The organism is Atopobium deltae (assembly GCF_001552785.1).
Classification (GTDB): Bacteria; Actinomycetota; Coriobacteriia; order Coriobacteriales; family Atopobiaceae; genus Atopobium; species Atopobium deltae.
This window is the reverse complement of sequence record NZ_KQ959489.1, coordinates 1-40634: the sequence shown is the minus strand read 5'-3', so window position 1 is coordinate 40634 and position 40634 is coordinate 1. Positions and strand designations below refer to the sequence as shown.

Here is a 40634-nt window from a genome sequence, read left to right as displayed (position 1 = left end):
AAGCAACTGCGACACTCAAACCCCTTCCTCACATATAAACGTAGTCGACTCCGTTGTTGTCCTGCTTCGGCAGATCTTTAATGGTGAGTTCTGCCTGGTTAGAGGGCATATACTGATAGCCGATGAGCGTTTTTTGATCGGGCGTGGTCGCAAGTGCTCTATACACATCAAGGGTGATAAACTCGGGGCGCTTTGTGGCGTTTTTGTCTCGCCACAGCTTCTTGACCTTGAGCTCAACCACGTTCTTTATGCCGAAGTTAACCGTTCCGTTGGAACCAATGCCGCCTCCACGCTTCGCCGAACTATTGTGGGCGATGGTCACTTTCGCGAGTTTCTCGGCATTGGCGTCTGCTTTAACGGGCGTGTTGAACTCCAGGTACTTATTGGAGTAGCACTCGGCCAGATGCGTGCCGTTATCCTCGACTGTTCCCGTGAAATCGCTTAACCAATACTGGCTCGTTCCGTTGTAGTTTTCCTACATATAGGGAGTGCCGCCAAGCATGATGGGACATTTGCGTTAGGTTTTGTATTCACGCTGGCCCTCCCTTGTTTTAGCGGCGTTAAAGTGGAAGAGCGCTCTTGTATACGCTTTGTTACGCATGATGCGCTTTACTATGCATACCTTATGCATATATATTAAAATTTATATTAAATTCTCAGAAAAAGTCCAGTTTTTGCCACAGTTTTCGTGGAACGGCAACAAAAATCATGTATATGTACACAAGCTGTAAAGATAGCAAAATTCGCTGAAGCCTCTCGGCGATGCTTGATCGAGTTGAAGTGTTGGAAATATTGAAGTGTTGGAAATATTGGAGTGCTGGAGCGGGCAACGGGATTCGAACCCGCGCATGACGGCTTGGGAAGCCGTTGCCTTACCACTTGGCTATACCCGCTTTACACGTATGACTTTTTAACTATAGCAAAGTGGTTATTTATAGCAAACAAAACGGCGCAAGCTTTCACAAAAAGTGCTGGATGCGAATGGTGGCGTGTTCCGCGGCGAGCAGGTGTACCGCCGCAGCTAGGAATGGCGTCGCCCAGTACTGGCAACCCAACGTGCATACTCCATCAACCGTGAAAATATTTGTTAGAGCTGTGTTAGATGATCTCGATAGACTACAACTCCTTATAAAAATAATGACGGTGTAAGGAGTGCTCATGAACGCTTTGTCTTGGATTCGAGGTAGGGCCATGGCTGCTGGGCGACGGGTACGAGGGGTGAGAAGAACGCGGCAACTATGCAGCGCAGGGCATACGCATTCGCAACACGAACAACCTAAACTCCCCTTTTTCGCATTTGCGCTCGGAGTTTGTACATTACTCATGGCTACATGGGCCACTAATAGCATGGACCTCTTGCAAAAAATTCCCTTGCAGAACTTTGCTTATGCGCATGATCAAACAAGCTCCCACAAGCAGGCTTCGCAAGAACAAAATACTAATAACCGAGCACGGGACCAAAAGCTTTATACATACCCTGATACAAAAACGTATCTTCGCTCAAAAATAAACGTCGGTCTTCTCTACGGGCAAAACCAAAGCCAGAACGTAAAGTCTTCTGGTTGGCAAGACAGAGCTTCTGCTGCCCAAAGCACGCTTGCCAGAGAAGCATCTCGAAGAAGCGCATCCCAAAGAGGCTCATATGGCGGGCAAAACCCCCGAAGCGCTGTCTCATCAGCGGCGGCGAGTACGGGCGTGTGTGCCACGAAGCTGGGAGGTATTACAAACGCGCAGCAAAACCTAGCGCTTCGTGATTCAGGACATCGTATGAGCGTTAAGTATACGCTGGTTGACGCCACAAAAACTTCCGCGGATGCAACACTTGACTCGGTATGGAACAACCCAGCACAAGCATGCTCAACCATCATGGGCCAGTTCGAAACCGTAGCGCAGCTATATCATGGCTCCGCCGACTACTTCGTTGCTTTTCTCGACAACACCAAGCTTAATCGCGCGGGGTTGATGAGCGATTGTATCTTTGCAAAGGATGACTTAAGTGGCACGCTGATTAAGGACATTATTTTTGATAAGGACAGCGGTATTGCCTATATTCCAAAACGTCTTTTTACCAACGATGCAGGTCAAGAGATCGCCTTTGGCATGCAGTCACAGTTATTGCTTCGTGTTACGCCGCAGCAGATGACTCAAACGCTGGTATGCGCACGAACAGTCAGCAGGCGTGCAGACATTGCGCCCATACAGCCATTGCAAAATCTTGTAGTACCTGCCTTTGACACCACCGTAACCATACCCGTTGTTCATCCATCACAGGCATCGCAGATCAATCTTTCCGACTTAGCCGTTTACTTGGGAGACAACTCGAATCCTTACGTCTTGGATGCAAGCTCGGGGGCCTTTTACGATAAAAAAGCAGGAACACTTTCCCTGACGCTTTGCCCCGCAACACAACCGTCTCTTACGGTCGAAATTAAACCTCGCTCATTTATGCAAACACTGCTGCTGCGCACGCGCAGTCTTATCGAGATTCCCACGAAGGCCTTTGCGAGGGCTTCTGCCAAGGCTGCCGCCACACCTAAAGGCTTTGCACTCATTTCGGATCACGAAAAACTAGCGATGTGGCCATGGGGCAAGTTTGATTCCGTTGATTTTGACAAACTAAAAGTCGGAGACCTCTATACCTTTAAAACCACCGTGACCTATGACGATAAAAACCTCGTCAGCCTTTCTCAAGCATGTGCCCCTTATTTGTATGCCTGGACCAACAATCAAGTTGGCTTTAGGGGCGACCAATCGACCGCCGTCCTTATCGATAAGCTCTTGTCGGGAGCAACTTGGGATACCGTAAAGGGCCAGCTCGCAAACCTTTCTGAAGCACATGGAAAAGCGATTTCCATCCGTCACGACATCACTTTTGCGCTGGCTTTGCCGCAGGCTCATTCCAAGCATTCTAGCTGGGATTTTAGTGGCCTTTCGAGCAACAGCACATATTATCCTGCCTATGGTTCGGGAATTCTCCCCATGCTCTGTGGGCATGTTAAGCAACCAAAAAACAAAGTGAACCCTGGCAAGGATATGTGGTGTTCGGCCGCGGTGCGCGTCCTTGCTAAAACACAGGCAGGCGATAACTCTTATGTAGTTTTGGGTTTCGTGGGTCCTCAGGTAACAACGCAGTCGGGCGTGGCGGTCGTTAAATTTGGTATCAAACTTCGTGCAAAACCAAACCCGAAGCTGAGCACAGAGCTACTCAACACCAGCACTAATAGCCATCTTTGCAAACAAGCAAAAACCATCACGCTGCGAGACGACATTTCGTATAGCGGACTTCTGAAGGGTGATGCCTACACTTTTGAAGCTTCCTTGTACAACCCTAAAACAGGCGTGCTTGTGCAGGACGAAAGCGGTCCCCTTACCAAAAAGCACAGCTTTACCGCATCCGCCGAGAAGGGCACGGTTTCTCTAGATTACGTTATACATAACACCCAGCAACTGCCTCGTAAAGTGGTCTCGTGTGTGACGTTGTATGATGCTGAGGGTAACGTGCTTTTGAAGCACAACGATCTTCACAATAAGCAACAAACGGTGTATTTTCCTCACATCACAACCACCCTGCTTCACGCACAGCTAAAAGAAAAACTTGTCTCGGTACAGGAGCCTACAAAGCTCGTTGATGAGGTGGTTCTTACGGGACTTAAACCTGGCGAAAGCTATGTCGTAAAGGGTTCTCTGCTTGGGGTAGACGCCTCTGGAAAAACGTATGTTGTAGAGCAAACGAGTCAGAATTTTACAGCTGAAGCAGATCAGGACGAGAAGACCGTAGCGCTTACCTATACATACACACCTAGTGCGTCTGGCGCTAGCGCGCCCGGTGCGCCCAATACTTCCAGCGCTGCCAGCGCTCCCAACACGCCCAACATTGTTAAACTGGTTGCCACCGCACAGCTTTTATCAAACGATGTGCTTATCGCAGCGCATAATGATATCAGCAATGGACAACAAACGATTCCTGTGCCTAAGCTGCAAACACTGCTCTTTAACAAGCGCACGAGCGATAAAAGCTTTGACACCTTTCCTCTTACGTTAGTAGACCGCATTTCCTATACAGGCCTTTTGCCTGGAAAAACATATAATATCGTGTCGGCCCTTATCGACAAAAAGGCAGGAGAGCTTTGTTTTTCATCCAAAGAAACGCCTCTTATCGTTGGGACCACGTTTACGCCTGAAGCTGGCGAAGGAACCGTTGACGTTTGTTTTACGCTTCCCAAGCGAATAGATACACGCGAGCTTGTTGCTTTTGAAAAAATCTATCTTCATGAGATTAAGCTCGTACAACATGCCGATAAAACAGACGCGAACCAATCGTTTAGTATTCCTGAGCCTTCGCCAGAACCTCCAAAACCGCCTGAACCAACAACTCCTCCAGAGCCGCGAGAACCACCGAAGCCTCCCGAGCCACCTGCGCCAAAGTTGCCGCCGCCTCCTAAACCACCAGAATCGCCTGCACCACCTCCGCTGACAAGAATCCCTCTACCAAAAACCTTTGATTTGCAGGTATCTCGCATGGGCTTGAGGCTCAGGCTTGCTAGATGCGGAATAATCATTACTGTTGGAGGAATGCTACTGCTCTGGATAAAAAAGCGCTTGAGGGAATAAAGGATGGCTACATAACTGGCTTGCGCAGCCAAGATTGAAAGTTAAAAACTCGGAGATTTAAAAACAAAAACTAGTCTCCTCTTCGTTATTGAATGAGGAGACTAGCAATCACGAGCAAGTTCACTACTGACACTCATGGTCCTCGACTACTTCAGGACTTCCTATGACATTAAGAACGTCTGATCAACTCACAGATAAGCGTTGAGACGTTTTTAATCTGACTGACATCAATCATATCTATCACATCGTCAGCAGTGTGAGAAAGCGCTGGTAGAGCATTCTCGTCAAGACCAGTGATCGTAATAGAACGCATCGATGATCTCATAGCAGCAGTTACATCAGTATCGGTCCACGCGTGGTTTCTCTTCTCAAGCGGGATGTGTAGATCTTTAGCAACATTGATAAGCATTCTTGTCAGACGGCGATCTGCACGGCGCTTGTTATAGACACCCTCGTGGCCAAGCACAGTAAGCTGTCCTGCGCCGATGCTGTCAAGGTTGATGACAAAGGAGCCTCGGCAGGTACGACGAAAATCTTGCAAGAATGATTGCATGCCTGCGCGGTCAAGTGCTGAAGCACCAAGTGCAACAAACCAAATGTCGTGGCAGGTAAGCTTATCGTCCGTCATAGCGAGAACGGCATCCCGAACATCTTCCGAAGAGGGGGTTTGATCGACGCTGGTCGCAGCGCTGGGGGCAAATTCGTTGGTGGCGGCTGGTGCGTCACCATCAATAATCTGGAGTTTGGAGTTGATGGTTGCACCACCTTTCCAAGAATTTTCGGGGTTTGAAGTCTGTCCGCGCCCTTGCTTGAGTGCATCCGTGGAATCCGTTGAATCAAAGTTGTCCCAGCTTCCAATCTTGCCGCCATCAACCTTGGCGTCAAAGTCATTATCGACACCCAAAAAGTTTGCAAAGGAGTCCTGTTGCTGTTTTTTCTTACCAAACAAACGGAGCTTCTTCTGTGCTGGCATCGATGCAGGCGCTTGCAGAGGATCTGCGTCGAGCTTTTGCACAGAGGGAACCTTTGAGCGGTCATACGTCGTCGGAGTCGTTGAGGTGTTCCGTGATTGTTGCACAGCTGCTGTGCGCTCATCAACCATCGGGTGCTCGTGAATAATCCCTTCAGGACTTAAGGGATCTACCTCAGCCTTTGAAGGATCTGGCAGATCAAATAGCGAAACCCGGCGCGCTAAATTAAGCTGCTCGTTATCCGAAAGATCGGGCAACTTGCTTGCCTGAGAAACTGCTGCAGTCTTGTCGTCAACAGAGTTTTTGTTGCCTTTGGTTGATGTGGCTACAACATCCTTAAACGTGTATCCTTCGGGCGCTGGCGCGCCCGCGGGCACGGCAGCGCTCGCCTGTTGCTGGCTTTCTTTGTAAACACTTTCGTTGAAAGGAGCATCTTTTGCTTGTTCTAGATCAGCATTATGATCCTGCTTGGCGTGGGATGCTGAAAAATAATTAAACAAATCGTGTGCGGCATGCGATGCTGTTTTGAACCACCCCTGAACCCGCCGCTGTGTGTGCCTTACCGAGGAAACAAATTGGTCTGTTGGCTCTGTGGCGCCTTGGGCAGCCCTTGCTCCCCCACGACGTCCAACAGCACTCAATGGTGCAAAAACACGAGGACCAAATGAAGACGCGCACGCTTCACCGCTTTCATTAGTAACATCATCACTGGCTTGATCAAATTCCTGTGTTTGGCTGGCGGGAGCAGCGGTTGGCGTTATGAGACGAGGTTCAAGATATTCCAGTTCGCACTCCTCAGAAAGCATGCCAAGGCTTCTGATAACTTCTTCACCATGGCGCACCCCAACAACCTGCTCGTACTGGAGCTCGGCGAGCGGCTTGAGCTGGTTGGTTTTATCGGCAGCATTGGTGGCAAGATCGGTTGTTTCGTCAGCAACATTGGTATTCTCGGCATGGTCGTCTGACGCCGGAACCGATGAGGCTTCAGAAGTAGCATCTTGATTGCCAAAAGCGGAAGCTTGCTCAGAGACTTGGTCAGATGCTTGGGCGGGAACTTGTTCATTTTCGGCAGGACGAACCGTGCTTGCAATGTCAAACAACGCCGCAATGGAGGACTTGTTGTCATTAGCGCCTGTCGTGCAGCCCATAAAATGCTCGGCTATGGTTGCTACTCCCACACACAGGGGGGCAAGACTTGCGATAAACCCAACAATCCACAATAGCGTACGAAAACCACCCAGCGCAGCAAAGGGCTGGAAGATAACACACAAAGCAATAAACGGAATACTCCAAACCGCAGCTATGCGCACATACATTTGTGCGCGGGCAAAAGGAAGGCGATATAAAACGTTTTCGTAAGGCGTGTCATAATGAGCGACGATAACAATAGGGCGTTTGCCCTTAGAGACCAAAGGACCAGAAGCTCTGTGAACTGCAATAACATTTTGGCTTTTTGCAATAGGCGTCCAGCGACTCAAAACATCTTTCCCAAGGGTATCCAGCACTAAAAGCACGACGGCAGCTAAGGTGATGAGCATGAAGAGTGTGGAAATCGCGGCACCACCAAAATGCGCCACAAACATACCAATGCATATAATGATTTGCAAAATCGCGCGAATGCGAGGGGCCGCTGTTGATGCATCTACATCCTGCACTTGCGTTTCGAGTCCGCGAGATTTAAAAAATGCTTCGATGCTTTGGGCCGTTTGCAGTTCTTCTTGACTATTTGCTGGAGCAATGGGGTTTTGTTGATCAAGGTACTCAAGATATTTTTGAGTTCTAGTCGCCATGCTATCGTCCTTTGTATGCATAACCTGTAAAAAGTTGTGGTCTCTTGGTAAAAGTATACGTTTTGTGCCAGCATTTGCACAGTCGCATAATCGTTTTTGAGATAATTTAGCTTAGGCTAATCATATTTTCTTTACGTTTAAAAGCTTTTTTGGACGATTTTGTATAAAAAAGCGAATTTCTTATAGGGTTTTTTAAGGATCGTGATTGCGTGTCGAGTCGTGGTTGTGTGGCAAATCTTGTGTGCACGTCATAAAAATAGATCCAAAGACCCTCGGACGCGCATGGGTCGCCTGAAAATACCAAGCACGTCCGCGCACCAGATCCGCATAGTACGGCCGCATAGTACGGCCGCATACCACATCCACATGCGTGCAATTTTACAACTCTTGGCTGCTTATGGCTACACAGCCGCCAGCTCCACACGTATACTAATTTTGCTTAGTTTTTTAAGCACTCATGACAATGTTTTTGGAGCGCATTTTAAAACATTGCTTGAGGCGTTTCGTTGAGTCACAAGTTGAGGCGTTGGTCCACAGGGTAGTCGAGCTTCTCTGAGCTTCACGGGATGTGATCAGAGAATAGCGGCAGCGAGGTGATACCTATGCAGGAAGAATTGCAAGAAGATAAAAATTCCCGGGTGTTGGAACGTCGAGCAGCGCTTGCTCTTCTTTTTATAAATACGCAAACTAATCTTTCGTTTAAAAAAATAAAAGATGCAATTTATCCTGACTTAAACGACAACAGTGCTCATAGACAATTTGACCGAGATAGAGAAGCACTTGAGGCTTGTGGAACCATCGTTCTTACACTTTCTGACCCGCTGGGCGGAGATGTGTATGCCCTGGACGCCCAGTGTACCTATGCAAATACGAACTATTTTTCAGCTCAGAATGCCGCAAAACTTGACGCCTTATGTGAACCATTGTGTAAGGATGAGGCGTTTCCCTATCAACGTGATCTACGACTTGCTCTTGCAAATATAAGTGGGTTTTTTAACACTGCCGATATTCCAAGTATTATTGACGTTCGCACTGATACAAGAGGCGACACACCGGGCGGTACAAAAGCGCAAACAAAAAGGCAGCAAAAAGAGATTGAAAAACAAAAGCGTATAAGCTCTGAGCTGCGCGATTATTTTATTCAACGCCGCTGTTGTCAAATAAGCTATATCGATGCCCAAGGAAAAATCAGTGACAAAACACTCGCAATTTTGGGGCTTTTCTCGCTTAATAAAAAGTCGTATTTTGTTGGATGCGTGTATAGTAAGGAGCTCGGCTTACAGTACAACCAGATTCGCGTTTATCGAGAAGACCGTGTCCTCTTTATCAAAAAATTAGAAGAGACGTACGAGGTTCCCGAGTCCTTTTCCGTTAAAAAATATCTCTTTTTGCCATTCCAGCTTGGACAAAATCTTGTTGAAGCTACTTTTTATCCTCACCCTTCACTTGACCGTCTCCAAAACGACTATTCAAAGATTCCCGTAGGCCGCGGATATTTCTCTACCGACGAGCCTGCCGCTGAAGAGCAGACCTCATTGCAAACACAGGTCTCGTCGCAGGCACAGGATCTGGCGGCAACGCAGGCACTGTTGCGCATGCCCGTTAACACAAATCAGCTTACCGACGCGGCGCAGTGGGCCCTTGAGGAGGGCTTTGTCCCTCAAAAACCAAAACCGCTGGTAGATGCCTGGAAAAATATTCTTGAGCAAACGATCTTCTCGGCATCAACAACTGCCGATGAGGCGCTTGCGGCCTATAAAAAACACTGCGAGAGCATGGCATTTCTTGATAAGAACTTGCCGAGTAGTGGAGGCGTCAACAGTGGTACAAGCACCAGCACGAGCGCGGCAGACAGTGACGACACCACGACGCTTACACGAAAACTCTCGAGAAGCTCTGGCAATAAAAATCAGATAAATCTGCGAGCGCTCGAGCTTTTGTGGCTCGTGCTTGCAAAAAGTAAAGAGCCCTATAGCAAGAAAGATGTTGCCGAGGAGTTCGGTCTTGAGCTGGACGATGCTGCGGAACTTGTGAATCAACTTCTGCTGCTTGCCGCCGATGAAACAAATTCTCTGCCTATTGCATTGTCGGATGACGAGAACACCATTCAGGTGAGTCCCGCAAACCCCGCGGCGACAAGTGGCACAAAGGCACTTCGTCTTACCATAAGTGAAACCACGGCGCTCGTAGCGGCGCTGCAATTTTTAGACGTTTCTCGAGATCACCCACTGTATCAGGCGGTTGATAAAAGCTTTGTCCATCAAGAGGTTGCACCAGAATACGTTGAGCGCACCATTACCTCTCGCAAAACCTCTGCTACACCCGACGCCCTTCTTAGTTGCATTGAGGTAGTGCTCGCAAATAATGCTGGTCGAGGATGCGAGCAGGCCCTCACATTTACATACACACCTGGCCACTACAGTACAGATGGCGCAAATGGTGCAGGTGACATAAACAGCAGGGACGGTGCAGGTGACATAGGTGACACGAACAGCGGAGACGCGAACGCGCGCAGCGCCTCGCCGCGTAAAAAGCAGCACACTGTTTTGCCGAGGTACCTTTTTAAGGAAAATGACTACACCTATTTGTGGGCTCTTGATTGTCAAAGCATGCAAAAGCGCAGGTTTAGGCTTGATCGTATGCATGATGTTGCATCCTGCGATTGTGTTTCTCAAAAAGATGCTGCAAAAACGATGCTGTATCTAAAGCAGCTAAGAGATTTTACTAGTGTGGGCAATAAGCCCAACGTTTCGTTTACGGCACCCACAAAAACCGCGCGGGTACTTTTCTTTGATCGTAAGCTCGTGACGCTGTATCCTTGGCATCCAAAGCAAATTCAAGATTTGGCTGGCAATAAGATCAACGGATATGCGAATAACGAACATGCTAGCAAGAATCTAAGCAGCACAAACAAGGGAAACGATACTCAAAACGATGTCATAACCGAAGCCATCATTCCCAACTATCAAAGCCTTTGGCTAATGCAACACCTCACGGCATGTGGTGCGGGTTTGTATATTGCTGATGATGAATTGTGTGAGCAGGTATTGCAATATGCGCGGCAAACGCTGGCTTTAGTGTAGACCTGTGAGTGCTTCGACGAGCGGCGGACAACGGACCTTATCTGCGGCAACCCTATCCGCAGCAGAGACCCTATCTGCCTATCCGCACTCTTCGACGCTTACCACATGTGCAGCAATTCAATATAGCGCCCAATATATTGTGCCTCGAGAGCGACATACTCTTTTTGTGGAAGGCTCGATAAGAACTGAGAACCATAGCGCTTGGTAAGCAGACGCGAGTCGGCAAAAATCAAAACACCTTTGTCGCTCGAACTTCGAATAAGGCGACCAGCCGCTTGCTTCACTGAAATAATCGCCTCGGGCAGAGAGTACTTCCACCACGTTCGATCGTCTTGAGCAGCACGCTGTTTCGAAAGTGGATCGTTGGGGCTCGAGAAGGGCAACTTTACAATAACCACGCAGCGCAGGGTATCCCCTGCTGCGTCGACGCCCTCCCAAAAAGATTTGAGCGCAAACAATGAGAGGGTCTTCTCGGCAATAAATTTTCTTTGCAGCTGTTGGGCACTGGTCGTTTTTTGCTGCATTGCCAACGAAAGGCCTGCCTGCGCAAGACGTGGTTGCAAAAGCTTGTATGTAGCCTCCATATCGCGACGGTTAGTAAACAAGCTGAGCACCGAGCCCTTCATGGCACAATGCACCGAATAGAGCATGTCAGCGAGCTTTTCGATATATTCAGGGCTTTGAGCCAGCGGCAAATCGCGAGCCACAAGTACGCGCATATTGTGCTCGTAATCAAAACTTGAAGGAATGCACGCGTGCTTGACGGGCACTTCCTCGAGTTGGTTCAGTTGATCTGGTTGATCTGGTTGATATGACTGGTCCAGCTGACCCTGCTGGTCCAGCTGACCCCGACTATCCAGCCGATCAATGCCGACAGCGTGATTGAAGTGCTTAAAGTCACCATTGGCGGTCAATGTTGCCGAGGTAAAGACACAACTTTTGTTCTGGGGAAGCCACTTGTTTGCCAGCTGCTCGCCGATATCCAATTTTTCCGCGCGCAGCGCATAGTGCCTGCTATTACCCGCGGTTCTTCTCACCTGTATGGAATAGACGTACTCGGAGCTCTGTTCTTTCATGATCAGCGAAAGACTAGCGAGAAGGTCCCGCAGGCTTCGAATATCACTTGTCAAAAACGCATCAGGCTTGGTGATCTGCTCCGCGATTTTTTGTTGGGCTTCGGTAATATTTTTGACAGCTTCTTCAAGCGCTTGCATAGTACAGGTTGCCGTCACTTGGATTTTTTCCCACGCTGGCGTTGCACGCAACTCGTCACTAATCCAAATTTCCGAAGTATCATAGCTTTGATTCGCATAAAAACCGCGTGACGGAGCCTGTTCTTGGCAAAATCCTGCTATTTCGGAAAAAAGATCGTTGCAGCGCAGCGAAGCTCGAGCACACAACGACGCTGCTTTTGTGAGAAGGCCCGCGATAAGGGTGCTTCCCTCACACGAGGCTGCTTGCACCAACAATGCATGAAGAGCACCTGTGCGAACTCCGCCGATATGCTCAAAGGTTGCTCGCACGGTAGCGCTCGAAATTTCGCGTGCCCAGAGCTTGCGGGCCTCTGATTCAAACGAATGAGCCTCGTCTATAATCCAATGCTCAAGCGGAGGCAAAACCGTACCATCCGCATCGACACCGCATAAAAGAAGCGCATGGTTTGTCACCACAATGTTGGATGTGGCCGCCTTCTTCCGTGCGGCAAAAACCAGACATTCATGTGGGTAAAAGGGACACTGCGCGCGCAAGCACCCTTCGGCAGTACTCGTTATCAAAGAACGGGGAACATTACTCCATCTAATTCCCAGCCTGTCAATATCGCCCGTTGGACACTGGCAAGCATAAGCAAGGCTTACCGCAAGTGCGGTTAAGCAGTCCTGTACGGCTACTGAGCTTTCTTGCTTCTGTCCTTCTTGGCTTCCCACTTGGTCATTATCTTCTTCTGGCGAGAAGATCGGCTGGGTTGCGGCCTGCATAATCTTTTGCAAACACGGATAGTGGTCAAATCCTTTGAGCGCGCAATAGCTGAAATGCGGTGTTGCTGCAGCTCCTGCAGATGTGCGACTTGGTGCAACGCGGCTTGATGTGCTTGTACTCGCGCCTTTACTCCCTACGGGAGCACCTGCGGGCGAGCTTCCCGCGGGTGTGTGGCACGCAGGCATGCTCCCCGCAACATCAACGGTCTTCTCGGCAAAAAGTTTTGCAAGCACAGGCAGCTCTTTGTGCATCAGCTGATCTGTCAGTATATTTGTCTTGGTTGCAATACCAACGCCTGTTTGGTTGTTGATAGAAAACAAGGCACTAGGCACAAGATACGCCATGGATTTGCCAACACCCGTGCCAGCCTCTATGCAGCTCACTCCCCCATGCTGCTGAACTTCTTGCACTTCTTGCGCCATGCGAAGCTGTTCGGGACGAAACTCGTACTTCTCGTATATGCCCGCCATGCTCCCCTGTGGCTTAAATACGGCATCTATCTGCTCTTTTAAAACGGGAAAGAGCGTTGGCGATGCTTGAGCGGCTGCTTGCGCGCCCGCTTGCGGGACCCAACGATCGGGCTGTACGATCTGGTGGCGGCGTTGCAACACATCAAACCCCGCGTCCACCTTATCTCGTGCGAGATAGCTGAAAATCGGCCGAAAAGGCCAGTCATACCCTTCATGCATGTCCGCTAAAAAGCGCATAAGATCGGGCCCCAGCAGGCGAAGTCCCGCAAGCACTATGGGCCAAAGTTCAGCAAGCGCTTCCACGTCATCCATGGCGCGGTGAGAAACTCTATCGTGCCCAAACATCGCTGATAGATCAGCGAGTTTATGCGAAGAAAGACACGGCAAGGCAATTCGACTGAGTGCAAGCGTATCAATCCAGGTGTCACTTACAAAACAACCACCTTTCACGCGCTCTATAAACGTCCTGTCAAAGTGCGCATTATGCGCCAAAATGGGCATGCCACCAACAAAATCAGTGAGTTGCTTAACCGCCTGTCTGCTAGAAGGCGCATTAAAAACGTCAGCGTTGGTGATGTGCGTCAGCTTGGTAATTTCTTCTGGAATAAGTTTAGTGGGGTTCACAAAGGTCGAAAACCTGTCGACAATCTTGCGCTGTTCGATGCGAGCTGCAGCTATCTCGATAAGCTCACAGGTTTTAAACGATAAGCCCGTGGTTTCAGTGTCGAGCACGATAAAATTGTCTTCGAGCAGACCAAAATCTTGGTCCTGCGCGAAGACTTTAAGCGTTTTATATTGTTCTGCGATTTGCCGAGGTGTGTCAGGCAACAAAAAATCATCCAACATCATTCAAGAGCAAACTCGACAAATTTGCGGCATAGCTCGAAAAACTCAATCCCCTCATAACGTGCCGAGTCAGGAAGCAGAGAGTTTTCGGTCATGCCAGGAATGACGTTGGTTTCGAGAAGCACGGGCACATCATCGGCATTAACAATGAAGTCACTGCGGGATGCACCACGACAGCCGAGTACCTCATGCGCTTTTTGCGCATACTCCTGTGCAAGTGCATAGGCTTTCTCGGAAATACGAGCTGGAATAACATGGTGAAGCTCGGAGGGCTCATACTTCACTTCACTGTTATAAAACTCTGCACCCGTCACAATTTCAACAGCGGGCAGTGCGTGAGGGTTCTTATTACCAATGACGGGTACTGTGATTTCGGTTCCGATAATCGCCTGCTCAACGAGGGCTTTGTCGGCACCCCTATGAGCGCAGAGAATAGCGTCTTTAAGCTGCTCTTTTTTTGTGACTCGAGAAACCCCGTAGCTCGAACCATTGCTCGCAGGTTTTACAAACAGCGGAAGGCCATATGTCTCTACTATGTTTTGAATAAATTCCTCATTCAGCTCTTGCGAGACAGAAACTTCAACACCTGCAGGCGTAGGGATGTCCACGGTATGGTAAAGCGTTTTGGCAATTTGCTTTTCCATGCCAACCGCAGATGCCAAAACACCCGAAAATGTATACGGGAGGTGCAAAATCTCACAAAGACCCTGAATACAGCCGTCCTCACCAAACTTTCCGTGCATAGCAATAAAAGCAAGGTCATATTTGCCCGCCTCGAGCTTAGCTAAAATACCATCTTGGGCCACATCAATAAAATCAACTTGGGTAAATCCCGCCTCACGAAGCGCCTTCTCGCATGCGCGCCCACTTGCTAGGGCAACCTCCCTTTCGTCAGACCAACCCCCTGATAAAAGCGCAATTTTACAATGTGTGACATCAATGTTGGTCATTATAAACTCCTCGTTCACAACGTAATCTACGTTAGACTCTAATGGTACAAGTCTTTGTACGGCTTTTGCAAAAAAGTCAGCGTTTTGTCGTCTTTTTATATAACTTACAGATAAGGGCTCGCATGCTGCAAAATATTAAACAGCTTTCTAAAGAACAACTTGTTTCGTTTGTGCTTAGTGTAGGGCAGCCTAAGTTTCGTGCCAGCCAAATTTATTCATGGTTGTGGATAAAGCATGCAAAATCGTTTGAAGACATGAGTGATTTACCCCTTAACTTGCGCCAAACCCTTGCAGAAAATTTTTACCTTCATATCCCTCGACCAATCGTTACGCAGCAATCCGCCGACGGGAGCCGCAAATACCTTCTTGAGCTGGCCGATAAGACCACGGTTGAGTGTGTGGGTATGCCTTCCTTGAGTAAAGCGGACAAGCTTTCTATTTGCGTTTCGTCACAGGCTGGCTGCGCCATGAGGTGCTCATTTTGTGCAACGGGAAAATCGGGGCTCATTCGTTCCCTCACTGCTGATGAGATTTATGAGCAGGCACAATACATCATCGATGATTTTGGCATGCGCGCGTCGAACATCGTTTTTATGGGCCAAGGTGAACCATTTACCAACTACCGAGAAACGCTGCGCACGCTGCGTTTGTTTAACGCGCGGGATGGACTTGGCATTGGGGCGCGACATTTAACAGTTTCTACCTGCGGAATTATTCCCATGATTCGTAAATTTGCCACTGAGCCTGAACAATTTACGCTTGCTGTTTCTCTTCATTCAGCTGTGCAAAAAACGCGTGACGAGCTTATGCCTGGTGTCAAGCAGTTTAAACTCACACAACTTAAAGAGGCACTACAAGACTATGCCGAGAAGACCGGTCGAAGACCCTCTTATGAATATGCACTCATCGGTGGTGTGAACGACACTGATGAAGAAATTTCAGCGTTATGTGACTTTACCCGAGGTACATTAGTACATGTAAACTTTATTATGCTAAATGAAATTGATGACTCCCCCTTTAAACCCTCGACTCCCGAACGTGCGCAGCTGTTTATTAAGAGACTTGCTCGCGTGGGTGTTGAGGCAACTATCCGCAACTCTCGTGGTTCTGATATAGATGCGGCTTGTGGGCAGCTTAAACAAAAATCTGTAGCAAGGGGTAAGGCTCAAGGCTAAACCCATTACAAATACCATTACGAATCCGTAAGCGTGTTGGTATCGCTTCCAAAGCACATAATTAAAAAGGCCTAAAAACAAACATGTGTTCTATTCAGGCCTTGATATATGGAATCACCTGACATTTGGGTTGGTTGATTTAGCGCCAAATTCCGCTAAAGATATTCCCACTGCCTCAGTGTTTGCTCCTGCTGCTCTTTAAGCATGCTTTGCTCGTTTTGTCTGTTATAAACTCTCTGAATCTCTTGCATAGCGCTTCCTGCTCTTTGTAAAAGCTCTCTTGCTGCTGTTTTAATTTTCTCTTTGTCTTTCTCAGGCAACAATATGTAAGTCACATAAACGACAGCAGCGGAAACAACAAGTCTTTTTATTCTTCCTCTACACTTCCCCATTTTCTACGCCCTTTTCTTTTTTCTGCACCACTCTGCGCTGGCCATGGCTGCCTCTACTTACTCTGCATCCCCATTCGTCTCTTTTATAGTTTCTAGAATTCGAAGGAGGTCCTCTTCATCTTTAAACTCGATTTCAATCTTGTTCTTTCCCCTTACTTGCTTAACTCGTACATTGGTATCAAACAAGAGTCGAAGCTGTCGTGCCACTCGTTTAAATGATTGAGGTGTAACCTTTCTTTTGGAAACCTCTATCTTTTCGACAGAAAATAGTGGTGCAAGATTTTCTGTCTGACGAACCGAAAGTTGTTCTTCTACAACTTTTTTAGCAAGCGCTTCGCGCTTTTCTTCAGAAGGGACCGCCAAGATTGCACGAGCATGACCAGCAGTTAATAGCCCATCAAGCATATACTGTTGAACCGCTTGAGGAAGATCAAGCAAGCGAAGAGTATTAGTAATAGCAGAACGAGACTTTGAGAGTGCTTGAGCTAGCTCTTCTTGTGTCATCTTATTTTGCTTTATAAGAACTTTATAGCCTTGCGCTTCCTCAATAGGATTGAGATTCGATCTTTGTAGATTTTCAATAAGCGCGAGCTGCAATATTTCCTCATCGCTTACATCACGAATGACTACAGGAACCTCTTTAAGTTTTGCAAGCTTCGCTGCCTGATAACGTCTTTCTCCAGCAACGATTTCGTACTTATCCCGCTTTTTACGTACTAGTATTGGTTGTAAAATTCCATTCTGCTTAATAGAGTCAGCAAGTTCGGTAAGCGCTTCGGGATCAAATTTTTTTCGCGGTTGGTTGGGATTAGGAACTATTGATTGAATTGGAAGCCTTGAGTCTGCCTTAAGACCTCCAACTTCGTGGTTAGCCTCACTAATTAAAGCATTTAATCCTCTTCCAAGACCTTTTTTAGCCACGACGAATCACTTCCTTTGCAAGTTTTGTATAGGCAAGCGCAGCTTTATTAAAGCGCGAGTACTTAGTAATGGGTAATCCATGACTTGGCGCTTCTGCAATTTTTACACTGCGAGGTATAACTGTTTTAAATACTTTTTGACCAAAATACTTTCTCACTTCTTCAACCACTTGATTTGATAGCGTAGTGCGCTTATCAAACATTGTCATAAGAACACCAAGGACCTCTAGATCTGGATTGAGTGACTGGCGCACCATATCCATCGATTCTAGAAGCTTAGTAACGCCCTCTAAAGCATAGTATTCACATTGAATTGGGATTATCAGGCTGTCTGAAGCAACAAAAGCATTAATAGTGAGTAGTCCTAGTGATGGAGGACAATCAATCAAAACGAGGTCAAAATCATCTTTGATAGCTGCGATCTTGTTTTTAAGCAAAAACTCCCTTTTTTTAAGCGAAACAAGATCGATTTCCGCGCCTGCAAGTTGGATAGTAGCAGGAACTAAAAAGACCTGCGGCTCAATTGTTTGAATAATGTTTTCTTCAATAGGGGAGTCATTGAGCAAAACATCATATATGTCTGTCTCAAGCTCTTCTTTGTTGATTCCAAAGCCACTTGTTGTGTTTCCTTGCGGATCAAGATCGACAACCAATATCTTTCGCTTAGATTCACCAAGCGTAGTGGAAAGATTAATTGCAGTGGTTGATTTACCAACTCCACCTTTTTGGTTAATTATTGCAACAGTTTTAGCGTCTTTTTCTTCGTTAAAACGCTTGATTTCGCTAGACTGCATGCATCCTCCTTTTCTTCTCTCTAAGGATACCGCACTTTTATGATGTTTCACGTGAAACATCTTGTATTTTTAGGGAGCAACTGGCATTAATCTTACTAGAATCTAACTAAAAAGTGGTTGGTTTTTAGCAAGACCATTTTTTCTAGGTAACTTTACTTTCGCTGATTTTATTTTTTTAAATATAAACAGTTCTCGATGCCCAGAACCTTCAGGAAGTTCATATGTTTCACGTGAAACATATTCTAACCCACAGAATTCAGCCGCTTTAAGACCAGCATCTAATTCGTGAGACGAAATATTCGCTTTAGCAGCAATAAAATGCCCGTTTTTCGAAAGTAAAGGCGTAGCGTATTCAATAATTGTTGCCAATGGTGCCACGGCTCGGGCAACCACAAGATCATACTCATTCTTGTGTTTTACAGCAAAAACTTCCACACGGTCAGAAGAGGTTTTAATTCTTGAGTCTAACTCTAATGTTTTAAGAAACTCTTCTACCGCTACAACTTTTTTGGTAACAGAATCTATTAAAACGCCTTCTACTTCAGATTTTATTGCGAGAGGAATACCCGGAAAACCCCCTCCAGTACCAAAATCAAGAAAATTACGATATTTAATAAGATTGGTTTCTGCAGCTTTATATACTAAAAGAGAGTCAAGTATGTGAAGTAATATTCCCGCTTTATCACTTGTAATTCTCGTAAGATTTAGGACTTTATTTTTCTGAATAACTAATGCAAGATGCTTTAAAAGCAGCGAAGCTTCCTCTTCTGAGAGTAAAATTCCATACAAAGAGGCTTGAGTAGTTAAATAGTTAGTCTTCTCGCTAATACTTCTCACAAATGCTCCTGACAAAAGTTCTTGAATGACAAGAAATTGGCATAAATGAACAATTCGCTAAATGACCCACACTCAATATCCTATAGATAGTAACCACATTTTAGAGGCATAATAGCTATAAAAATGAGGTGGCATCTACCACCTCATTTAATCATGTTTTTAACAAAAGGAAAAGTATTTACGAGAAAGTGCTTACAAAACAATAGTTCTGTTGGCGCTCTGTCATTAAGACGCAGACTAAACCCTTGTGATAACGACATGCCTTTCGAGATCTTCTCCTTCAGAATGAGTAACCACTTGTTCATCATTGAGCAGCGTAAGATGGACAAGCCTTCTCTCATAAGCACTCATTGGCCTTAGGTGAACACGTCCAGTTCTTTTAGCGCGAGCAGCTGCCGTTAAAGCAATCTCTTGAACCTTTTGCTTTCTACGATTTTTGTAACCTTCAATATCTACCACGATAGGGAAGTGAAAACCGAGTTTTTTGCTGAGCAGAGAAGAGACTAGTAGCTGCAAGGAATCAAGCACGCGGCCGTGCCTTCCAATGAGTACGGCTAGGTCACCACCAGAAATATCCAAGATAAGCTCGCCACTTCCACCGTCATATTCATCAATGCTGCAGGTGGTTTCTCCAAAGCAAGCTAGAATCTCACGTAATGAGGTAATGGCTATATCGGCAATAACATCAACTTGTTCGTTTGTAAACTCTTCACCATTCTCATACGTCTGTAAAAGATCGTTGATGCTGATCTCTCCTTGTCCTGCGCTGATGTTATCAGGCATAATATCTCCTCTTGATTTGTTCCTTAAAGTTTATTGAAAGACATTAAGGCTGAAATATTTCTTTTCTTGTTCTTCCTTCAGTATAGGTCTAGCTTTTCTTTTTGGGACGAGCTTTCTTCTCTTTGCGCACAATATCAACCTGGACGGTCTTCTCTGCTTTTGCGGCCTCTTTTTCGCGCATAGATTCCATTACCTTATTGGTGATGAAATACTGCTGAATAACACCCCAGGCTGCACTTGTATCATAGTAAAGCAAGACACCGACTGGCACATTCCAACCAAACCAAACCATCATAACGGCCATAACTAAACCCATGACGAGTGTTTGAGAGCGCTGATCGGATGGGGAAGTTATCGAATTGAGATACATAGGAGCAAAACTCAAAATACCAAAGAGAAGGTCAAGAACGATAAAAACCATTGCTCCAGAAACACCGTTGGCAGCAAGTGCACCACCAACTGACTCGGACAAAGAACTCAAAATATTGTAGAAGTGTGCCTCAGCAGGAAGCATATCTTTAAGAACTGAAAAGAGCGCAAAAAAGATCGGCATCTGAAGTAAAAGTGGCAAGCAGCCACCGAGCGGGTTAAATTTATTCTCGGAATAAAATCTTTGCATTTCCTCATTCATACGCTGAGGATTATCTGCATATCGTTCCTGAATTGCTTTTAGCTTAGGCTGCAACGCCTGCATATGCGCAGACGATTTCGTTGATTTTAGGGTAAGGGGAGTTAAAATCAAACGAATAATAAAGGTTAAAACAATAATTGCAAGACCCCAGTCCCCAACGAATCCAGCAATAACTTTTAGTATCTGATAGAGAAAATCAGTAAACCAACCCCACATAGAGCCTCCGTGTACTCTGCCTTAGTTTAAAAACTAAGGAACCGGATCGTAGCCACCTTTATGTAAAGGATGACAACGAAAAATTCTTTTAAGCATGAGCCAAAAACCCCGTAAGCACCCATATTTTTGTATTGCTTCTACTGCATATTGGGAACAAGTGGGGGAGTATATACATGCATCAGGCAGAAGTGGAGAAATCCACTTCTGATAAAGCTTAATACTTTGTGCAACCAGCTGTGTCATGACATCCCTTATTATGCATGTATAATAAGTTTCTTATATATACTGGTAAATGCCGCATCTATCTCATCACAGGTTGCATAGGCTGTTTTTGGTGTTGCAAAGAAAATGAGAGAAAGACCGTCTCGAGGAAGTATATTCCTACGAGCGGCCTCTCGAAGAACGCGTTTACAACGGTTGCGAAAAACTGCATTACCAAGTCTTTTCGCTGCCACAAATGCAACTTTTGTTGGAATATCTTTGTCTTCCTTAACAAAGGTAACACGTACCAATGAATTTGTTACACGTTTACCAGTTATGAAGACACTCTCAAACTCCTGTTTGGATTTGATAGTCTTCATAGAAATGCCTTACACCGTAAGACGCTTACGTCCTTTTGCACGACGACGAGACAAAACGTCGCGACCGCCTTTTGTAGCCATACGAGCACGGAAGCCATGCGTTTTTGCACGACGACGCTTGTTTGGTTGATACGTACGCTTCATGTTATTCCTCCTGGAATGCAGGTTATTAAATTTCTTTGTCAAGCCTTAGAATTGTAGGGAATAGCATAGGTTTCTGTCAATGCTAGAGTTGTTCTGGCGTTCTTTTCACATGTTTGTATAAAGATCTTTCACAATATTTTTCACACTATCGCTATTCTAGGGAATCTTTCTTTCATCGTCTGAAATATTCTTGTTACATGTTATTATCTTTCATGAGTTTATCTGTAAATTCATACAGTTATTGACAAGTTTTTATCACCTGTTGAAAACTTTCTTTTGCTTGAAAGTAATTTTTGAAATTTTCAACATTCGATGAAAGATTGTCGATAAAGGAGTTGGGTATGCCGCGTGATTTTTTTCCTTTTGTCGAGGAAGAAGATAAAAAATCTCATAATTTATTTACAAAGGATACACAGGTTTCTTATCCTGCAAGGATTGCGGTGTACGACGACCCTGCAGTTACCCCACGCGTTGTTATTGTTGAGCCAAATAATATCCGTGATTTTTTATCGTCATTAACCGCGGAGGTAACGCGCCTATCTCACGAACAGGGTGGTACCATCCCTTTTACCATCATTCGTGAAATTGTTGAAAATTACATTCATGCAGCTTTTATTGAGCCTACCATCACAATTTTGGACAACGGTAATACCATTCGTTTTTGCGATCAGGGCCCTGGCATCAAAGAAAAACAAAAGGCGCTTGAGTTTGGTACTACTTCGGCAAATGACGAGATGAAACACTATATTCGTGGTGTCGGATCTGGTTTGCCTATTGCACAACAATATATGCTTGATAAAGGTGGATCGTTATCTATCCATGATAATATTTCATCGGGAACTATTATTACTATCTCGACAAAGTCATTGGATGACGAGAAGAGCGCAGTCATGCCGCATAGTAGTAGTACTACTGAACCTGCCACGGTTGTGAGTAGTGGTGCTACAAATACTCCCTCTATCACTACAAAAGCTCCTGTAGCCACTCAAGTATCTACTCAAAACGTACCTACAACTGGTACGCTCGATGTTGACACATCTTTAGATAAAGGTTCTCGCGACGCGGGGCGTGCGCCTCTGTCGAAAGCAACTTCTGCAGACCTGACGTTAAGTAGTCGTGGGCAACAAATTCTCTCGTTATTCTCTACCTATGAACTTATTGGCGGTAAAGAGCTTGTTGAGACGTTTGGTGGTTCTCAACCAACATGGTCTCGTGAACTTAAACAGCTCGATATGTTGGGAATTACGTATAAATATGGCCAAAAAAGAAAGTTAACAGCATTAGGAAAAACATATATTTCATAACTTTGTTTATTATTTCCTGCCTTTTCTCTTTGTTTTGTCTGCTACATACTTGGTAAATGTGCTTGGTAAAGTGGTTTTTCTTACAAGCACTAGGTTGAATAAGTTTTCTACAGTATGGGTTTTTAATAGTAAGTTTTCGACAAGCTCCTCTTTGCTATAATGAGTTTTCAACAAAAATTCTGAATTTCACTGGATTTTTAAATTTTACTGGATTCTACGTTTTACTGGAGCTTTTGGTGGAGCATATGGATACTTCTCTTACTTCTGATGCTTTGGCACTATGGAGTGATGTTTTAGATTTAACGAGAGAGAATAAAGATATTAAAATTTCTCACTATGCTATGCTTCAAAACTGCAAACCATATTCACTTGAAGACAATAAGCTTTATATAAGTGCTCCATCACGCTTTATTCGCTTACAGATAGAAAAACTAACACCCCTTATAGAAAACTATCTAAAACAAATCTCGTATGAAGATATAAAGTTTGTTGTTACTGCCAATGTAAGTTCAACAACAAAAGTTCAAACATCGTCAGTTATATCTCAAGAAGAACTTCTTTCTTTATCGCAAGAACAACAATACCATCAGCCGCAAGAACAAAGAGTTGCTACCCCACAAGAACAGCAACAACAGCTTAGATATTCTCAACAAAGTATGTCAACACAGGGTATAGATACACAAACACCAACACAGATGCTTGGTATACAAAAATCTATTGAGGAAAGGCGGGCAGCCAATCCTTTAATTGATGATGTGACCGAAAATGATTCAAAACTCACTTTTAGTCGTTTTGTTACGGGTGAAGAAAATATGCTTGCACTGCAGGCGGCAAAGTGCGTAGCTGATGGTGTTAAAAACTACAACCCTCTTTTTATTTACGGACGAAGCGGTTTAGGAAAAACTCACCTTTTAAAGGCAATCCAAAACTATATTGTACAAAACAAGATAGAAAAGCTCTGTGTATATCGTGTCTCTCATGACTTTGTAAGTGAATATGTTCGCGCTATGAGCGATACCTCTGCGGAGGTAAAAGAGGCATTTCGCCGAAATTATCGTGATATAGACATCCTTATTATTGATGATATTCAGTTCCTTAAAGGACCTGGTAGTGTGGGCTTTTTCTTCGACCTTTTTAACTACCTCGTCGATCATGGGAAACAAATTGTTCTGGCGGCTGACGAATCACCAGCGCAGCTAGGAATTGGTAATGTTGACTTTGATGAGCGCTTAGTTTCTCGCTTGGATTCTGGCTTTGCATGTCCTATTAAAGTACCAGACTATGACCTTAAACTTGCATTGATAACAAATTTTTATAATCGCGCTAAAGAAGATGCTATATCCGAAAACTTACCTGGATATGAAGGTGTTTTGTCAGATGAGTGTTTGCAACTTATGGCAGAGCGTGCAGGATCCAATATTCGTGTTATCGAAAGTTTTTGTCAAAGTTGTTTGTTAGAAGCAACAAAACTCCAGCAAAAAGGCGAGGACTTCAGGCGAGAAAACATTATTAAGTTAGCTACCCAAAAGTTTGGTACAACCCACCGTATTGTTACGATTGACCAAATTATTAAGGCTATTGAGGATGCCTTCCATATTTCCCATAGCGACCTTGTTGGTTCGACACGTAAAAAAGAAATCATGGGACCGCGGCAAATCGGTTGCTATTTAGCGCGAGAGATGACCGATCTCACACTTGCTGATATTGGTAAGCGTTTTGGAGGAAGGTCTCATGCAACTATCTCTTATAGCATTATCGAAACCGAGAAGAACATTAAAGAGTCAAGACTTCTTTATGATCAAATTTCTCAGATTAAGGATACTATTCTTAATGGATAAGCTTTATCACTATATAAAGGTGTGTATGAATATGTTGGATTACCAGCACATTCCAACACTGGTGTTTAAAACTTTGTTTAAAAGTTTTCAATCGTTGTTGAGAAGGACCCCTATCGTGATGAAACATGTTTTGTCGCAGGACGTTTGCAAGGAGTGTTTAAAACTTTTTTATAAAAATCGTTACTTTTTTGTCCGTTTAACCTGTGCAAGTGTTTAGTTTTTAACATTTCTACTAAACTTATTATTACTATAGTTAGTTTTATAGATATATACATAATAATAAAGAAAGGGATCTCGCATGATCTTCTCGATACAACAGGCTTCATTAGCAAAAGCACTTTCTATTGTGAGTAAAGGTATAAGTTTTAACGCAACCACTCCTATTCTTACTGGTATTTACCTTTCAGCACAAAATGGAACGCTTGAACTTCAATCAACAGACCTTACTGTCTCGGTACGTTGTAAGGTGCCCGCAAATGTTGAGGAAGAGGGAAGCATTGTTTTATCTGGAAAAACACTCAATAACATTGTTAAGCATCTTGGTGACACGGCAATCACCTTTAGTACTACCACTGACGAAATAAGTAGTACCTGCCTTATTACAAGTGCATTTTCGAAGTTTAGTCTTATTGTACTTAATCCAGATGAGTTTCCTTCATTTCCTGAAGTACAACTCGACCAAACGGTGGAGCTGCCCGCAACCTTGCTTTCTTCTATGGTTGAGAAGGTCTACAAAGTCACCTCAAAAGACACTTCTCGTCCCATTCTCTCGGGAATTTATATGACGGTCGAGAATAATGTCATTCGTTTGGTTGCTACTGACTCATTCCGCCTTGCTGTTTGCGACACTAATATAGAAACCTCTGCTATTATCCAGGGAATTTCAATGATTTTACCTGGTATGGTATTTCATGATGTATTGTCAATTCCATCAGACACTAATACCATTACGATTGGTAGTAACGAAAATCAGATTGTCTTTATGTTTGGTGATACAACCTACGTTGCCCGCAAAATTGAAGGTCAGTTCCCAGCCTATAAAAATCTCATTCCTTCATCGTGTGCTACCTCAGTGAGTATGCTTTCAGATGATTTTTCTGGAGCATTGCGTCGTGTAACAACTATTAGTTCCAACACTTCAAAAGTATTATGCAGGATTGATCAAGAAAAAAAACAGTTTATTCTTTCAACAACCTCTTCTGACATGAGTAAAGCTACTGAGGCGCTCTCGGTGGATGTTACTGGTAATTCTCTTGATATTGCGCTTAACTATCGTTATGTCGAAGATTGCATGAGTGCTATAGGTCCCAACACCAAAATTCAGCTTGATCTCAACGCAACCATGCAGCCTGCTGTCTTTAAGACTTGGGGAACCATTAACTATCTATACCTTCTCATGCCAGTAAGGATGTGAGTTGTGGGGCTTTCAATAGAAACACTTCGTCTTACCAATTTTAGGAATTTTAATGAGAAGACCTTTGTTTTTGACAAAGGAATAACCCTTCTTATTGGTCCTAACGCAACTGGTAAGACGAATACTATTGAAGCACTTCAACTTATTACAACAGGAAGTTCTTTTCGCCATCCCCGCTTGTGTGATCTGTTGGGCGATAAAGAAATTTCAAGCTTTATACAAAGCCATGTGACAGGGGATGGACGAGTTGTTGATCTTCTTTGCTTACTGACACCAACAAAAAAGAGCTTTCAAAAAAATACAAAACCTTGCACGAAACATGACATTATTGGACTATATCCATCGGTTTTGTTTTATCCAGATAATCTCTTAGTGATTAAGGGCTCCGCAAAAGAGCGGCGCGACGAGCTTGATTTATTTGGTAGTAATATACATAAAGGCTATGATAACGTAGTGCGTACCTATATGCGTACTGTTACACAACGCAATACCTTATTAAAAGATGGATATTGTAGTGATTCACTTATAAATGCTTGGAACGAGTCACTTGCTTTTGGGGGAGCGACACTGTTACAACACCGTCTTAATCTATTCTCACAGCTCATGCCAAAGGTAAAAGAAATTTATCATGAACTTGCTCAAAGTGAGACGCTTGATATTGTGTACGAAAGTACCATTACTGAAGATATTTTCTCTTTATCACGTGAGCAAATACAGGAAGCATTTTTTAGTGCTCTTGAGAAAAACTATGAGGAAGATAAAAGACGCCAACAAACGCTTGTTGGTCCTCATCGCGATGATATTTGTTTTTACATTAATAATAAACCTGCTCGTACCTTTGGATCACAAGGCCAGCAGCGCAGTATCGTGCTCGCGTGGAAAATGGCCGAGATTGAAGTTACAAAAAATCTTATCAAAACAACACCGCTGCTACTCCTTGATGACGTTATGAGTGAACTAGATATCTATAGGCGAGAAGCCCTTTTAAACTTCATTAGTCGGGGTGTACAAACGATTATTACGAGTACCAACGCCGAGCCACAGATGTGTAAGCAAATTAATCCAGCGCAGGTGATTCGTTATGGCGAATAAACGTACAGATAATATAACGACGCGCAACGCAGTGAGTAGAAATGCTTATACCAAAAACAATAATGCTGCCGTAGTGAATAATGATATCTATATCAGTAAAAACAACTCCGCCGAAAAAACCTCTGAGAGTTCTCTTAAAGAGGTTCTTAATAATCTTTATGATTCGTCACTCGCTAAAAACCTTTCAAAAACTCAACAAGCCTATAAGGCATGGTTTAGCGTGAATGGAACGTTTGAAAAAAATCATACCTGTGGATTGTTCCTTAAAAAAGACGAGCGCAGTAACGTTGATCCAACACTTATTGTCTACATCGATAAACATACAATCCTGCAAGACTTTACAACCAACAAAGAAATTTATCTTGTTCGTTTGGCCCACGCAGGCTTTATGCTTTCTGACATTCAATTTAAGCTCTCAAAAATTCCTAAAAAGATTAATAAAAGTGAAGTAAAGAGCAAAAATATACAAAAAATTGTAACTGATTTCGAGCCCACGGAGGAGCAGCTTCACCATGCGGATCAGTTGACAAAAAATCTTCCAACGCAGCTTAAAGAAAAGGTGTATAAAGCGATTATTTCTTCTTTAAAACGAGAAATGACCAACGATACATCAAGGTCATAGATAGAGGCTCACAACGCACCTCAACGCCTACAAACAATAAAAATAATAAAACAATGGTCTTTTTTACTTCAGGATGGACAGTATTTAAGAAAAGAGTAAAATTTAGACTGTGTATACGTATAGCTACATGATAGATAAAACTTGTAGTGATATAAAGGGGTGGGTAGTGGCCAACAAAAAAGAAAACAAAAATGCATACGGTGCCAACGAGATTCAAATACTCGAAGGCCTTGAGGCCGTCCGTAAACGTCCTGGCATGTATATTGGTACAACATCTTCCTCAGGACTTCATCACCTTGTGTGGGAGATTGTTGATAACTCCGTGGATGAGGCAATGGCAGGGTTTTGTACCTCCATTAGAGTCATCATTCATCCTGACAACTCTATTTCCGTAGAAGACAATGGTCGTGGTATTCCCGTCGCACCTCATCCAAAGAAAAAGATTCCGACGCTTGAAGTTGTTTTAACCATCCTCCACGCTGGTGGCAAGTTTGATAATAACGCGTATAAAGTTTCTGGTGGTCTTCATGGCGTTGGTATTTCGGTTGTCAACGCGCTTTCTAAAAAGGTTATAGCTGAAGTAAAACGCGATGGCAAAGTGTATAAGATGGAATTTGCCCGCGGTAAAACAACCAAAAAAATGGAAGTTATTGGGAAAACAACCACCACAGGAACAACTGTTACTTTCTGGCCCGATGAGGAAATTTTTGAAACCACGACCTATGATTTCGACACACTCAAAGATCGTCTTCAAGAGACCGCATTTCTCAATAAAAATCTTAAGATCGTACTTATTGACGAACGCGAATTAACTCCTCGCAGAGTTGATTTTTGCTATGCAGGTGGCATTGTTGACTTCGTAAAATTCCTCGATGAAGGCAAAAAAGCGCTCGATGGACTCAGCCGTCCTATTTACATTACCGGCAAGTCGGCTCCTGACGCTCCTACCACCCAGATGGGCGAAGTTGAGGTTGCACTTACGTGGAATGCTGGTTTTAGCGAGAGGACCCTTTCTTTTGCAAATGATATTTTTACAGAAGAAGGTGGTATGCACCTCACGGGATTCCGCAGCGCTTTAACCAACGCTATTAATGACTATGGTGTCAAAAATAAAATTTTTAAAGCGAAAGATCCTAAGCTCGAAGGTAATGACATCCGAGAAGGTCTTACGGCAGTTATCTCGGTAAAACTTCCCGACCCCCAGTTTGAAGGACAAACCAAAGCAAAGCTTGGTAGTTCCTATATAAGGACCCTCACACAGCAAGTTGTGTCTACAGGGCTTGAGGAGTATTTGGAAGAGCACCCTCGTCAAGCAAGAGAAATTCTTAAAAAAGCAACTCAGGCTGCTCGCGGGCGCCTTGCAGCACAACGCGCTCGGATAGCGACACGTAAACCTGGTCTGCTTGAAAGCTCTTCTCTGCCAGGTAAGCTCGCGGACTGCTCTGTTCGTGATGCCGCTTCAACAGAGCTTTTTATTGTTGAGGGTGACTCGGCAGGTGGTTCTGCAAAAATGGCTCGCGACCGCGCGATTCAAGCAGTGCTACCCCTTCGCGGAAAGATTCTTAATGTTGAGCGTGTGCACAAGGATCGCGCTCTTGAGTCCGAAACCATTAAGTCGCTTATCACAGCAATTGGCACGGGTATTGGCGACGATTTTGACATTACGAAGGCCCGCTATCATAAAATTGTTATTATGACCGATGCTGATGTTGACGGTGCACACATTCGTATTTTGCTTCTTACTTTCTTCTATCGCTTTATGAAGCCCATGATCGACGCTGGATATATTTATGTGGCCCAACCGCCGCTCTACCAGATAAAGCCAAAGGGCCGCAAAAACGGTAAGTATATTTACACCGACGACGAGCTTGCCCTTGAGGCGCGCCAGTATGAGGATTCCAGTAAATACACCGTTCAGCGCTACAAGGGTTTGGGTGAAATGGACCCCGAGCAGCTCTGGAGCACTACGATGGAACCCTCAAGCCGCATCTTGTTACGCGTCACTATTGAAGATGCCTTAGCAGCCAACCGTGCTGTTTCGGATCTCATGGGAACACAAGTCGAAAAGCGTAAAGACTTCATTCAAACTCACGCAAAAGACGTGCGTTTCCTCGATATTTAAGCATCTTAAGAAAGGATTATTGTGGCAGACGATATTAACAACCACAGCGATAACCTCAATAATCGTCCTGGCGATTTCAATGGCGACGACCGCAACGCTCGCACTAATGATCGCACCAACGAAAACGATCGCCCTGACAATCATGCTGACGATTTTGATACGCGTGATGACGAGAAGGTCGACGGTGATCTTGATGATGATCTCGATAGCGACCGCGATGATGACTTTGACGATGGCCTCGATGACGAAGACGAGTCTTCCAACCAGCTGACGCTTGGTGGCGGGGCAGACCTTTCTCATACCCTTAGCGACGAGGCGGGAACGCGCATTACCCTCGAGGACATTCACGGTGGTGCTATTAAACCGACCGACATGAGTAACGAAATGAAACAGTCGTTTCTTGAGTACTCCATGTCCGTTATTGTTGCACGTGCCCTTCCTGACGTACGCGACGGCCTAAAGCCTGTTCACAGGCGCATTTTGTACGCTATGAACGAGGCGGGCATTACACCCAACAAACCACATAAAAAGTCTGCATGGACCGTCGGTGAAGTTATGGGTAAGTATCACCCCCATGGCGATGCCGCTATTTATGACTCCATGGTCCGCATGGCGCAGGACTTTTCGATGCGTTTTCCGCTGGTCGACGGCCATGGTAACTTCGGTTCCATCGACGGTGATCCCCCAGCAGCTATGCGTTATACCGAGTCGCGCCTCACCCGCGGCGCCATGGAACTTCTCGCCGGACTCAATGAGGACACGGTTGATTCACAGCCAAACTATGATGAGTCGCTGGCAGAGCCTGCAGTTTTGCCCGCCCGTTTTCCCAACCTTTTAGTCAATGGCTCCTCGGGTATTGCGGTTGGTATGGCCACGAATGTCGCGCCCCACAACCTGCGCGAAGTCGCAAACGCCATCTACCTCATGATCGACAACCCCGACGTCACCACCGACGAGCTCATGAAGGTGCTTCCCGGTCCCGACTTCCCGACGGGTGGCATTATTATGGGCACCGACGGGATTCGCGATGCGTACGAAACGGGCCGCGGTTCCATCACCATTCGCTCTAAGGTCCATGTCGAGAATGTCGGCAAAGGAAGCCGCCAGCGCTTGGTCATTACCGAGATTCCGTACCAGGTTAACAAAGGCCTTTTGCAAGAGAAGATCGCGCAGGCTGTCAATGAGAAAAAAATTGACGGCATTGCTGATATGCGTGACGAGTCAAACCGCAAGGGTATGCGCATTGTTATTGATCTGAAGCAGGGCGCTGTTCCACAGGTCGTGCTCAACAACCTCTATAAGCGCACGCAGTTGCAATCCAACTTTGGTGTTATCGATATCGCGCTGGTCGACGGAGTTCCCCGCACACTCAACCTGCGCGAAATGCTGCACTATTACATCCAGCACCAAATTGACGTGGTGACCCGCCGCACGAAGTTTCGCCTCGATAAAGCACAGAAACGCGTGCACATCCTCGAAGGTCTTCTCATCGCGGTCGATAATATCGACGAAATTGTCCACATCATTCGTTCTTCGCGCGACGATGCTGAAGCGAAGCAACGCATGCACGAGCGTTTTGACATCGATGACATTCAGGGCGAAGCAATTTTGCAGATGCGCCTGCGTCGTCTGACTGGTCTGGCCCGCGACGAGCTTGCAAGTCAGATTGAAGAGCTGTATCAGCAGATTGCGTACTATCAGGATTTGCTTGCTCACGAGGAGAAGATTCTGCAGGTCATCAAGGAGGAGTTACAAGAGATTGTCGAGAAGTTCGGCGATGACCGCCGCACTACCATTTCGACGCAAGAAGCGCTCAACCTTGATGTTGAGGATCTTATCGCCGATGAAGACATGGTTGTTACCGTTACCCATGCGGGCTATGTGAAGCGCATCCCCGTGGCGACCTACCGTTCGCAAAAACGCGGAGGAAAGGGCGTTGCTGGGCTTTCGCTGAAGGAAGACGACTTTGTGGAGCACCTCTTTATTGCTTCCACCCACGATTACGTGCTGTTCTTCACGAACCGAGGCAAAGTGTATCGTCTAAAGGTGCATGAGCTGCCGCTGGGATCTCGCACCGCGCGTGGTTCGGCAATCGTTAACCTATTACCGCTGGTGGAAGGCGAGTGCTTAAAGGCGGTTATTACCACACGTGACTTCCCCGAGGACAACCACCTCATGTTTGCAACGCGTTCGGGTATGGTCAAAAAGACGGCCATGAGTGCCTATGACCGCACGCGACACGACGGTATTATTGCTATTAACCTTAAGAACGATGACGAGCTTATTGACGTGCGCCGCGTAAAGGCTGGTTGCAAGGTCATTTTGGTTTCGACCGACGGTAAAGCGATCATTTTTGACGAGGATCAGATTCGCGCCATGGGTCGCGATACGACTGGCGTGCGTGGTATAACGCTGAAGAATGATGCCAAGGTACTGGGCATGGAGATCTCAAACGGCCAGGGTGATCTGTTTGTGATTACCGAAAAGGGCTACGGCAAGCGCACGCTCATCTCCGAGTATCCCGTGCATAACCGCGGTGGTCAGGGTGTGTACACCATTCAGATGACCGCACGCAAGGGCGAACTCGCTGGTATGAAGGTGGTTGGCCCACAACACGAGTTGGTTATCGTTTCGGAAGAGGGGATTGTCATTCGCGTGAAGGCTTCCGATGTGAGCCGTTTAGGCCGCTCGACGCAGGGGGTTAAGGTGATGAATGTGAGCGACACCGACCGCGTTACTGCAGTTGCTCGTATGATCGCTAAAAAGCCTACTGCCAAGAAGCCTAACAACGGACAAGCGGCCTTTGATCTCTTTGCGCTTGGCGAGAAGGGCGCCGCTGAGGAAGAACCCGTCGACATTGGTGATGACGAGCAAATTGTTGCTGACCTTGACGATGAAGAGTAGGGTCTTGTAGCTGCAACGTTGTCGTGTCGCTGCAATGACTGCTGACTGCGATAATTGCGGTAACGGTCAATGACTACGGCAATAATCTTCGACTGTGGCAATGTGCTAGCGATTGTAGTCGACTGGTTTGAGGTTTTAGACAATAAAGTTTGTGGTGGTGCAGAGATGTAACATCTCTGCACCATTTTTTTGATCACCAGCGGGTGCAGTCTGATTATGTGCCGCAGATTGTGCTGCTGATAAGAGCTGTTTGGAAACTGTTGCTGGTTGTTGGGATTGTGCTAGACGCCTCTGTAAAACTAAGGTCTGAAGGAGGTGAATAGCAAGAAATGAGCAAGTTCCGCACTCTTGATAAAACACAAATGGTGCAACTCATTAAAATGGTGCAACCCATTAGCACAAGTAGAGGTTTGGCCCCACGCCCTTCAACCCGCAATCTGATTCGAGCAAGCGTGGGATGTTTACTTGCGTTTACACTGCTAGCTGGAGCGTTTCAGCTAGCAGTTGTGAGCGGAGGGTCTTCTCGGAAGACAATCATTGATTACAGGCCGACGATATATAGCCAACAGCAAAGCCCTCAGTATGTAAGAAAAATAGGTGAGGCAGCCATAACACAGCAGTTGCAGGCTGGGGAAGTTGTGTATAGCAAGCTGGATGAGCAGGGCAGAACGCAGCAGGTTCGCGCTTGCATAAATTATGAGATGATGCAGCGAGGAAAGGTTCGCGCACGCGAAATTATGCCCGACCCCTCAGGTTGGCCTCGACATAATCCCAGAGTGATTATTCGTCTTTATAATGGGCGAGCTTACCAAGGGAGCATGTGGAACAGAAGTCATCTGCTGGCAAAGTCACTTGGTGGACAGGAGCGTCTGGAAAACCTCATTACAGGGACGCGTATGCAAAATGTTGGTGCAAACGACGGACAGGGCGGCATGGCTTTTCACGAAACCAAAATTCGCGATTGGCTCACGGCACACCCCAACGGTACAGTGCAATTTGTGGCGACGCCCGCATACTACAAAGACGAGCAGATTCCTCGCTCTGTGTTTGTGCAGGCACAAAGTTCAGATAAGAGCATCAATGAATCACTAGAAGTGTATAACACCGCTGCTGGTTTTAGCATTGATTATCAGACAGGAGATGTTGGGGTTGCGTAAGTTAAAAGTCGTCGGGCGACACGCTGTTAATAAAGGTGTGGAACTTTTTAAGCTCACGGGATTGCTCATCTTTTTTGACGGCTTTAAAGTCGGGGAACGATGCGGTTACCAGCACATCAGAGTCGACAAAAATAGGAGCATGTGCTTGTAGGGCAAGCGCAATTGCATCGGAAGGACGGCAGTCAAGAGCTTTGCGTTCGTTTTGTGGCGTAAGAAGATGAAGGGAGGCAAAAAAGGTTGTTCCCTCAACTTTATAAATGGAAACGCTGGTAATTTTTGCACCAAGCGTTTTAAGAGCGGTTTTGAAGAGTTCGTGTGTAAGAGGACGATTATGCGGAACGCTCTCTAAACTCATGCCGATAGCGCCTGCTTCTGCGGTACCAATGCAAATAGGGAGTTGCGTTTGTCCATCTTTAAGCGAAGAATGACGAGGCCGAAGGATAACAAGCGAGCTCATCGGGCCATTTCCCACGACTATAGATTCGATATCCATACGAATCATGCTCATATACTACGCTTCACCTCTTTCATTACATAAAGTTGTGTGATAGATATGTTACCCCAATTCATTTGATAAATAACAAAAATTTATGTTGACCAAAGAAATAACCTGACGTATTATTTTTTAATGCGTTGGGCCCGTAGCTCAGTTGGTCAGAGCGTCCGGCTGATAACCGGGAGGTCACAAGTTCGAGCCTTGTCGGGCCCACCAATGCCATCAATAATCACCTTAACGCTAGCCGAGTCGCCGTTAAGGTGGTTATCACGGGGACATAGCTCAGCTGGGAGAGCGCGGGCTTTGCAAGCCTGAGGTCGTGGGTTCGATCCCCATTGTCTCCACCAGAGAAGATAAAAGCCAGGGGTTGCCTCCTGGCTTTTTTGTTTGCACCACGCGCGATGGGCTTTTATTACAAGCTTTCTGCTACAGGCTTTTTAGCTAAAGTTGTAATTAGTCACGATAGGATCGCGCTTCTCGGCTACGTCTTTGTAGTACTCGCTCAAACTGATGCCCAAGAACGATCCACTCATGTTATAAACGTTGGTGAAGCCATGATCTTGCAGTAAGCAAATGGCAAAATAGCTGCGCTGACCACTGCGGCAGTGGATGTAGACCTTCTCATCACGTGGAATTTCATCCATACGATCGCGAAGCTCGCACAACGGAATGTTGTGAGCACCCTTCAGATGACCGCGCTCAAACTCTTTTGCGCCACGAACGTCGATGATGTGTGCGCCCTTCTCGACCAGTTCGCGCGCTTGTGTAACGGAAACCTGCTTAAAACGCCCTTCCAAAATGTTTTCTCCCACCATCGCCGCCTGGGTAACGGCATCTTTTGGCGTGCTAAAGACCGGGGCGTAGCAAAGCTCGAGGTCATACAAGTCTTTAAGGGTCGCGCCAAAGGACATCGCCGCCGCAATAACGTTAATGCGTTTGGTAGCGTCGCTTTTACCGATTGCCTGCGCGCCAATAATTTTGCCTGTTGGCACCTCAAAGATGAGCTTAATCACCATAAAATGACTGTTGGGTATGATGGAAACGGTATCGGTCGGGAACACCATCACCGCATCACAAGGAATACCCGCTGCTTTTGCGGCACTTTGAGACAAGCCAACACAGGCCGCACTAAGCGAAAAGACGCGAATGCACGAGCTGCCGATGAAGCCCTTGTTGTGTGCCGAAAGTCCGCACATGTGATCAGCCGCCGCCCGCCCCTGTTTAACGGCAGGGCCCGCCATAGCCAGGCGGTCTGGTTCGCGCGTGATGGCATTGTACGATTCAATAACATCGCCAACTGCGTAAATATCGTGGTCAGAGGTCCTATAGTTTGCATCGACGAGAACCCCGCGCGTCTTGCCAATGGCAAGCCCGGCTTGCGCCGCAAGTGCAGTCTCGGGGGCAACGCCCACTGCTATAACCACGATGTCGGCAGGAATGCTCTGCTCTTCTTCATGATGTGTCACACGCACGCAGCTGTCCTCGATAGCAAATAAGCGTGTGTTTGTGCGCAGGTCAACGCCCCTATCTAAAAGTTCTTTATGAACGATGTGGGCCATCTCGATGTCGAAGGGTCCTAAAATTTGCTCGCCACCCTGCAGAAGGGTTGTTTTTTTACCAGCTTTGACGAGATTCTCGACAACTTCAAGACCAATAAAGCCGCCACCGACAACGCATACCGTTTTTACGCTCGGGTCGTCACATGCCTGCTTAAGTGCGCAAATGTCCTCAACACTGCGAACGGTAAAGACGTTGTTATTGTTAATGCCTTCAATGGAACGCGGACGAAGGGGACTCGCGCCAGGAGAAAGCAGCAGCTTGTCGTACGATTCCTCATAAGTGGTGTTCGTTTGTAAATCTTTAACGGTCACCGTCTTTGCCTCGCGATTGATGGCAATAACCTCGGATTGTGTGCGCACGTCAATATCGTGGAGTTGCTTAAAGCTCTTAGGGGTCATAAAGATGAGTTGTTCATGGTCGGGGATGACATCGCTCAAATGATAGGGAAGCGCACAATTTGAATACGAAACGTGCTTTCCGCGCTCAAAGACGACAATTTTGGCGTGGGCATCAAGGCGTCTTGCGCGGGTTGCACACGCCGCACCACCAGCAACCCCTCCAACAATAACCAGTTTCATAAGCAATGCCTTTCTCGAAAAAGCTTATAGATAAGACCGACGCTCGATAACAGGGCCCTTGACGGGGCATTGACGCGACAGGGAGAACTCATAGGCATAAGCAACAGATAAAACCTATGCGTATAAACCGATACATATATAATAACAAGGACATTTTGTATGAGTAAGACAAAGCAAACATTTTTTGGAAACAAGGCACATTTTTTGAGCGTTTGTGGCGTTTGCGCGCCACCACTGTGCGACCACTGTGCGACTACTGTGTGCTTGTCTGCACACCTTGCTGTTTGAATTGCTGTATCATAAACACGAGTAAAAGGAGTTTTTGTGTATCAGAATAACAACAGAGAAGATCTGTCCAGCGCCCCCGTGCCAGCCGTATCGCCAGAGCTTGACATGCTCTCGTGCGACCTTTTGGAGTCCGCGCTCGATGCGCTTGCTGCAGAAAAAGAAATCCCCGTTATCGTTTCGCTTGAGGATGTGGACGGAAATCGTGTTACACAGTTGTTTTCGGACGATGGCATTGAGGTTTGCTTGGAGGCGGCTCATAGCTATATAACGTCGTTGGCGACTACCACCTCGACGGAGGAGTTAACCGAGCCGCTTGTCAGCGCGCCAGTGCGTTACGCTTTGGTATACATGGGCGCCGTTGTTCCCGAAGAGTCTGATGCACTTGCTGCCAGCATTACGTCTGCCAGCGCTGATGCCAACAGCGCCTACGAAGATGCCCTTATCCTCGAATTTGCCGAGAAAGGCAAGCGAGCTTTTTCGGCCTACGTTTTATGGCAGGGGTTTGGGCAAAAAGAAGCATTTTGCTGGTCTGATCCGCAGCCTGCAGGCGAGATACCATCGCTTTTGTCGTAGATATATCACAGGTCTTATCGTCAGCAACCTCTTGCAAGAACTTGCAGTTTTTGCAGTTTATAGTGATTTATCCGCACAAACCTTTTGATTTTCTTTACACTCATTCAGTTACCACGTAAAGTCACTACGCAAAGTTGCTGTGCAAAACCGAAGTGACAACAAAAAACCGAAGTGAAAAAAAACGAAGCAAAGCAAAAAAAACGAAGTAACGCGAAACAGAAGAGAAAAACAAAGTAAAAGTGAGAAGGTAGTTATGCTGCAAGAGCATATTCGAAATATTGCTATTATCGCCCATGTTGACCACGGTAAGACCACGCTGGTCGACAAGCTGTTGCGCGCCACGGATGCGTTTCGCGATAATCAACACGTCGAGGACCGCGTGCTGGATTCCAACGATCAGGAGCGCGAGCGCGGCATTACCATCCTCTCCAAAAACATTTCCATCGAGTATAAAGGCGTTAAAATTAATGTTATTGACACGCCTGGCCACGCCGATTTTGGTGGTGAGGTCGAGCGCGTTCTGAAGATGGCCGACTCAGCGCTGCTGCTCGTCGATGCTGCAGAGGGTCCCATGCCCCAAACGCGTTTTGTGTTGCGCCATGCCATCGATGCTGGCCTTGCCATTATGGTGGTCGTGAACAAAATCGATCGCGAGGGAGCACATCCAGAGGAGGCTCTTAACGCCTGTCTTGATCTGATGATGGATTTGGGTGCCACCGACGAGCAGTTGGAATTCTCGATGGAGCACGTGGTATATGCCTCCGCGGTCAACGGTTTTGCCCGCCGCAATCTTGAAGACACCACCACGACAATGTATCCGCTGTTGGACATGGTCGTTGACGAGTTGCCCGCCCCACACGGCGACCCCGATGCTTCTCTCGGCATGCAGATCGTGACCATCGATCACTCTGCTTATGTCGGACGTATTGGCATTGGGCGCGTGTACTCGGGCACGATTCATACCCAGGACAAAATTCTTGTTGTTAAAAATGATGGCTCGCGCGCTATGAGCCAGGTAAAGCAGCTCTTCACCTTTGACTACCTTGGCCGCAAGGAATGCACTGAGGTTGCCGCGGGCGACATTGCTGCGGTCGTCGGTGTTGACGCTACCGACATTGGTGACGTTTACACCGATCCAACAAATCCTGTCGAAATTGATCCCATCGAAATTGATCCACCGACCCTCGCCGTAGTATTTGAGCCATCTACCTCGCCTTTGGTTGGTCGCGATGGCGACATTGTAGGAGGTCGCCAGCTCAAAGCACGTCTTGAGCAGGAGCGCGAAAACAACGTGACCATGCGCATCGAAGAGCTTCCCGATAAGACCGGCGTAGAAGTGGCCGGCCGCGGCATCCTGCACTTATCGGTCCTTATGGAAACCATGCGCCGAGAAGGCTATGAATTCCAGGTCGGCCGCCCCCGTGTGCTCTTCAAAAAAGATGAGCAGGGCAACAAGCTCGAGCCCATTGAGCAGGCGGTAGTGGAGGCACCGTCCGAGTATTCGGGCAAGGTTATCGAGGTGTTTGGTGATGCTGGCGGCATTATGACGCACATGGATAGCGCTTCGACCCACACGCAGCTCGAGTTTAAGATCCCCACGCGTGGCATTATGGGCCTCAAAAATCGCGTGCTCAACGTGACGCACGGCGAGGCAATCTTTTATCACACCTTCTTGGAATATGGCCCCTTTGCAGGAGATATTGGCTCTCGTCAAAACGGCACCATGATTTCTATGACTACTGAGAAGGCCGTCGCGTATGCACTTGGCACACTGCAAGAGCGAGGCCAACTCTTCGTTGAGCCTGGCACCGAATGCTATGAGGGTATGTTGGTTGGTGAGCGTTCGCGCCCTGGTGACATGGTTGTTAATATTGCGCGCACCAAATCGTTGGGCAACCAGCGCTCTGCTACGGCTGACATCGCGGTGCAACTCACGCCTCCGCGCACGTTTAGTCTTGAAGAAGCTCTTGAGTACATTATGGATGACGAGCTTGTTGAGGTAACGCCCAAGAACATTCGCCTGCGCAAGCGCATTCTTAATGCCACGGATCGCAAAAAGTGGGCCGTTCGCTCGGGGCTTGTCAACAAGTAGTGCGGCTGGCGGCCAGGTGACGTGGAACTGGTGTTCTCCCGGTAACTTCTTACGACGGCCTTACACGCTATTTCTTACGGCGCACGTAGCGTGTGATCTTTTTGCCTGCGTTTTTGACAAGCGGTGTAAGATCAAGCTCTGCGGGAGACAACACGTTGTAATGCAGAGAAGCCCGACGTAAGCCGATGGTAGTTGCCACGCTGATAACCGCTGCAATATTTTGATTGACCCACAGGCCGCCTACGAGCAAAAAGTACGCAAGCGCCCCGCCAGTTGCTGCTGTTGCATAAAAGTTGGATCGTTGGAAGATGCGCGGGGTATCGCCCAAAAAGATGTCCCGCAGCATACCGCCACCAACCCCAGTAAAAATTCCCATCAGCAGGCATGCCATAGGGTAGAGGCGGTATACCATGGCCTTATCAGTTCCCGCCACCACAAACAGACCAACCGATAAAATGTCGAGCCACTCCAGCAAGTTTGGATGCTGCCGAATGATCTGCGGAAAGCAAAAGCCCATAACCCCGACCATCAGCACGATGGGAATGGGATATGGAGATTGCAACATATATACGCTGCCGACCTGCATAGCAGCGTCACGTAACAACCCACCGCCCAGGCCACCCAAAAAGCTTAAGCCAATGTGGCCGATAAGATCTAATTTGCGCTCTTGAGCAGCCCAGAGTCCCGAAACCGCTCCGATAATCACGGCCGCCAAGTCCAGCCAAATTGGTATTTGCAGCACAGCATCTCCCCAAAAAACGTTTTTGCTCTCACCATAGTACCCGTAGATAATATAGAAGATACGAGAAGCTCTTTTCATTTCGGTGAAAAATACGATATAATATCCGATGCGTTTTCATTGGAGAGTTGTCCGAGCGGCTGAAGGAGCACGATTGGAAATCGTGTAGGCGCCGAAAGCGTCTCCGGGGTTCAAATCCCCGACTCTCCGCCAGTATATTCACGGCGCCACATAGGCGCCGTTTCACCCTGTGGAGGGGTGGCAGAGTGGTTGAATGCGGCGGTCTCGAAAACCGTTTACCCCTATGCAGGGGTACGAGGGTTCGAATCCCTCCTCCTCCGCCAGTATTTTTTGGTTTGAATTAAGGCGTTTACCTGCGGTTTTATATATTTAATATATCGCTTTGTGATCCGTAATGATCATAAGTTAACATATGCGCCTAGCTGCGTGTTTTATCTGTTGAGTTTTTGTTGGGTCACAAAAAGCAGAACAAAATAGCGTCTTCGTCGGCCCACTGAACCTCTTTGCTCATGCGAACGGTAACGTGAGCCTTTTTAATGATGCCCTGAACAGGCTTAAACTCTACCTGCTGTGAAGTGTGAGCGCCGCCCTCGTCCACAAACTCGGCCTCGGGCTCTTTTGAGAAGAAAATGTTGGTGGTGTCCTGGAAAAGTACAGGCTTCG

30 protein-coding genes, 5 tRNA genes and 1 pseudogene are annotated in these 40634 nt (G+C 46.4%); 17 read left to right on the top strand and 19 right to left on the bottom strand.

The window, feature by feature from the left end:
- Positions 1-28 precede the first annotated feature (28 nt).
- The 3 genes from HMPREF3192_RS07120 to HMPREF3192_RS06980 all read right to left on the bottom strand — a co-directional run bounded on the left by HMPREF3192_RS07120 (position 29) and on the right by HMPREF3192_RS06980 (position 1642).
- Positions 29-241: a Cna B-type domain-containing protein gene (locus tag HMPREF3192_RS07120; RefSeq protein ID WP_407921947.1), complete on the bottom strand. Its 213-nt coding sequence runs from the start codon at positions 239-241 to the stop codon at positions 29-31.
- A 577-nt stretch (positions 242-818) separates the two neighbouring features.
- Positions 819-893, bottom strand: a tRNA-Gly gene (locus tag HMPREF3192_RS03020).
- A gap of 545 nt (positions 894-1438) precedes the next feature.
- Positions 1439-1642 (bottom strand): hypothetical protein, encoded by a 204-nt coding sequence (locus HMPREF3192_RS06980; RefSeq protein WP_066305215.1) that lies wholly within the window; start codon positions 1640-1642, stop codon positions 1439-1441.
- 125 nt (positions 1643-1767) lie between these two features.
- On the opposite strand from HMPREF3192_RS06980, the gene HMPREF3192_RS03010 reads away from it, so the two are divergent.
- Complete coding sequence (locus tag HMPREF3192_RS03010) at positions 1768-4611, top strand: VaFE repeat-containing surface-anchored protein (RefSeq protein WP_066305214.1); 2844 nt, start codon at positions 1768-1770, stop codon at positions 4609-4611.
- Positions 4612-4780: 169 nt separating this feature from the next.
- Here the strand turns inward: HMPREF3192_RS03010 and HMPREF3192_RS03005 are convergent, their stop codons facing one another.
- Positions 4781-7372, bottom strand: coding sequence for a M28 family peptidase (locus HMPREF3192_RS03005; protein ID WP_066305213.1), 2592 nt, complete (start codon positions 7370-7372; stop codon positions 4781-4783).
- 602 nt (positions 7373-7974) lie between these two features.
- On the opposite strand from HMPREF3192_RS03005, the gene HMPREF3192_RS03000 reads away from it, so the two are divergent.
- Complete coding sequence (locus HMPREF3192_RS03000) at positions 7975-10455, top strand: helix-turn-helix transcriptional regulator (RefSeq protein WP_066305211.1); 2481 nt, start codon at positions 7975-7977, stop codon at positions 10453-10455.
- Between the two features lie 98 nt (positions 10456-10553).
- Here HMPREF3192_RS03000 and HMPREF3192_RS02995 read toward each other — a convergent pair whose 3' ends face one another.
- The gene (locus HMPREF3192_RS02995) at positions 10554-13751 is read right to left on the bottom strand and encodes a helicase C-terminal domain-containing protein (protein ID WP_066305209.1); all 3198 of its coding nucleotides are present in this window, start codon (positions 13749-13751) and stop codon (positions 10554-10556) included.
- Positions 13748-14698: a D-alanine--D-alanine ligase family protein gene (locus HMPREF3192_RS02990; RefSeq protein WP_066305207.1), complete on the bottom strand. Its 951-nt coding sequence runs from the start codon at positions 14696-14698 to the stop codon at positions 13748-13750. Before HMPREF3192_RS02990 ends, HMPREF3192_RS02995 begins: the two co-directional genes overlap by 4 nt.
- 122 nt (positions 14699-14820) lie before the next feature.
- Here HMPREF3192_RS02990 and rlmN point away from each other — a divergent pair, with 122 nt between their 5' ends.
- Positions 14821-15873 carry a dual-specificity RNA methyltransferase RlmN gene (rlmN, locus tag HMPREF3192_RS02985; RefSeq protein WP_066305206.1) on the top strand — a complete coding sequence of 351 codons (1053 nt, stop codon included), beginning with the start codon at positions 14821-14823 and terminating at the stop codon, positions 15871-15873.
- Between the two features lie 155 nt (positions 15874-16028).
- On the opposite strand, the gene HMPREF3192_RS02980 is transcribed toward rlmN, so the two are convergent.
- The 9 genes from HMPREF3192_RS02980 to rpmH all read right to left on the bottom strand — a co-directional run bounded on the left by HMPREF3192_RS02980 (position 16029) and on the right by rpmH (position 21171).
- Positions 16029-16265 carry a hypothetical protein gene (locus tag HMPREF3192_RS02980; protein ID WP_066305205.1) on the bottom strand — a complete coding sequence of 79 codons (237 nt, stop codon included), beginning with the start codon at positions 16263-16265 and terminating at the stop codon, positions 16029-16031.
- Between the two features lie 57 nt (positions 16266-16322).
- Positions 16323-17186, bottom strand: coding sequence for a ParB/RepB/Spo0J family partition protein (locus tag HMPREF3192_RS02975; protein ID WP_082715601.1), 864 nt, complete (start codon positions 17184-17186; stop codon positions 16323-16325).
- Complete coding sequence (locus HMPREF3192_RS02970; RefSeq protein ID WP_066305202.1) at positions 17179-17979, bottom strand: ParA family protein; 801 nt, start codon at positions 17977-17979, stop codon at positions 17179-17181. The genes HMPREF3192_RS02975 and HMPREF3192_RS02970 overlap by 8 nt, the downstream gene beginning before the upstream one ends.
- A 102-nt stretch (positions 17980-18081) precedes the next feature.
- Positions 18082-18816 carry a 16S rRNA (guanine(527)-N(7))-methyltransferase RsmG gene (gene rsmG, locus HMPREF3192_RS02965; RefSeq protein ID WP_066305201.1) on the bottom strand — a complete coding sequence of 245 codons (735 nt, stop codon included), beginning with the start codon at positions 18814-18816 and terminating at the stop codon, positions 18082-18084.
- Positions 18817-19053: 237 nt separating this feature from the next.
- A complete protein-coding gene (locus tag HMPREF3192_RS02960; RefSeq protein ID WP_066305199.1) occupies positions 19054-19599 on the bottom strand; it encodes a Jag family protein in 546 nt (181 codons plus the stop codon).
- 88 nt (positions 19600-19687) lie between these two features.
- Complete coding sequence (locus HMPREF3192_RS02955; protein WP_066305197.1) at positions 19688-20446, bottom strand: YidC/Oxa1 family membrane protein insertase; 759 nt, start codon at positions 20444-20446, stop codon at positions 19688-19690.
- A 33-nt stretch (positions 20447-20479) separates the two neighbouring features.
- A complete protein-coding gene (gene yidD / locus HMPREF3192_RS06615) occupies positions 20480-20689 on the bottom strand; it encodes a membrane protein insertion efficiency factor YidD (protein WP_082715599.1) in 210 nt (69 codons plus the stop codon).
- Between the two features lie 11 nt (positions 20690-20700).
- The gene (rnpA, locus tag HMPREF3192_RS02950; RefSeq protein WP_066305196.1) at positions 20701-21027 is read right to left on the bottom strand and encodes a ribonuclease P protein component; all 327 of its coding nucleotides are present in this window, start codon (positions 21025-21027) and stop codon (positions 20701-20703) included.
- 9 nt (positions 21028-21036) lie between these two features.
- The gene (gene rpmH, locus HMPREF3192_RS02945) at positions 21037-21171 is read right to left on the bottom strand and encodes a 50S ribosomal protein L34 (RefSeq protein ID WP_066305195.1); all 135 of its coding nucleotides are present in this window, start codon (positions 21169-21171) and stop codon (positions 21037-21039) included.
- A 341-nt stretch (positions 21172-21512) separates the two neighbouring features.
- Between rpmH and HMPREF3192_RS02940 the strand changes: the two genes are divergently transcribed.
- From HMPREF3192_RS02940 to HMPREF3192_RS02900, 8 genes are all read left to right on the top strand, one after another.
- Entirely contained in the window at positions 21513-22475 is a 963-nt protein-coding gene (locus HMPREF3192_RS02940) for an ATP-binding protein (RefSeq protein ID WP_066305194.1), read from the top strand.
- A 245-nt stretch (positions 22476-22720) separates the two neighbouring features.
- Complete coding sequence (locus HMPREF3192_RS02935; protein ID WP_082715598.1) at positions 22721-24313, top strand: DnaA ATPase domain-containing protein; 1593 nt, start codon at positions 22721-22723, stop codon at positions 24311-24313.
- A gap of 298 nt (positions 24314-24611) precedes the next feature.
- Positions 24612-25727 (top strand): DNA polymerase III subunit beta, encoded by a 1116-nt coding sequence (dnaN, locus tag HMPREF3192_RS02925; RefSeq protein ID WP_066305190.1) that lies wholly within the window; start codon positions 24612-24614, stop codon positions 25725-25727.
- 3 nt (positions 25728-25730) lie between these two features.
- Positions 25731-26819, top strand: coding sequence for a DNA replication/repair protein RecF (gene recF, locus HMPREF3192_RS02920; RefSeq protein WP_066305188.1), 1089 nt, complete (start codon positions 25731-25733; stop codon positions 26817-26819).
- Complete coding sequence (locus HMPREF3192_RS02915; protein WP_066305186.1) at positions 26809-27441, top strand: hypothetical protein; 633 nt, start codon at positions 26809-26811, stop codon at positions 27439-27441. The genes recF and HMPREF3192_RS02915 overlap by 11 nt, the downstream gene beginning before the upstream one ends.
- 166 nt (positions 27442-27607) lie before the next feature.
- A complete protein-coding gene (gyrB, locus tag HMPREF3192_RS02910; protein ID WP_066305183.1) occupies positions 27608-29563 on the top strand; it encodes a DNA topoisomerase (ATP-hydrolyzing) subunit B in 1956 nt (651 codons plus the stop codon).
- A 21-nt stretch (positions 29564-29584) separates the two neighbouring features.
- Positions 29585-32467 (top strand): DNA gyrase subunit A, encoded by a 2883-nt coding sequence (gene gyrA / locus HMPREF3192_RS02905; protein WP_066305182.1) that lies wholly within the window; start codon positions 29585-29587, stop codon positions 32465-32467.
- Between the two features lie 329 nt (positions 32468-32796).
- Positions 32797-33624: a DNA/RNA non-specific endonuclease gene (locus tag HMPREF3192_RS02900; RefSeq protein ID WP_066305181.1), complete on the top strand. Its 828-nt coding sequence runs from the start codon at positions 32797-32799 to the stop codon at positions 33622-33624.
- Between the two features lies 1 nt (position 33625).
- Here the strand turns inward: HMPREF3192_RS02900 and HMPREF3192_RS02895 are convergent, their stop codons facing one another.
- Entirely contained in the window at positions 33626-34132 is a 507-nt protein-coding gene (locus HMPREF3192_RS02895) for a bifunctional nuclease family protein (RefSeq protein WP_066305180.1), read from the bottom strand.
- A 127-nt stretch (positions 34133-34259) separates the two neighbouring features.
- Here HMPREF3192_RS02895 and HMPREF3192_RS02890 point away from each other — a divergent pair.
- Together HMPREF3192_RS02890 and HMPREF3192_RS02885 are read left to right on the top strand one after the other, a co-directional pair.
- A tRNA-Ile gene (locus tag HMPREF3192_RS02890) sits at positions 34260-34336 on the top strand.
- 55 nt (positions 34337-34391) lie between these two features.
- A tRNA-Ala gene (locus HMPREF3192_RS02885) sits at positions 34392-34467 on the top strand.
- A gap of 90 nt (positions 34468-34557) precedes the next feature.
- On the opposite strand, the gene HMPREF3192_RS02880 is transcribed toward HMPREF3192_RS02885, so the two are convergent.
- A complete protein-coding gene (locus HMPREF3192_RS02880; protein WP_066305178.1) occupies positions 34558-36258 on the bottom strand; it encodes an FAD-dependent oxidoreductase in 1701 nt (566 codons plus the stop codon).
- A 324-nt stretch (positions 36259-36582) separates the two neighbouring features.
- On the opposite strand from HMPREF3192_RS02880, the gene HMPREF3192_RS02875 reads away from it, so the two are divergent.
- Both HMPREF3192_RS02875 and typA read left to right on the top strand, forming a co-directional pair.
- Positions 36583-37119, top strand: coding sequence for a hypothetical protein (locus HMPREF3192_RS02875; protein WP_066305177.1), 537 nt, complete (start codon positions 36583-36585; stop codon positions 37117-37119).
- Positions 37120-37372: 253 nt separating this feature from the next.
- The gene (gene typA, locus HMPREF3192_RS02870) at positions 37373-39211 is read left to right on the top strand and encodes a translational GTPase TypA (protein WP_066305175.1); all 1839 of its coding nucleotides are present in this window, start codon (positions 37373-37375) and stop codon (positions 39209-39211) included.
- Between the two features lie 67 nt (positions 39212-39278).
- Here typA and HMPREF3192_RS02865 read toward each other — a convergent pair whose 3' ends face one another.
- The gene (locus tag HMPREF3192_RS02865) at positions 39279-39953 is read right to left on the bottom strand and encodes a trimeric intracellular cation channel family protein (protein ID WP_066305220.1); all 675 of its coding nucleotides are present in this window, start codon (positions 39951-39953) and stop codon (positions 39279-39281) included.
- A gap of 119 nt (positions 39954-40072) precedes the next feature.
- Here HMPREF3192_RS02865 and HMPREF3192_RS02860 point away from each other — a divergent pair.
- Both HMPREF3192_RS02860 and HMPREF3192_RS02855 read left to right on the top strand, forming a co-directional pair.
- Positions 40073-40163: transfer RNA gene (locus HMPREF3192_RS02860), tRNA-Ser, on the top strand.
- A 39-nt stretch (positions 40164-40202) separates the two neighbouring features.
- Positions 40203-40294, top strand: a tRNA-Ser gene (locus HMPREF3192_RS02855).
- Positions 40295-40425: 131 nt separating this feature from the next.
- On the opposite strand, the pseudogene HMPREF3192_RS06910 reads toward HMPREF3192_RS02855, so the two are convergent.
- Positions 40426-40634: pseudogene (locus HMPREF3192_RS06910) on the bottom strand (hypothetical protein); the annotation flags it as partial.

Bases quoted from the DNA above. Each gene is read 5' to 3' on its own strand.
- HMPREF3192_RS02915 (WP_066305186.1), top strand. From the start codon at position 26,809: ATGGCGAATAAACGTACAGATAATATAACGACGCGCAACGCAGTGAGT.
- HMPREF3192_RS03010 (WP_066305214.1), top strand. From the start codon at position 1,768: ATGAGCGTTAAGTATACGCTGGTTGACGCCACAAAAACTTCCGCGGAT.
- HMPREF3192_RS02895 (WP_066305180.1), bottom strand. From the start codon at position 34,132: ATGAGCATGATTCGTATGGATATCGAATCTATAGTCGTGGGAAATGGC.
- yidD (WP_082715599.1), bottom strand. From the start codon at position 20,689: ATGACACAGCTGGTTGCACAAAGTATTAAGCTTTATCAGAAGTGGATT.
- HMPREF3192_RS02940 (WP_066305194.1), top strand. From the start codon at position 21,513: ATGCCGCGTGATTTTTTTCCTTTTGTCGAGGAAGAAGATAAAAAATCT.
- typA (WP_066305175.1), top strand. From the start codon at position 37,373: ATGCTGCAAGAGCATATTCGAAATATTGCTATTATCGCCCATGTTGAC.
- HMPREF3192_RS02880 (WP_066305178.1), bottom strand. From the start codon at position 36,258: ATGAAACTGGTTATTGTTGGAGGGGTTGCTGGTGGTGCGGCGTGTGCA.
- HMPREF3192_RS02995 (WP_066305209.1), bottom strand. From the start codon at position 13,751: ATGATGTTGGATGATTTTTTGTTGCCTGACACACCTCGGCAAATCGCA.
- HMPREF3192_RS03000 (WP_066305211.1), top strand. From the start codon at position 7,975: ATGCAGGAAGAATTGCAAGAAGATAAAAATTCCCGGGTGTTGGAACGT.
- HMPREF3192_RS02935 (WP_082715598.1), top strand. From the start codon at position 22,721: ATGGATACTTCTCTTACTTCTGATGCTTTGGCACTATGGAGTGATGTT.
- rnpA (WP_066305196.1), bottom strand. From the start codon at position 21,027: ATGAAGACTATCAAATCCAAACAGGAGTTTGAGAGTGTCTTCATAACT.
- HMPREF3192_RS02980 (WP_066305205.1), bottom strand. From the start codon at position 16,265: ATGGGGAAGTGTAGAGGAAGAATAAAAAGACTTGTTGTTTCCGCTGCT.
- HMPREF3192_RS02990 (WP_066305207.1), bottom strand. From the start codon at position 14,698: ATGACCAACATTGATGTCACACATTGTAAAATTGCGCTTTTATCAGGG.
- HMPREF3192_RS03005 (WP_066305213.1), bottom strand. From the start codon at position 7,372: ATGGCGACTAGAACTCAAAAATATCTTGAGTACCTTGATCAACAAAAC.
- HMPREF3192_RS02970 (WP_066305202.1), bottom strand. From the start codon at position 17,979: ATGCAGTCTAGCGAAATCAAGCGTTTTAACGAAGAAAAAGACGCTAAA.
- dnaN (WP_066305190.1), top strand. From the start codon at position 24,612: ATGATCTTCTCGATACAACAGGCTTCATTAGCAAAAGCACTTTCTATT.
- HMPREF3192_RS06980 (WP_066305215.1), bottom strand. From the start codon at position 1,642: ATGAGCCTCTTTGGGATGCGCTTCTTCGAGATGCTTCTCTGGCAAGCG.
- HMPREF3192_RS02960 (WP_066305199.1), bottom strand. From the start codon at position 19,599: ATGCCTGATAACATCAGCGCAGGACAAGGAGAGATCAGCATCAACGAT.
- rpmH (WP_066305195.1), bottom strand. From the start codon at position 21,171: ATGAAGCGTACGTATCAACCAAACAAGCGTCGTCGTGCAAAAACGCAT.
- rlmN (WP_066305206.1), top strand. From the start codon at position 14,821: ATGCTGCAAAATATTAAACAGCTTTCTAAAGAACAACTTGTTTCGTTT.
- HMPREF3192_RS02955 (WP_066305197.1), bottom strand. From the start codon at position 20,446: ATGTGGGGTTGGTTTACTGATTTTCTCTATCAGATACTAAAAGTTATT.
- HMPREF3192_RS02900 (WP_066305181.1), top strand. From the start codon at position 32,797: ATGAGCAAGTTCCGCACTCTTGATAAAACACAAATGGTGCAACTCATT.